At 61.2% G+C, this 52388-nt stretch carries 47 protein-coding genes (1 of these 47 only partly in view); 32 read left to right on the top strand and 15 right to left on the bottom strand.

The features are described 5' to 3' along the window. Positions 1-205: 205 nt before the first annotated feature. Positions 206-730 carry a Cache 3/Cache 2 fusion domain-containing protein gene (locus tag C7I85_RS23815; protein ID WP_106726503.1) on the bottom strand — a complete coding sequence of 175 codons (525 nt, stop codon included), beginning with the start codon at positions 728-730 and terminating at the stop codon, positions 206-208. 401 nt (positions 731-1131) lie between these two features. Between C7I85_RS23815 and C7I85_RS23810 the strand changes: the two genes are divergently transcribed. After that, on the top strand, positions 1132-1686 hold the full coding sequence (locus tag C7I85_RS23810) for a hypothetical protein (protein ID WP_181257329.1): 555 nt from the start codon (positions 1132-1134) through the stop codon (positions 1684-1686). Positions 1687-2085: 399 nt separating this feature from the next. Here the strand turns inward: C7I85_RS23810 and C7I85_RS31110 are convergent, their stop codons facing one another. Both C7I85_RS31110 and C7I85_RS23800 read right to left on the bottom strand, forming a co-directional pair. After that, positions 2086-2562 carry a hypothetical protein gene (locus C7I85_RS31110; protein ID WP_181257328.1) on the bottom strand — a complete coding sequence of 159 codons (477 nt, stop codon included), beginning with the start codon at positions 2560-2562 and terminating at the stop codon, positions 2086-2088. A 945-nt stretch (positions 2563-3507) separates the two neighbouring features. Beyond that, complete coding sequence (locus tag C7I85_RS23800) at positions 3508-4002, bottom strand: VOC family protein (RefSeq protein ID WP_181257326.1); 495 nt, start codon at positions 4000-4002, stop codon at positions 3508-3510. Positions 4003-4486: 484 nt separating this feature from the next. Between C7I85_RS23800 and C7I85_RS23795 the strand changes: the two genes are divergently transcribed. Next, positions 4487-5194: a glutathione S-transferase family protein gene (locus tag C7I85_RS23795; RefSeq protein WP_106726500.1), complete on the top strand. Its 708-nt coding sequence runs from the start codon at positions 4487-4489 to the stop codon at positions 5192-5194. 131 nt (positions 5195-5325) lie between these two features. Here the strand turns inward: C7I85_RS23795 and C7I85_RS23790 are convergent, their stop codons facing one another. Beyond that, a complete protein-coding gene (locus tag C7I85_RS23790) occupies positions 5326-6513 on the bottom strand; it encodes an alpha-hydroxy acid oxidase (RefSeq protein ID WP_106726499.1) in 1188 nt (395 codons plus the stop codon). A gap of 274 nt (positions 6514-6787) precedes the next feature. On the opposite strand from C7I85_RS23790, the gene C7I85_RS23785 reads away from it, so the two are divergent. The 4 genes from C7I85_RS23785 (at position 6788) to C7I85_RS23770 (ending at position 10229) form a co-directional block, all read left to right on the top strand. Further along, on the top strand, positions 6788-7663 hold the full coding sequence (locus C7I85_RS23785; protein WP_245445073.1) for an ABC transporter substrate-binding protein: 876 nt from the start codon (positions 6788-6790) through the stop codon (positions 7661-7663). Between the two features lie 9 nt (positions 7664-7672). After that, the gene (locus C7I85_RS23780; protein WP_106726497.1) at positions 7673-8605 is read left to right on the top strand and encodes an ABC transporter permease; all 933 of its coding nucleotides are present in this window, start codon (positions 7673-7675) and stop codon (positions 8603-8605) included. Beyond that, a complete protein-coding gene (locus C7I85_RS23775; protein WP_106726496.1) occupies positions 8602-9396 on the top strand; it encodes an ABC transporter ATP-binding protein in 795 nt (264 codons plus the stop codon). The genes C7I85_RS23780 and C7I85_RS23775 overlap by 4 nt, the downstream gene beginning before the upstream one ends. Positions 9397-9566: 170 nt before the next feature. Next, positions 9567-10229 (top strand): TetR/AcrR family transcriptional regulator, encoded by a 663-nt coding sequence (locus C7I85_RS23770; RefSeq protein WP_106726495.1) that lies wholly within the window; start codon positions 9567-9569, stop codon positions 10227-10229. Positions 10230-10256: 27 nt separating this feature from the next. Here C7I85_RS23770 and C7I85_RS23765 read toward each other — a convergent pair whose 3' ends face one another. Genes C7I85_RS23765 through C7I85_RS23755 form a run of 3 tightly spaced genes read right to left on the bottom strand, consistent with a single transcriptional unit; the run spans position 10257 to position 13368 of the window. Beyond that, the gene (locus C7I85_RS23765) at positions 10257-11492 is read right to left on the bottom strand and encodes an acyl-CoA dehydrogenase family protein (RefSeq protein WP_106726494.1); all 1236 of its coding nucleotides are present in this window, start codon (positions 11490-11492) and stop codon (positions 10257-10259) included. Next, positions 11489-12325, bottom strand: coding sequence for an alpha/beta fold hydrolase (locus tag C7I85_RS23760; RefSeq protein WP_106726493.1), 837 nt, complete (start codon positions 12323-12325; stop codon positions 11489-11491). Before C7I85_RS23760 ends, C7I85_RS23765 begins: the two co-directional genes overlap by 4 nt. Beyond that, the gene (locus C7I85_RS23755) at positions 12322-13368 is read right to left on the bottom strand and encodes a peptidase M29 (RefSeq protein ID WP_106726492.1); all 1047 of its coding nucleotides are present in this window, start codon (positions 13366-13368) and stop codon (positions 12322-12324) included. Before C7I85_RS23755 ends, C7I85_RS23760 begins: the two co-directional genes overlap by 4 nt. Positions 13369-13451: 83 nt before the next feature. On the opposite strand from C7I85_RS23755, the gene C7I85_RS23750 reads away from it, so the two are divergent. From C7I85_RS23750 to C7I85_RS23735, 4 genes are all read left to right on the top strand, one after another. Beyond that, positions 13452-13994, top strand: a complete 543-nt coding sequence (locus C7I85_RS23750) for a flavin reductase family protein (RefSeq protein WP_106726491.1) — start codon at positions 13452-13454, stop codon at positions 13992-13994. A 48-nt stretch (positions 13995-14042) separates the two neighbouring features. Then, the gene (locus tag C7I85_RS23745; protein ID WP_106726490.1) at positions 14043-17504 is read left to right on the top strand and encodes an indolepyruvate ferredoxin oxidoreductase family protein; all 3462 of its coding nucleotides are present in this window, start codon (positions 14043-14045) and stop codon (positions 17502-17504) included. Between the two features lie 405 nt (positions 17505-17909). Beyond that, the gene (locus tag C7I85_RS23740; protein ID WP_106726513.1) at positions 17910-20372 is read left to right on the top strand and encodes a phosphoketolase family protein; all 2463 of its coding nucleotides are present in this window, start codon (positions 17910-17912) and stop codon (positions 20370-20372) included. 110 nt (positions 20373-20482) lie between these two features. After that, a complete protein-coding gene (locus tag C7I85_RS23735) occupies positions 20483-22159 on the top strand; it encodes an ABC transporter ATP-binding protein/permease (protein WP_106726489.1) in 1677 nt (558 codons plus the stop codon). Positions 22160-22219: 60 nt separating this feature from the next. On the opposite strand, the gene C7I85_RS23730 is transcribed toward C7I85_RS23735, so the two are convergent. Beyond that, positions 22220-23674, bottom strand: coding sequence for a DUF3300 domain-containing protein (locus C7I85_RS23730; RefSeq protein ID WP_106726512.1), 1455 nt, complete (start codon positions 23672-23674; stop codon positions 22220-22222). Between the two features lie 698 nt (positions 23675-24372). Here C7I85_RS23730 and C7I85_RS23725 point away from each other — a divergent pair. From C7I85_RS23725 to C7I85_RS23700, 6 genes are read left to right on the top strand one after another with little or no spacing between them, the layout of a single operon-like run. Next, positions 24373-25341, top strand: coding sequence for an ABC transporter permease (locus C7I85_RS23725; RefSeq protein WP_106726488.1), 969 nt, complete (start codon positions 24373-24375; stop codon positions 25339-25341). A gap of 17 nt (positions 25342-25358) precedes the next feature. Beyond that, positions 25359-26309, top strand: coding sequence for an ABC transporter permease (locus C7I85_RS23720; protein WP_106726487.1), 951 nt, complete (start codon positions 25359-25361; stop codon positions 26307-26309). A gap of 5 nt (positions 26310-26314) precedes the next feature. Then, positions 26315-27508, top strand: coding sequence for an amidohydrolase family protein (locus tag C7I85_RS23715; RefSeq protein ID WP_106726486.1), 1194 nt, complete (start codon positions 26315-26317; stop codon positions 27506-27508). Then, a complete protein-coding gene (locus C7I85_RS23710) occupies positions 27505-29001 on the top strand; it encodes an amidohydrolase family protein (protein WP_106726485.1) in 1497 nt (498 codons plus the stop codon). Before C7I85_RS23715 ends, C7I85_RS23710 begins: the two co-directional genes overlap by 4 nt. Beyond that, positions 28994-29977 (top strand): ABC transporter ATP-binding protein, encoded by a 984-nt coding sequence (locus C7I85_RS23705; RefSeq protein ID WP_106726484.1) that lies wholly within the window; start codon positions 28994-28996, stop codon positions 29975-29977. Before C7I85_RS23710 ends, C7I85_RS23705 begins: the two co-directional genes overlap by 8 nt. After that, positions 29974-30954 (top strand): ABC transporter ATP-binding protein, encoded by a 981-nt coding sequence (locus C7I85_RS23700; protein ID WP_106726483.1) that lies wholly within the window; start codon positions 29974-29976, stop codon positions 30952-30954. The genes C7I85_RS23705 and C7I85_RS23700 overlap by 4 nt, the downstream gene beginning before the upstream one ends. A gap of 16 nt (positions 30955-30970) precedes the next feature. On the opposite strand, the gene C7I85_RS23695 is transcribed toward C7I85_RS23700, so the two are convergent. Then, entirely contained in the window at positions 30971-31648 is a 678-nt protein-coding gene (locus C7I85_RS23695; RefSeq protein WP_106726482.1) for a GntR family transcriptional regulator, read from the bottom strand. Positions 31649-31785: 137 nt separating this feature from the next. Between C7I85_RS23695 and C7I85_RS23690 the strand changes: the two genes are divergently transcribed. Together C7I85_RS23690 and C7I85_RS23685 are read left to right on the top strand one after the other, a co-directional pair. Continuing rightward, positions 31786-32397 (top strand): flavin reductase family protein, encoded by a 612-nt coding sequence (locus C7I85_RS23690; RefSeq protein WP_106726481.1) that lies wholly within the window; start codon positions 31786-31788, stop codon positions 32395-32397. A 34-nt stretch (positions 32398-32431) separates the two neighbouring features. Beyond that, complete coding sequence (locus tag C7I85_RS23685) at positions 32432-33178, top strand: aspartate/glutamate racemase family protein (protein ID WP_106726480.1); 747 nt, start codon at positions 32432-32434, stop codon at positions 33176-33178. A gap of 107 nt (positions 33179-33285) precedes the next feature. On the opposite strand, the gene C7I85_RS23680 is transcribed toward C7I85_RS23685, so the two are convergent. Further along, the gene (locus C7I85_RS23680; protein ID WP_106726511.1) at positions 33286-34761 is read right to left on the bottom strand and encodes an amidohydrolase family protein; all 1476 of its coding nucleotides are present in this window, start codon (positions 34759-34761) and stop codon (positions 33286-33288) included. 189 nt (positions 34762-34950) lie between these two features. On the opposite strand from C7I85_RS23680, the gene C7I85_RS23675 reads away from it, so the two are divergent. Next, positions 34951-36519 carry an ABC transporter substrate-binding protein gene (locus tag C7I85_RS23675; RefSeq protein ID WP_106726479.1) on the top strand — a complete coding sequence of 523 codons (1569 nt, stop codon included), beginning with the start codon at positions 34951-34953 and terminating at the stop codon, positions 36517-36519. Positions 36520-36635: 116 nt separating this feature from the next. Further along, positions 36636-38114, top strand: coding sequence for an amidohydrolase family protein (locus C7I85_RS23670; RefSeq protein WP_106726478.1), 1479 nt, complete (start codon positions 36636-36638; stop codon positions 38112-38114). A 34-nt stretch (positions 38115-38148) separates the two neighbouring features. Here the strand turns inward: C7I85_RS23670 and C7I85_RS23665 are convergent, their stop codons facing one another. From C7I85_RS23665 to C7I85_RS31105, 5 genes are all read right to left on the bottom strand, one after another. Then, positions 38149-39585, bottom strand: a complete 1437-nt coding sequence (locus tag C7I85_RS23665) for an amidohydrolase family protein (protein ID WP_106726477.1) — start codon at positions 39583-39585, stop codon at positions 38149-38151. Beyond that, positions 39578-40672 carry an amino acid ABC transporter permease gene (locus C7I85_RS23660; RefSeq protein WP_245445072.1) on the bottom strand — a complete coding sequence of 365 codons (1095 nt, stop codon included), beginning with the start codon at positions 40670-40672 and terminating at the stop codon, positions 39578-39580. The genes C7I85_RS23665 and C7I85_RS23660 overlap by 8 nt, the downstream gene beginning before the upstream one ends. Positions 40673-40674: 2 nt before the next feature. After that, positions 40675-41832, bottom strand: a complete 1158-nt coding sequence (locus tag C7I85_RS23655; protein ID WP_106726510.1) for an amino acid ABC transporter permease — start codon at positions 41830-41832, stop codon at positions 40675-40677. A 77-nt stretch (positions 41833-41909) separates the two neighbouring features. Then, complete coding sequence (locus C7I85_RS23650) at positions 41910-42932, bottom strand: amino acid ABC transporter substrate-binding protein (protein WP_106726476.1); 1023 nt, start codon at positions 42930-42932, stop codon at positions 41910-41912. A gap of 120 nt (positions 42933-43052) precedes the next feature. Then, positions 43053-43220 (bottom strand): hypothetical protein, encoded by a 168-nt coding sequence (locus tag C7I85_RS31105; protein ID WP_181257320.1) that lies wholly within the window; start codon positions 43218-43220, stop codon positions 43053-43055. Positions 43221-43390: 170 nt separating this feature from the next. Here C7I85_RS31105 and C7I85_RS23645 point away from each other — a divergent pair, with 170 nt between their 5' ends. The 12 genes from C7I85_RS23645 to C7I85_RS23590 all read left to right on the top strand — a co-directional run. Next, positions 43391-43954 (top strand): thiamine pyrophosphate-binding protein, encoded by a 564-nt coding sequence (locus tag C7I85_RS23645; RefSeq protein WP_181257319.1) that lies wholly within the window; start codon positions 43391-43393, stop codon positions 43952-43954. Beyond that, on the top strand, positions 43951-44550 hold the full coding sequence (locus C7I85_RS23640; protein WP_106726474.1) for a thiamine pyrophosphate-dependent enzyme: 600 nt from the start codon (positions 43951-43953) through the stop codon (positions 44548-44550). Before C7I85_RS23645 ends, C7I85_RS23640 begins: the two co-directional genes overlap by 4 nt. Positions 44551-44623: 73 nt before the next feature. Next, positions 44624-45658: a fumarylacetoacetate hydrolase family protein gene (locus tag C7I85_RS23635; protein ID WP_106726473.1), complete on the top strand. Its 1035-nt coding sequence runs from the start codon at positions 44624-44626 to the stop codon at positions 45656-45658. A gap of 59 nt (positions 45659-45717) precedes the next feature. Then, positions 45718-46545, top strand: a complete 828-nt coding sequence (locus C7I85_RS23630) for an ABC transporter ATP-binding protein (protein ID WP_245445071.1) — start codon at positions 45718-45720, stop codon at positions 46543-46545. Further along, a complete protein-coding gene (locus tag C7I85_RS23625) occupies positions 46542-47282 on the top strand; it encodes an ABC transporter permease (protein ID WP_106726472.1) in 741 nt (246 codons plus the stop codon). Before C7I85_RS23630 ends, C7I85_RS23625 begins: the two co-directional genes overlap by 4 nt. Then, entirely contained in the window at positions 47273-48103 is an 831-nt protein-coding gene (locus tag C7I85_RS23620) for an ABC transporter permease (RefSeq protein ID WP_181257317.1), read from the top strand. The genes C7I85_RS23625 and C7I85_RS23620 overlap by 10 nt, the downstream gene beginning before the upstream one ends. Positions 48104-48164: 61 nt before the next feature. Continuing rightward, the gene (locus C7I85_RS23615) at positions 48165-48773 is read left to right on the top strand and encodes a helix-turn-helix domain-containing protein (protein ID WP_146148932.1); all 609 of its coding nucleotides are present in this window, start codon (positions 48165-48167) and stop codon (positions 48771-48773) included. 20 nt (positions 48774-48793) lie between these two features. Next, positions 48794-49408, top strand: coding sequence for a helix-turn-helix domain-containing protein (locus C7I85_RS23610; RefSeq protein ID WP_181257315.1), 615 nt, complete (start codon positions 48794-48796; stop codon positions 49406-49408). A gap of 441 nt (positions 49409-49849) precedes the next feature. Then, positions 49850-50803 carry an amino acid ABC transporter permease gene (locus tag C7I85_RS23605; protein WP_245445070.1) on the top strand — a complete coding sequence of 318 codons (954 nt, stop codon included), beginning with the start codon at positions 49850-49852 and terminating at the stop codon, positions 50801-50803. 8 nt (positions 50804-50811) lie between these two features. Further along, positions 50812-51627 carry an amino acid ABC transporter ATP-binding protein gene (locus C7I85_RS23600; protein WP_280954418.1) on the top strand — a complete coding sequence of 272 codons (816 nt, stop codon included), beginning with the start codon at positions 50812-50814 and terminating at the stop codon, positions 51625-51627. Positions 51628-51673: 46 nt separating this feature from the next. Further along, a complete protein-coding gene (locus C7I85_RS23595) occupies positions 51674-52189 on the top strand; it encodes a MarR family winged helix-turn-helix transcriptional regulator (RefSeq protein ID WP_181257314.1) in 516 nt (171 codons plus the stop codon). A gap of 40 nt (positions 52190-52229) precedes the next feature. After that, positions 52230-52388: the 5' portion of a pyridoxal phosphate-dependent aminotransferase gene (locus C7I85_RS23590; RefSeq protein WP_106726467.1), read on the top strand. It continues 978 nt past the right edge of the window; 159 of the gene's 1137 nt are visible here — the first part of the coding sequence; the start codon lies at positions 52230-52232; its stop codon lies beyond the right edge, outside the window.

Below are 52388 nucleotides of genomic sequence, written 5' to 3'. Positions count from 1 at the left end.
GGAAAAAAAAGAGACGACGAGCGCGTCGGGGGCCACCTGAGCCGACCTTGCCAGCCGTGCGCAGGGCGGTCATCAACGCACTCGCTATACCGACAGCACAGATCCGATGTCCGCACTGTCGACGTCACTTTCAAAGCCCAAATTCCATTCTGCCAAAGTAGTGCTAGGCGGTGCGCTCTAGCCGAAGCTCCACACATACAAATGGCTATTTCTTCAAATAGCCGACGTAGTAGATGCCGATCACGTGCTTGTCTGCATCCCTTATCGGGTCGTATCCCGTCACGTAGGGTTTACCGAGAATGTCGACCTCGCCGTAGAAGGCTTCACCCTTCTTGACGGACTCGATCGCCTTTCCTTTTGGATCCAGAATGGTCCCGATCGCTCGCGAGCCATCGTCCTTTTTGACGTTCGTGGCGACACGGACATATTCATCGCCGCTCTTCACGAAGATAGTCGCGGTCCCGCCAGCTTCCTTCACGACCTCGTCAACCAGAGTGAAGTTGTTGTTCATTTTGGTCGAGCCGAAGTAGATGGCGGGCACTTCCTTGCCGGCGACGGCATCAGTTCCCTCTATCTTCGGCGGTCCCAGTTCGTTTGCCTTCGACTTCAAGAGCTCCATCGCGGCAGTCACCTTCGAATCCTGGGCGAGGGCGGTCATTGGTACGAGCGCGACGGCTCCGGTGAAGAGTGAGGCCGTCAAGATGCTGATGATAGCTTTGTGCAGGCTCATGAGCTTTCTCCTCGTAAGCCCTCTCCAACGCTGAACAATGCCCCAGGATCATCGCGCCGATGGCCTCTGCTGTCGAGCGTGGGAAGCCACCGCCATTAAAAAGTGAACCAGCGCCGCGTGGCCCGACAGGGAATATTCTGGTATTTTGAATCGTAGAGACAGTTGCTCATGCGTCGGCTGCGGCATGAGCTTGGACGAGTTCAGGCATCGACCACTGAAAATGCAGGCTCCTCTGAAGCGATGTCGAAGCTAAATCGAGTTGGCTTTCGCCCGTACGCTTGATGTTGACCGGGGAACTGGCGCTCGGCGAAACCACACACGTTTCAAACGCAGGCAGGTCGTCTCCAACCTGCGGTGGCGCTTGCCATCGGCTCGCTCTGCCGCTCACGATGGAGGAACCGATGAAACCCACGATAGTGACATCCGCTGCGGCAATCCAAACTGTCAAAGCGGCACTTCTCTCCGGGCTGCTCTTGTCCTTGGTCCCCGGGGTTGTCCTCGGACAGTCGATCGCAAAGAAGGGCACCACCCCCTACGTGACGCATTTCATCTTTCGGCCTTTGCAGAGCATTGATATTCCTGGGCTCGGAACGGCCACCGTGCTGGAGGCGGTCGGCACCACCCAAAACATGAAGGGGGAGGCAATGCTCGACAAGATGTCGGCGCAGTGCGCGGCGCTCAGTGTCGCTTCGGGCGAGAAGAAGTACATTGATGGCGCCTGTGTGCTGGCCGACAAGGATGGAGACAAGATCTTCTCGACCTTCGACACCCGCGACCAGGACAAGTCGCAGCCGGACATGAATTGCGGCACCCACATCATCACGGGTGGCACCGGCAAGTACAAAGGCATCACCGGGAGTGAGCCCTTCACCTGCATCTCGATGCCTGCACTGGCCGGTCCTGGCGGCTACACAGCGATGGACATCCCGCATAACACCACCTGGGAGATCAAATGACGGGAACCTTCTGCCATAGCACGTCGGTTGGTTGCCGGCCCCAACATCGATGAACAGGAGCCCGGCCCCAAGCCGGGCTTTCTTCTGCCAAAGGGGAACGCCGGCGTCCAAAGCACAAGCCCGCCTTGGGCCGTGAGCGATCGGATTGACCGGTGACAGGACGAGACCCGGAGCCAATCGCGGCGGACAGCCGGCGAGCGACTGGCTCCGGGTCGCATGTTGCCGCTAGACAACGGCCAATACTTGCTCGAAAGGCGATCACGGCGCAACGACTCCGGGGCTAAGCTGGCACGCAAAGCAAACTCGCTGAAAGCCCGCCGCCTCTGGTCAGACGACGGGTCAGTGCTTGGCGGAAAAATGGCCTGAACTGCAAGGAGCGGCCGACCTTATGGGACGCGCTTAGTATCGCGGATGATTTCCACGATAGCAGGGTCCGTAACGGGGGTTACAGTAGCGATGCGGATACAGGCCGAACCCAAAGAAGCCGCCGCCACCCACGCTGCCGCCACCCACGCTGCCGCCCATGCCGCTGCCGCCTACGCTGCCACCGCCCATGCCCCCGCCGCCGCCGTGTCCGCCACCACCGCCGCCGCCGCGGACGAGCTGCACACCGCCAGGATCGTCGTTCTGTTTGTGCATGAAGACGCCTGGCTGCAGGCCGCCCCGGTCGCAGTGCATGGCGGTGCTGCAACTCAGCTTGTCTATGCCGCTGGCAACCGGTTGTGCCGGAAGGGTGCGGAAAGCCTCGCCTACCGCATTGACTGTCGGGACGGTGTCGGGAATAGCGCTAGGAAGGCTCGCGGCAGACGCACCGCCGTAGAGCGCTCCAATGCTCAGCAAACCCGAACAGGCGAGTGTTGAAAGATAGCGTTTCATTGTCTTCTCCAAGGGAAATCGTCCGTGGATCCCAATGCCTGCTATGATCGCAGGAGGATTGACCTCGAAACGATGATCGCTGGGGTTGGGCCTCTGTCGGACCTCCTAGGCAAACGCTCCACGAACAAAAATATTCCCTGGGACAGGACCTCATGGAGGTGCCGTCCTGCCCCGCAGAGGCGGAAACCCTTTGGCGCGCGTCTAACGGGTTACCAGAGGAGACAGAGGGTTCGGCAAGAAGAGGGACGCGCCCCGGAGGCCGAGGCGGCAGTTCTGCAGAGACGAAAGTTGCCTAAAGAAAAACCGATACGGGCGGAGATTCCGGCGGGTGGTCCATTCCAAGGCGCAAGATTTGCCGCTTGATCGGGGTTGCGAATGCCAACCTTCAGGTTTCCTCCCCCACCTAACAATGCAAAGGTCGGCAGGACTCGAGGCCCTTTTGGGGTCAGCCACGCATTGGCTCCGACTTCAGGTTTTCGTACGACCACGATCTGTAGCCAACGTCACTTACATACGATGCCGGGATACCGTCAGGTGATTTCGCGTGGCCGCAAAGTAGAAACCATTGCGGTGACAAAGGTTGGCATGTGATCGATCATAAATCGGACCACAGGTGCCCGATAACCTCAGCGCTGTGTCTCCGTCCAGAAGAGACCCCCTAACCACGCCATCGGTACGAAATAGGAAGCAAGCAGAAATGTAGAGGAAGTTGCAGTACGTGTTTCGAGAGTTGCACTTGAACTAGCCAAAATGGCGAAGGTTCTCGGTCAGATATCTGATTGTAGGAGCAGATCCTTTGTGATGGTACGGGTTTGAGACGCCGCGGCGATCGCCTTTTCGGTATAGTGCCGGGTAGAAGTCCTTGGCGATAAGCAAATACGATCCATCCCAGTCGCCAAGAAATCCACCCAGTCGCCAGATGAATATCGCTGAAGTCCGGGCGGCTTATAGCCCGGACCGTCCGCCGCGCCGAGCCGCCTCGATCGCGGCGACATCGATTTTCTTCATATCCATCATCGCGACAAAAGCGCGTTTCGCCTCTTCGCCGCCGGCCGCCAGCGCCTCGGTCAGCACGCGCGGCGTGATTTGCCAGGAGATCCCCCATTTATCTTTGCACCAGCCGCATGCACTTTCCTGTCCGCCATTGTCGATGATGGCGTTCCAATAGCGGTCAGTTTCTTGCTGATCGTCGGTGGCGATCTGGAACGAGAAGGCTTCGTTGTGTTTGAATGCGGGTCCGCCGTTGAGGCCGAGACAGGGGACGCCCGCGACTGTGAATGCGACTGTTAGCACGTCGCCTGCCTTGCCGGAGGGGTAGTCGCTGGGGGCACGGTGGACGGCACTCACCGAGCTGTTCGGAAAAGTCTCGGCATAGAAGCGGGCTGCAGCTTCGGCGTCCTTATCGTACCAAAGGCAGATCGTGTTCTTGGCAATTGCCATTGCTTATCCTTTCGCTCTTTGGAGCCAGTCCCGGCACAAATTGCCGGGCAGTCGGTGGCGGTTCAGGGGCAGCTGCAACGTGCATCATAGACTGCGCTCGCGCCATTCGGCCAGCAGTTCCTGATATGTCATAGCGCCATTGGGGCTATAGGTTCCATTCCAAGCGCTGTTTGTAGCGCTAAAACGGTGCCCTTCGAGTCGGTCGCGATGCGGGCTTCGTTATCGTGCTGGTTGCATCCAGAGTCCCTGGCGCTCGCGGATTCTGTGACGGCCGCGCTGAGGCACCGTGCCCGCTTCCCGTTCACGAAGGTGAGGCGACCTTTATCGGAGTTTGTCGGATGAGGACGTTGCCCTGATACAATGGATGGAGGACGTGGGCGTCGCAGACGGCGCGACTGATACCGCTGCCCCCTTGTCGACCGGCCAGACGCGGCAATATCCGCCTTTGCGTCGGCTGCGCGTCCGGCGAGCAAGGAGGGATGCAATGATCACGCTCTATTCCTATCCCGAACTTTTCGGCGTCGCCGACAACAATGGCTATGGCCTCAAGGTCTTTGCCTTCCTAAAGCTTACCGGCATAGCGTTCATCCATCGACACATCTTCGACGCCTCGGCCGCGCCGCGCGGGCAACTGCCCTATATCGACGACGACGGCGAGGCGGTCGGCGACAGCGAGACGATCATCGCACACCTCACCCACAGATATGGCCTGACGATCGACGGCGGCCTGACCTTGGCCCAGCACCATACCGACCATCTGATCACGCGCATGCTGGATAACCTTTATTGGGTCATGTCCTATTCGCGCTGGCAGGACGAGAACTACTGGCCGGCTTTCCGCGATGCGCTGCTCGCGCAGCATCCGAGCCTGAGCGAGGAAAGTCTGCGCGAAGCGCAGGAATTCAATTCGATGCGATATTACTACCAGGGCATCGGACGCTATGCGCCTGCGGATGCCTACGCACGCGGGCTGGCCGACCTACAGGTCCTCGCCGACATCGTCCCCTCGAGCCGCTTTCTGCATGGGCCGGCGCCCGCAACTGTGGACGCGGCGATCTACGGCTTCGTCGCCAACATCTATTTCTTCCCGATCGAGACGCCACTCCGGCAGTTCGTCGCCGCGCACGGCAATCTCGTCGACCATTGCATGGCTATCCACGCTGCTATCAACTCGACGGTCGAGCCCGCCTAGCCCTAAGCAGGCGAAGAGCATGGTTGTGTCAACGAACTTCTTGGCCTGTCCGGATTGGAGATCGAATCTATTCTGCCCTGGCCTTTCTTGACCGTGCGCGTTCGACCTTAAACCGTTGCAGACATGCCCGACTATTGCTCCGAGAGGCGTCTTGCCAGCGCGAGAGAAAAGAGCCGGGACGGATCGACCTGGGCAAGCGATGATGCGCCGAGCAGGGCCAGAACCCGATCGACCTCTTCCTGGAGTATGGTTATGGCTTGGGCTGCGCCAGCCTCGCCGCCCGCGCCGACGCCGTAGAGCGTAGCTCGCCCTAGTAGAACCGCCGCGGCGCCCAGCGCGGTGGCCTTGACGATGTCGCTGCCCCTCCGGAAACCGCTGTCGCACAGGATAGTCAGACGATCTCCAAGAGTCTCGGCAATGTAGGGCAGCACTGCCATGGGACTGACGGCTCCGTCCAACTGACGTCCACCGTGGTTGGACAGGATAATGCCGTCGGCGCCATGGTCGGCCGCGATTGCGGCATCCTCCGGTGAGAGAATGCCTTTCAGGATCAAAGGGCCGCTCCATATCTTGCGCACCTCGGCCACGTCCTGCCAGCTGATGGCCGGATCGACCTGGGCTTCCATGAAGGCCGCAAGCGCCTGCGCGCCATTTGCGTTGCCCGCTGCCGCGACAAGGTTCTCGGCGCGTGGCGCGCCGTTTCGCGCCACCTGCCATAACCAGCCCGGCCGACTTGCGAAGTCCATGACATTGCGGAGGGTAGGCCGTAGGGGAAGCGTGAAGTTGTTTCTCGGGTCCCGCTCGCGCTTTCCGCCGACGGGACAGTCGACGGTCAGGATCAGCGCCTGGAAGCCTGCCGCTTTGGCGCGTTCGACAAGCGCGCGGGAGATGCCCCGATCGCGCAGCAGGTAGAGCTGAAACCATTTTGGGGCGTTGCTGGCCGCGCCGGCGTCTTCGATCGACACGCTGGCAACGGTGCTCAGTGCAAAAGGAATCTTGGCGGCGGCAGCGGCCCTTGCGAGCGCCAGCTCGGCTCTGGGCCAGACCAGTCCTGCAAGTCCCGTCGGGCCGATGCCGAAAGGCGAGCCATACCGCGTTCCAAACAACTCCACCGACTGATCGCGCTGGGTCGACCCGGTCAGAACGCGCTGGACGAACGCCAACTCTTCGAATTGAACGCGGTTGCGCCGCAAGGAAACTTCGTCTTCGGCGGCACCGTCGATGAAGTCGAAGACTGCACGCGGCAGCCGCGCCCGCGCCCGCCCGCGCAGATCCTCGACCGAGACAGCGGCTGCAATGCCAATTCCTGTTGAACCCATACCGCTCCTCCGGCCCAGCGGCCAAATTGGAAAAATAATAATTAGTTCGAACAGCCGTTCTAGATATTGTCAAGAGCCATGATCGACTCCATAGTCGCCTCGAGGCAAACGGCGCTTCGAATGCCGTACCCTCACGGAGCGGAGGAGAAGAATGCAATCATCGAGGACAAAATGGTGCCGGAAGGTGCTGACAGCAGTTGGGGTGTCCATCGGCGCCCTTGCCACAAGTTCGGCTGCTCTCGGCACGGCAGCGGCTGCCGAGAAGTTTGTTGCCTTGACCCAGATCGTCGACCATCCGTCGATCGACGCCATTCGCAAGGGCTTCGAGGACGGCCTTGCGGCTAGGGGCTTCGTGCCCGGCAAGACAGTCAAATGGGAGGTGCAAAGTGCGCAAGGCAGCCCCGCAACTGCTGCCCAGATCGCGCGCAAGTTCGTTGGCGACGAGCCTGACGTCATCGTGGCGATCGGAACTCCATCCGCGCAAGCCCTTGCGGCCGCCACCAAGAGCATTCCGATTGTATTTGCGGGACTTAGTGACCCGATAGGGGCGAAGCTTGTCGAATCTATCGAGCACCCGGGCCACAATGTCACAGGTTCGGCGCAATACGCGCCGGTAGGCCACCAACTCGATCTCGTCAAGGAATTGGTCCCCGCAGTTTCCAGGATCGGCGTGATCTACAACCCCGGCGAAGCGAACTCCGTCGCGGTGCTCGCGCGTATCAAGCAGGAGGCCCAGAGTCGCGGCATCGAGATCGTCGAGGCGACTGCTAACCGTTCTAGCGACGTTGCGGCTTCCGCCCAAAGTCTGGTCGGCAAGGTAGATGTGCTTTTCGTTCCCCAGGACAACACCGCGGTGTCGGCGCTCGAGTCGATCATCCAGGTGGCCTATTCGGCAAAGATTCCCTTCTTTGCAAGCGACTCCGGCTCGGTTGAGCGTGGCGCCCTGGCCTCCGTAGGCATGGACGAGCAAATCATCGGCGAACTGGCCGGGCAGATTGCGGCCGATATCTTGGAGGGCAAAAAGCCGCGAGACATTCCTGTTGCGCTCGGCGACAAGACCTCGCTGGCAATCAATCTGAAGTCGGCAAAACGTATGGGTGTGACAGTCCCAGACGCTGTCGTTGCTCGAGCCCTGCACGTCGTGGAGTGATATGACGCCATGTCCCTGATTGCCGCGCTTGGCGCCCTCGAGACAGGCCTGATCTTCGCCCTCGTTGCGCTCGCCGTGTTCATATCTTTCCGCGTTCTGAACTTCCCGGACCTCACGGTCGACGGAAGTTTTCCGTTGGGCGGTGCAGTTTGCGCAACGCTGATTTCGGCCGGATCCGACGCCTATCTCGCGACCCTGGTCGGTACTCTCAGTGGGGCGCTCGCGGGTTTTGCCACGGGCTGGCTCAATGTGCGGCTGAAGATCCTTCACCTCTTGGCGGGCATCCTCGTGATGACCGCCATGTTCTCCATCAATCTGAGGATCATGGGGCGGCCGAACGTGCCGCTCCTTGATGAGGTGACCGTGTTCACGCCTTTTCAGTCCGACAGCTTCCCTGCCCATATAGCAGTGCCGGTCGTGATGGCCGTGCTCGTGGCGTTGCTCATTCTGCTGCTGAGGTATTTTCTCGGCACCGAGCTTGGCCAGGCGCTGCGTGCGGTTGGCTCCAACCCACGCATGGCCTCCGCGCAAGGCATCTCGACCTCTGCGATGACCCTGCTTGGGCTCTCGATCAGCAACGGACTTGCGGGCCTAGCAGGCGCCCTATTTGTCCAGAGTTCTGGCGGAGCGGATGTCTCGATGGGCATCGGCGTCGTCATCATCGGCCTTGCGGCGGTGATCGGTGGCGAGGCGCTGTTGCCGTCTCGAAGCTTGCTGCTGTCGATTTTCGGCTGCGTGCTCGGCGCCATCGCTTATCGATTTGCAATTGCGCTGGCACTCAATCTGGAATGGATCGGGCTCAAGGCTCAGGATCTCAACCTGGTGACGGCCTTGCTGATTGTCTTGGCACTCTCGCTGCCCCAGGTGCGCCAGCGACTCTGGACCAGGTCGCAGAAGGTGGTTGCTCAACAAGTACAGCGTTATGGCAGGGCCACGCGATGATCGTTGCTGAAAATCTCACTGTGATCTTCAACAAGGGGACGCCGCGGGCGATGCAGGCACTGCGGGATGTTAGCCTGCAAATTCCGCCGGGTGAGTTCATCACCGTCATTGGAACGAATGGTGCAGGCAAATCCACCTTGCTCAATGCCCTTGCCGGCGACGTGCGGTGCGAAAGCGGAGAGATCCGGTTCAGTGACGCCCCTGTAACCAACCAACTCACCCATCAACGGTCGGCCTTGGTTTCAAGGGTGTTCCAGGACCCGATTGCCGGCACCTGCGACGCGCTCACCGTTGAGGAGAACCTCGCCGTTGCGCTACGCCGGGGCCGCCGGCCGGGGCTTCGGAGGGGCCTGTCCAGCAAAACGCGCGAAATGTTCCGCGAGCGCCTGGCCAGCGTCGGGCTCGGGCTCGAAAACCGCCTACAGGAACGCGTTTCGCTCCTCTCCGGGGGGCAGCGGCAGGTCATCTGCCTGGTCATGGCTTCGCTTGCGCCGACCCGATTGCTCCTGCTTGACGAACATACGGCCGCGCTCGATCCGCGAACCGCTTCGCTTGTGCTGTCGCTGACCGACAAGATCGTGGCGGAAGGCAAGCTGACGGCGCTGATGGTCACGCACAGCATGCGCCAGGCGCTGGACCACGGCAACCGCACGCTGATGATGCATGAGGGGCGGATTGTGCTCGACATCGGCGACGAGGCCCGGCGCGGCCTGGGAGTGCCGGACCTACTACAAATGTTCGAGCGCGTTCGCGGCGAGGAGTTGGCCGACGACGCGCTTTTGCTCGGGTAGGCATCCCTCGGGCCGACAAGGTGGTCGGCCCCGGATCGGAGCGCCCGAAGGTCTCTGATAGAACGGTCAGTCGGTCAATTTACCGTTCCCCTTGAAGTCTGGCGGCGCTATAAGGACATGTCCAGGCAACGGGTCGGCAGATTGTCGACCCAAACAAGGGGGCGGCTCAGATGGCTCGAACACGGTCACCGGACTTCGAAGAAAAGCGCGCCTTCATTCGGGATCGCTGCGCCCACCTGTTTGCCGCCAAAGGCTATGCCAACACATCGCTAGGTGACATCGCCGAGGCATGCGACATGGTGAAGTCGGCAGTTTACCACTACCACAAGTCGAAAGAAGCCATGCTGATGGCGATCGTGCTCGGGCACATCGAAGATGTGAGGGTCGGCACGGAAAAGGCGCTTGCCAAAGGCACAACGCCACAGGAGCGCTTCGAGATTTTGGTCTCGACGTTGATCGACATCTACACGCGCTTTCGCGAGCAGCAGACGGTCCTGAACAACGACCGCAATTTCTTGTCGCGCCAGTCGAAGCGCAAGGTGCACACAGCGGAAAAGAAGCTGATCGACATGACCGCCGAGGTGATCTCTCAGGTCAATCCACGGCTGAAGACTGGGGCCGAGGTTCGCAATGTCGTGACCATGCTGTTCTTCGGCATGGTGAACTGGACCTACACCTGGTACCGCAGCGACGGACCGATAAATCCGACCGAACTCGCGGCATTGATCTCCCAGATCTGTCTGGGCGGGATCGGGTCGACCGACCCTGTCCTGGTCGAGGGCAACCGGCTGGAGGCTGCTCCGGCTTCGATGATCGAAGTGGAACAGCCCTGAGGTCGGTGCGGCAAGCGGCGACCGCTGCTACTCGTCGCTTTCACCGGATTCGTATAGTGACTCGCGGCCGATCCGGTCGAGGCACAGCTCCGCCGTCCAGGGCAGCATCAGCGAACCGCACCGGCTGTCGCGATACATGCGCTCGAGCGGCAGGCTCTTGAGCATCGACTGGCCGCCGCAGGTGCGGATCGCCAGGCGGCAGATGTCCTGGGCATTCTCCATGATCGTGTACTGGGTCGCATATGCCGAGAGGCGTTCGCGTTTTGAGGGATCGATGCGGGCCTGAGCGACGGTGCGTTCAAAAAGCGCGCGGGTCTGCTGGAGCTTGATGAACATCTCCGCAGTGGTGATCTGCTTGGTGGGGAACTTGCGCCGCTTCTCGGGACCGGTGTTGGGGATTTCGCCGCGCAGATATCGCACCGTGAAGTCATAGGCGGCTTCCGCCAGGCCCATATAGGTCGGCACGAGGGTCATGAACATATGCGGCCAGCGCGAGGCTGCCTGGTGGTAGATGCCGCGCGGCATGAGTTGCGCGTCCTCGGAAACGAAGACGTCCTTGAGCAAGAGTGTGCGCGATACCGTCCCGCGCATGCCGAGCGGATTCCAGTCGCCTACGACGGACACGCCCTCGGCATCGGCCGGCACCGCGATGTAGATGGTGTCGCGCATTGAGCGGACTTCCTTGTCCTCGGTGCAGAGGATGCCGTAGTAGTTCGCGGCACCTGACAGGGAGGCGAAGATCTTCTTGCCGTTGATGATCCAGCCTCCGTCGACCTTGGTCGCGGTGGTTCCGAACGGCGCCTTGCCGGCAGCGGCGGCCGTGCCTTCCGAAAAGGGCTGGGCAAAGATCGCCCCTTCCTCGATGACCTTGCGGAAATGACCGACGCGCCGGCGCTCATGCTCCTCGCGCTGCTCCGGCGTCATATCGAGGTCGTCGGCCAGGATGCCCGTCCACAAGGTGGTGCAGGCATGCATGTTGAACGTCAGAGCGGTGGCGCCGCAGTATTTTCCGAGTTCCGAGGAAACCAGGCAGTACGTTTGGAAGTCGGCCCCGAGGCCGCCATGTTCGCGCGGAATGCACAATCCGAGAAAGCCATGCTGGCGCAGGTCGTCGTAGTTTTCGAACGGAAAGGTGGCCTCGCTATCGTATTTGGCCGCTCGCGCGGCAAAGACTGTTTCACCCAGATGCCGTGCCCGTTCGATCAGTTCGTCTACCTCAGTGGAGAGCATCTGAGATGCATCGACTTTTGCGGCTTGGTTCATGACGTCTGCGATCCTTTGTCTTCGATGTCTGCGATGAAATTTGAAAGAATCTGATTGAAGGCTGCCGCCTGCTCCATGTTCGCGAGGTGCCCGGCACCTTCGACGACGTGGAAACATGAGCCGGCTATCTTCTGGGCCATGCGTTCCATCATTGGCGCCGGCGCATTCGTGTCCTGGCTGCCGGCGACGAGCAGGGTGGGCACTCTGATTGTCGGAAGAACCGGCCGCGCGTCGAAATGGACGACGCACGACATCGCCGCGCGATAGCTTGCGGGTGGAACCTGGGACATCGACGCGATGGCGTCTTCGATCGCACCCATGTCGACATTGTCGCCGACAAGCTCGGCAACGATTTTCGGCGCGAGATCGGCCAGACTGAAACCATCGTCCAGCGGCTTGATCCGCTTCTCGACGAAGGCCTTCTGGAAATCTCCGTCCTTGCTGCCGAAGGCCGGGCTGGTGGCGGAGAGCGTCAGGCTCGCCAGCCGACCCTGGGCGCGCGCGGCCAAGGTCTGGGCAATCATTCCGCCAATCGAGTGGCCGACGAGATGGACGCGGGGCAATGCGAGACGATCGAGCAGGGTGACAGCGGCATCCGCCAGCGCGTCGAAGGTCATATCCGGCAGCGGAGCCGACGGTCCGTATCCCGGCATCCACCACGCGATGGCGTGTCGCGAGCGACCAAAGAATTCCAGCTGACCAAGCCAGGAGTCGGCCCCACCGCCGATGCCATGGAGAAACAGAACCGGAGTTGCGCCGCTGCCTTGCTCTGTGAAGGCTGGGCATCCGGCTCTGTTCCGGGATGCGGGTGAAATGTCTGAGTTGGTTATCATGCCAGTTCTCCCTGGAGCTGGCCGCGTTTGACGGCGCCGACGCCGTCGAGCTCGATCGTGCAATTTCGCATCGGCAAGTCGAAATGGCCGAGCGTGTAGCGGTTGGCCGCTTCGTTGGCCCCGGTCGAGAACAGGAAGTTGCCGGCGAAGGCGCGCTGCTCGACGGCGTTGGTGTCGCGCTTGTCGTAACCGACAAGCCCTTCCCAACGAGCACGCGGATTCATGCCCCAACCGACGTGGCTGATGGCGTAAGCGTTGCGATCATTCCAGGCTTCCAGGTAGGCGCGCGTCAGATCGGCATCGACGCCTGCCCCGCGAATATCGACGATGTAGTCATGATCAATGAGGAGCTCGACCGGAGTTTCCAAATAGCGCTTGAAGGTGAGGTTCAAGTCTCCGGGCGCAAGGACGACCCTGCCTGTGGCGGCCCCTGCGCGCGGATATGCCAGGCAAAGCCCTCCAGGCCAGTGCCCGACCTTGCCGGGCCGATCGACCCACCCCCAGACGCCACCGACGGCTGCGCCGGTCATGTCGACTACAAGGTCCGTGCCATGCGGGGAGGTGACGCGCATCTGCCGCGCCTCCTTCAGCATCCGGATCGCCAGCTTCACCTTCGGTTCGAGAGCCGGATCGGGGCGCATGCGCTCGAGCGTTTCGGGATGCTCATTGCTGATCATGAACAGCCGTGCGCCGTCCCCGAGGATTCTGGGTAGTTCCGGCGCGTGCAGCATGCCCTCGACGGTGCAGTCGACGACAAGGCTCGACCCGGCCAGGGCAGCGATCACAGGCTCCAGTCCGCCGACCGCGTCGGAGGCTCCCGTCGACCGCACCGGTACGGGCGCGGTCAAACGACGGCTAGGCAATACGACGTGAAAAGCCCGCGCCCCGATTTGCGCCAGCGCGAGCTCGGCCAGCTGGACATTCACCGGACGGGACTGCGTCTCCGACAGAATTGCGACAACGTCGCCGGCGCGCACCTTGCAAAGCCCGAACACCTCGACAAAGGCGGCAATCCATTTCCCCTCAATCCGCTCCACAAGCATCTCAAAACCTTTTATTGATCGAACGGCCGTTCTAGTTATAGTATGAGCACAAATGGGTTGGCAAGAGCGCCAGGAGAGGATCAATGAAAGGCAAGCGAACGGGCGGGAATTCCGGGGACCCGGTGGACAATCAGGCCTTCAGGGCGGCGCTACGAGCTTTTCCGACGGGGGTAGCCGTCGTGACCACTGCGGTAGCGGATCAGCGTTGCGGAATGACCATCAACTCCTTTAATTCGGTGTCTCTCGATCCGCCGATGATCCTATGGAGCGCCAGCAAGCTCGCACCAAGTCTCCCGTTGTTCCTGGAGGCAGGGCGCTTTGCAGTGAACGTGTTGGCCGCCGACCAGGAGCACCTGTCCAAGCGCTTTGCAGCCCCTTCTGACGACAAGTTTGCGGGAGTTGAGTTGCGATACGGCCGCACCGGCCTGCCGCTGCTTGAAGGCGCGGCGGCGCATTTCGAATGCGACTTGGCCACAACCTATGAAGGGGGCGATCACCTTATTCTTCTGGGTCGCGTGGTGGCGCTGATGCAGGTCAATGAGCCAATGCCGCTCGTCTTTGCCCTCGGTGGATACCAACGGCTCTCGGTCACCAAAGCAGTGGCGGGTTCACCCGCACAACGTTAAAATAAATAGTCCGGTCAATCTATTTATCGGGGACAAGGTCAGACATTCATGCAGCCCGCGCAGCGCAGCATCACACTGGACGACAAATACAAGTTTGAGAGTGAACGGGTCTTCATGACGGGTACACAGGCGCTTGTGCGTCTGCTGCTTGCCCAGAGAATGCAGGACCGAGCTGCCGGCTTGGATACGGCAGGCTTCGTCTCGGGCTACCGGGGATCCCCTTTAGGAGGCTTCGACCGCGAGCTCTGGCGCGCTCACGGTCCGCTTGAAAGCGAGAACATCCGCTTCTGGCCCGGTACCAACGAAGACCTCGCCGCCACAGCCGTCTGGGGCACGCAGCAGATAGACGTGCTGCATCGTTCGCGCCACCAGGGCGTCTTTGGGATGTGGTATGGCAAGGGGGCGGGTCTCGACCGCTCGACCGACCCAATCCGGCATGCGCATGCCTATGGGACAAGCAAGTATGGCGGCGTCCTGGTCGTCTCCGGCGACGACCATGCGCTAAAATCCTCGACGAACCCTTACCATTGCGAGCCCACCTTCTCCGACCTGCTCATGCCGGTCCTCTACCCGTCGTCGATCTCGGAGATGATCGATTTCGGGTTGCTGGGCTTTGCCATGTCGCGCTTTTCCGGATGCTGGGTCGGTTTCAAGACGCTCGCCGAATATCTGGACGCGACCGGGACCGTTGAGGTCCGGACTGCGCCATTGCAGATCCTGCAGCCGCCGACCGGTGATCGGCCGCCGGCAGGGAGTGTGCATGGCCGTTGGCCCGATCCATGGCCGGCCGCCGAAGATCGGCTGGTGCGCTTCAAGTTGCCGGCAGCGCGAGCCTTCGCGCGGGCAAATGGCATCGACCGCGTGGTTCTGGAGGGGCGCAATCCGCGCCTTGGAATCGTCGCGGCTGGCAAGAGCTATACCGATCTGCGGCAAGCCATGCTGGAGTTGGGGCTGTCGGATGAGCACGCGCGCGGTCTTGGCCTGTCCATCTACAAGGTGGGAATGCCCTGGCCGTTGGAAGGGGCGGGAATTGAAGCTTTCGCAAGATCGGTGCCGGAGATCCTGGTGATCGAGGAGAAGCGCGGCCTGATTGAGGATCAGATCAAGGCGATCCTCTACGGTATGCCCGCGGAGGCGCGCCCCCATATTAGCGGCAAGAACACGCTCGACGGCGCGCCGCAACTGTCATGGGTCGGCGAGCTCGAACCAGAGACCATCGCACGTGTTCTGGCCGAGAGGATCGGCGTAAAACGACTGCCGGAGCGAGGCCGGCAGCGACTTGCCATCATCGATAGGCAAAGGCAGCTGATGGGTCCGCCGCTCTCGGTGCAGCGTAGCCCTTATTTCTGCTCGGGCTGCCCACACAACACTTCTACCCGTGTTCCTGCAGACAGCAAGGCGTTCGGCGGCGTGGGCTGCCATGGCATGGTGGTGTCGATGGACCGCAGCACCGCCACCTTCACACAGATGGGTGGCGAAGGCGTGACATGGATCGGCCAGGCGCCATTTGCTGACACTGAACACATGTTCGTCAATCTCGGCGACGGGACCTACTTTCACTCCGGTAGCCTTGCGATCCGCGCCTGCCTGGCGGCCAAGGTCAACATCACTTTTAAGCTGTTGTTCAACGACGCCGTCGCCATGACCGGCGGCCAGCCCGTGGACGGGCAGATCACCGTGCCGCGCATGGCCCAGCAGCTCAGGGCCGAAGGCGTGGAGCACATTGTCGTCGTCACCGACGAACCCGGGAAATACGTTGAGGTGACGGGACTGCCCAAGAACATCGAGGTTCGGCACCGGCGCGATCTCGACGCTGTCCAACGCGACCTTCGCGAAATCAAGGGCGTCTCGGCACTGATCTACGATCAGACCTGCGCGGCCGAGAAGCGACGCCGCCGCAAAAGCAAGCAGTTTGCCGATCCGGCTCGCCGCGTGTTCATAAACAGCCTTGTCTGCGAAGGCTGTGGCGATTGCCAGGCAAAGTCCAATTGCCTCTCGGTAGTACCGGTCGACACCGAATTCGGCCGGAAGCGTCAGATAGACCAGTCGTCGTGCAACAAGGACTTTTCCTGCCTGGAAGGGTTCTGCCCGAGCTTCATCACGGTTGAAGGTGGCCAGCTCAAGAAGCCTGCACCGCAGCTGCCGAAGCTGGTTTTGCCGGAGCCGACACCCGTGCCGCTCGATGGAGCTTATGACATCTTCATCACCGGCGTGGGTGGCACTGGCGTAGTGACCGTAGGCGCGCTTCTCGGCATGGCGGCACACATCGAGGGCAAGGGCGCGTCGATTATGGACGTCCTGGGCATGGCGCAGAAGGGCGGCCCGGTAGTGTCGCATGTGCGTTTGGCGCCGACACCTGCCGATCTGTTTTCGGTGCGCGTGCCGCAAGGTGGCGCAGACCTACTACTGGCCTGCGACATACTGGTGGCTGCCCAGACCGCGAATATGCGCCGGCTCAGTGGCGGTAAGACGCACGCCATCATCAATACCCATGAGACAATTACCGGCGATGCGCTGCGCGATCCGGACGCAAAAGTGCCTGTCGATAGGATCCTGGCCTCTTTACAAGATCTGCTCGGACAGGATTGCGTCGAGCCGGTCGAGGCAAGCAGGCTGGCTACGGGCCTGATTGGCGACGCAATCGGTACCAACCTCTTCATGATGGGCTTCGCCTACCAGCGTGGCCGGATACCTTTGTCACTATCAGCGTTGGAACAGGCCATTCGGCTGAACGGCGGCGGCGTTGAAGCCAATCTCGAAACATTCAGATGGGGGCGGCGGGCAGCCATGGATCTCGCGACAGTCCGCGACGCGGCCGGGCAGGCGGTGCGACTGGAACCGAAGCCTCAATCGCTCGCCCAGTTGATTGCTCACCGCGCCCAATTTCTTGAACGCTATCAGAACGCCGCCTATTCCGCCCGTTACAGGAACTTCGTTGAAAGCGTTGAGCGGCAAGAACGCGCCCAGACAGGCGGCGAGGCGTTTTCGCACGCCGTAGCGAAGTCGCTTTTCAAGCTGATGGCTTACAAGGACGAATATGAGGTCGCGAGGCTTTTCACTGAGGGAGACTTCCTGAACAGGACCTCAGCCCAGTTCGAGGGACACCATAGGATTCGCTTCCATCTCGCGCCGCCAATATTCAGCCGCCGCGATCCTCAGACCGGCCACCTGCGCAAGCAATCGTTTGGTGCCTGGGTCATTCCGATGTTCCGCATCCTGGCGCGTCTGAAAATCTTGCGGGGGACACTTTTCGACCCTTTCGGCTACACTCAGGAGCGCCGCACGGAACGGAACCTCATTGGGGAATACCGCTCGACAATTGAGAAAATCGCTAAGCAGCTTCGTCCCGAAAACGCCGCCGATGCCACCGCGATCGCGGAATGGCCTATGGCGATCCGCGGATTTGGCCACGTCAAGGAGCGAAATCTGAAGGAGGCCGAAGCCAAGCTTGCCGGACTCCTGGACGACTGGCTTCGCAATGAGCAGCCGGTCCAACTGGCGGCAGAGTAGCACAAGCATCCAACACGCCGGCCGTCTGCAGCCCACGCAGACCCCACTCAAGATTGTGGTCGGGTCGGCGAGGGCAGTCGGTACTTTTGAGATTTGTTCCGGGAGCATGGATCTTGGTCGCCGGCGCAGCTGACCTCTGGCGGATTGAAGAAACACATGCCCGCGCTACCTCATTGGATGCGCGTAGGCCAGGCTGGGCGAATGCGGGCAAGGCGCTGAAGGAATTCGCGATCTGAACCTCAGCGTGTTCCTGCGACACGTAGGCCGCCCCGGTATTTCAAGGGGGTCGCCTTGCGTGGCAGGCCGAATGCCACCTGGACCCGCCGGCGGCTAATGATGAGGCTGCGCCTTTTCCAGGGTCATGCAGCGCGCTCGCACAGTCTCGACTTCAATGAGGAGGCTTCGATGGCTTCGCTTCAAACGGCACAAGATCAAGAGCTCCCAGCCAGCGATCGATCGACGGCGGCAGGGCCATTATCGGCGAAAGAACTTCAATTGCTGGATGCCTACTGGCGGGCGTCGAATTACCTGTCGGTCGGCCAGATCTATCTTCTCGACAATCCGCTGCTGAAAGAACCTCTGAAGCGAGAGGACATCAAGCCCCGGCTTCTGGGCCACTGGGGAACGTCGCCTGGCTTGAACATGCTCTACGTTCACCTCAACCGGATCATCAAGCGCGATGATCTCGACATGATCTACATCATCGGACCGGGGCACGGGGGACCATCCCTGGTCGCACACGCCTACCTGGAGGGAACTTACAGCGAGGTCTACCCGAATATCAGCCAGGACACGGAGGGCATGAGGCGGCTGTTCAAGCAGTTCAGCTTTCCGGGCGGTATCCCTAGCCACGTCGCTCCTGAGACGCCGGGCAGTATCCACGAAGGAGGCGAGCTCGGCTATTGCTTGAGCCATGCCTATGGCGCAGCCTTTGATAACCCAGACCTGATCGTCGCCTGTATCATCGGGGACGGAGAGGCCGAGACGGGGCCACTTGCCACCGGCTGGCAGGGCAACAAGTTCCTGAACCCCGCCCGCGATGGTTGCGTGCTGCCCATCCTGCATCTGAACGGCTACAAGATCGCCAATCCGTGCTTCCTTGCCCGCATACCCGAGGACGAATTGAGGAAGTTCTTGGAGGGCATGGGCTACACGCCGTATTTCGTCGAAGGACGCGACCCGGCAGACATACACCAGCAGTTGGCCGGAACGCTTGACACCATAGTGGAGGAAATCCGGAAAATCTGGTCCAACGCCCGCGACAACGGGAATGAGAAGCGCCCCTCGTGGCCGATGATCGTCTTCCGCACGCCCAAGGGCTGGACCTGCCCGCCGGAGATCGATGGCAAGAAATGTGAGGACTACTGGCGGTCGCATCAGGTGCCCATGGGCGAGATGGACAAGCCGGAACACATTCGCATTCTCGAACAGTGGATGAAAAGCTACCGGCCTGAGGAACTGTTCGACAAGGAAGGCCGCCTCAAACCGGAATTGGCATCCCTGGCCCCGGTTGGTCACCGCAGAATGAGCGACAACCCGCACGCCAACGGCGGGCTGCTGCTGCGTGACCTGAAGATGCCGAACTTCGAAGACTACGCGGTATCGGTCCCCAGCCCCGGCGCGACGACGGCCGAGTCGGCACGTGTCATGGGCAAGTTCCTGCGTGATGTCATGAAGTTGAACATGGGCAGCAAGAACTTCCGACTGTTCAGCCCAGACGAGAACAACTCCAATCGCTGGCAGGATGTGCTGGAGGTCACCGATCGCTGCTACATGGCCGAAATCTACCCAGACGACGATCATCTCTCTCCGGACGGCCGCGTCATGGAAGTTCTTAGCGAGCATCAATGCCAAGGATGGCTGGAGGGTTATCTGCTAACTGGGCGCCATGGCTTCTTCTCCTGCTACGAAGCCTTCATTCACATCATCGACTCAATGTTCAACCAACATGCCAAGTGGCTGAAAGTATGCCAGGAAATCCCTTGGCGGAGGCCCATTGCCTCATTGAACTACTTCCTCAGCTCCCATGTATGGCGGCAGGATCACAACGGTTTCAGCCATCAGGACCCTGGCTTCATCGATCACGTCGTCAACAAAAAGGCGGACGTGATCCGGGTCTACTTGCCGCCGGACGCCAACACACTGCTTTCCGTCACGGATCACTGCTTGCGCAGCCGCGACTACGTCAACGTCGTGGTCGCCGGCAAGCAGCCCGCACCGCAATGGCTGAACATGGATGAAGCCATCAAGCATTGCAGCGAAGGACTGGGCATCTGGGAATGGGCGAGCAACGACAAGGGCGTTGAACCCGATGTCGTCATGGCGTGTTGCGGCGACGTTCCGACCTTGGAGACACTCGCAGCCGTCCAGCTGATCCACGAGCACCTGCCGGAATTGAAGGTGCGCGTCATCAACGTGGTCAACCTGATGAAACTCCAACCGGAGGAGGAGCATCCGCACGGATTGTCAGATCGCGATTTTGATACCCTGTTCACCAAGGACAAGCCGATCATCTTCGCCTTTCATGGCTATCCCTGGTTGATCCACCGGCTTACCTATCGGCGAACGAACCACGGCAACCTGCATGTGCGCGGCTATAAAGAGGAAGGCACGACCACGACACCATTCGATATGGTGGTCCTGAATGAACTCGACCGGTTCCACCTTGTCGAAGACGTCATCGACCGATTGCCGCAACTCGGTGCCCGTGCCGCCTACTTCAAGCAGGCGATTCATCAAAAATTGATCGAACATCGGCGTTATATCGAGCAACACGGCGACGACATGCCCTCAATCACCGGATGGAAGTGGGGCACGAAAGGCGCGAAAGCGGCCAGAGGAACCTCCACTGAAGGCGACAATATCTGACAGCGACGGTGGAGGGCCGTCGCTCGCCGCTGCAAGGCTGCTCGATCCCCAGCCGTCCTACATAGTCCTTTCGAGGACATCATGGAGTTGTAGCTCGCGGAGGGGAGGACATGGACCGGCAGCAAACGCCGCTCAGGGTGACCGCAGGCCGGTTCGTGCGGACGGTCAGGATTTTTGCGAGCTCCGAGGTCGGCCGGAAGGCCAAGCTGTTGTTTATCGGCCTGGCTGCTCTCTTGTTCGGAGTTAGCATTCTGAACGTCGTCAACAGCTATGTTGGCCGAAACTTCATGAGTGCAATCGCCGAGCGGCGCACCGACGAATTCATGCGGCAGGCCGTGTTCTACATAGGTGTGTTCGCTGCATCCACGTTGGTGGCGGTCTTTGCCCGATTTGCCGAGGAGCGACTTGCCTTGCTCTGGCGCGAGTTCCTCACGCGCCGGGCCGTGGGAATGTATCTGGCAGACGGAACCTACTATCGGCTCGATGCTTCGGGGACACTCTCGCACCCGGACCAGAGAATTTCGGAGGACATCCGGGCATTCACGACTACCACTCTTTCCTTCATCATCATGGCGCTCAACAGCAGCCTCACCGTCTTTGCTTTTTCCGGTGTGCTCTGGACGATCAACCCCTTGCTGTTTGTTATAGCCGTTCTGTACGCGGCATGCGGTTCCTACCTCACGATCTCGCTGGGCCGGCCGCTAATCGGTCTCAATTATGATCAGCTCGACAAGGAGGCCGCCTTTCGTGCTGGTCTCATCCATGTTCGCGAAAACGCCGAACCGATCATCGTGGCCCGCGGCGAAGAGCAGCAGGCCGTTCTTTTGAGGGGACGTCTCGACGATCTGATCTCCAATTTCCGGCGAATCACGGCCATCAACCGCAATGTCGGGTTCTTCACGACCGGTTATAACTGGATGATTCAGATCATCCCCGCGCTCATCATAGCGCCCGCCTTCTTCCGGGGGGAAATCGAATTCGGCGTGATCACCCAGTCGGCGGCTGCCTTTGCGATGCTGGTGGCGGCGTTCTCGTTCATCGTCACCCAGTTTCAGCAGATTTCGACCTTCGCGGCTGTGGTCACTCGTCTGAACTCGCTGTCGGAAGCTATCGAAAACGTTAGCGCGAAGACTTCGGAAGGTGTCGAAGTCGTCGAAGCCGAAGCGCATCTTTCCTACGAGCACCTGACGTTGCTCTCGCCCACAGGAAAGCCTCTGCTGAAGGATCTGAACGTTTCGATCCCTGTTGGCCGGCGAATACTGGTGACCGGCCCGGATGAAGGTCCGGGCATGGCGTTGTTTCGGGCAACTGCCGGCATTCCTGCTGCCGGCACCGGGCGCATCATTCTCCCCGGCCGCGATGAAATCGGCTTCGTTCCTCAGCAATCCTATTTGCCTCAGGGAACGTTGCGCCAAATGCTGCAACCTCCCGAGAAGGCAAGGCAAGTCCCGGAGGAGCGGATTTTAGGGCTGTTAGGCGACCTGAATCTTGGACATCTGGTGAGAAGTGGGCTGGACACCGAACAGGATTGGGAACAGGCCCTTACGACACACGAGCAGCAGCTTCTGCGCCTTGCAAGCGTTCTCCTGGCGGCTCCGCGGTTTGTCTTCCTGGAAAAAGTCGAAGAGGTTCTGCATGTCGATCAGCTGAATCGAGTGCTGAGCGGCTTTGGCGAGAACCCGATCGCTTGCGTCAATTTCGAGGAAGCCGATGGCGCCGCGGGTGGCTTCTATGATGCCGTCCTCGAGTATGGTGAAGACGGCATCTGGATCTGGAAAGCAAATTGACCCGCTGTTGAGGCGCTCCCCAGGCACGTCAAGACGCCGCTGCAGTGACAGCTAGCCCCCTCAGCGCCGACGCCCGCCGCCACCGCGGCCACCACCGCCACGAAAACCACCACCGCCGCCCGGTCCAGCCATGTGCCGACGAGGCCTATGCGCGTTCGTACCATGCCTGCCATGTGACCCAGCCCCCATCGCGTAAGCACCCCGATTTGATGCGCCGTTCTGTATCTTGCCGTGACGGGCACTGGCGACGTTGGAAGGCTTCTGCGGCCGATTGTGGGCCTTGCCTGCCGATTTCCCTTTGCCGGACGGCCGATCGACATTGGCCGCCGTCTTGACGTTGGGCTTGCGCGCATTTGCCTTGTTGGGATTGGCTTTCTTCGCACTGACGTTTTTGGCATTGGGCTTGTTGACGTTCGGCTTGTTGATGTTCGCCTTGTTGACGTTTGGCTTGTTTGCATTGGGCTTGTTGGCGCTGGCCGTGTTCCGACCGGGCTGGTTCTTCAATCCTTCGAGCGTGCTCTTGCCAACGTTGCCTGCCTTGGCTGTCTTGGCCGACCTGCGCTCGTTCTTGATGCTGGCTGTCCTGTTACGAAGGTCGTTGGCGCTGTTGCGTTCCAGACTGTTCCTGACGTTCGACTGGTTGAACTTTGCAAACTGATCCTGGTTGATATTGATTTTCGAACGGTCGACGTTCCGCCAGTCGACATCGTTGAGATTGACCTTGCCGTTGAAGTCGCGGTTCTTGAAGCAATGGTTGCAGTCGATGTCGACGTCGCCGTTCCAGCGTCCGCCCCAGATTCCCCAGTCGTTCCAGTCGATGGCAGCAGCCCACGCGGCGCCAGTCAGGGCTGCGGCATAGAAGGGGGCCGTCGGATACCAGTAGTCGGGATAGGGTTCGGGATAGTAGGAGATCGGCTCTGGCGGGTAGTCGGCCACGTAGAGCATCTGTGGCTCATACTGGGGCACGTACACCTGATCGGGGCTCGCCGACTGTATGACGACCTTGGCGTTCTCCTCGCTCACCTTGATCTTGTCGTCGGACTTGATGATATCCTTGGCTACCGCCTCGTGGCGTAGTTGCTGGATGGCCACAAGCACGTCCTTTTGCTGATTGGCGATCGCGTCGCCCAGCTTTTGTGTCCACTCGAGATCGCTGCTCATCTTCTTGACGATATCGGGGTAGTTGAGCAGCGAGATCACGCTCTCGTCCCAACTCGCTTTCGGCTTCAGCTTCTTGTCCTTGGCGTACTGCCCGAGATAGCGATCGGCCTCGACGACCTGAAGTGGATAGAGCGACGCCTGCGAGATCACGGCAATCAATTCGTCAGGATAGAGCGCAATCGGCGCGACCAGAACTTGCAGCTCATGTTCAGTGAGCGGGGTCGGCGCAGAGGTGCCGGCCGTCGGGGCGTTCGCAGCCCCTGTTTGTTCCTGCGCGTAAGTTGCTGAAAGCGAAATCGTGCCGGCGGCAAGGACTAGGGAAACGGCCGCCAAAATCAAACCCCAGCGTGTCATAGCAACCTCACTTCCGGCATGCAGAAACGCCAGCTTTCTGAGCGTCATATCAATAACTTCGTAGGTAGCGCGGTGCGCAAAGAAGACAATCAGGAGGAGCTATCACAAACGCGAAGTATCGATAGCCAATCTATCCGTCTCTGAATTTTGAGTACCCGGGTGAGCGCCCGTGAGAAGAAAGGCACCGATAGAAACCAGCACGTTTAACGCCTTTCCAGCGTGGGCGGCTCGCCAGCTCTGACGGGCTTGAAAGCCGGACTGGGTGGTCCGCTTCTCAAACTTGGCCAGGACGCGCCACTCAGCCTGCGGTCCAAGCCGGGCGCCAGGCCATCGCTGGAACGGCCTCGTTCCGCCAATATCGTAGAGGAAGTCATCCCATATTGTCGACAAAACAGTTGACAATGTGGGTCTGCGTTCTCAATATGAAAAGCAAGCGAACGGCATTGCGACCATTAAGGTGATCGGGCGAATCCCGCTCGGCAACGTGAGCGGCGACGTTTCGTGTTGGCCGAAGGGCGTGGGTGGAGCACCTCTTCGATGTCAGTTGCCTGGACAAAAGACCTCCGGAATGGGGGCACGTCGAACGGGAGGAGCGAGTATGGGCAAGGAAGCGTTGGCGGATATGTGGCACTCGCCATACCGGTGATCCGCTTGTTCGCAGAACAGATTCAGCCCCAACTCAACTGACGAGGCCTTGGATGCTGGTTTTCCTTATTGGCCGCATCGGCAATGCCATCATGGTCATGCTCGCCGTTGCCATGCTCGCGTTTCTGATATTCCGCCTTGCAGGCGACCCGGTCGAGCTCATGGCCAACGAGCAGATGACTCAGGCGGATCGCGATAACCTGCGTGAGCGTATGGGGTTGAACGACGGTGTCGCAACTCAGTTCGCGCGCTTTGTCGTCAATGCAGCGCAGGGCGACTTTGGTATTTCCTATCGCAACGGACAGGACGTGCTCAACCTGATTGGCGAGCGCTTTCCGGCGACGCTCGAGTTGGTACTGGTGGCCACTTTGATTTCCCTAGTGGTCGGACTGCCGCTGGGGGTGCTCACAGCCATCAAGCGAGGGCGATGGTACACGGAGTCGTTGCAATTCCTTTCGATCGTCGGCGTCTCCCTGCCCAGCTTCGTGGTCGGCATTCTGCTCATCCTCGTCTTCTCAGTCATGCTTGGAGTGTCGCCGTCGTTCGGTCGGGGTGAGGTCGTTCAGATCGGCTGGTGGTCGACCGGACTGCTGACCCCCTCGGGGCGCGCGGCACTCGTCTTGCCGGCCATCGCGCTGTCGCTCTACCAAATCACGCTTATCATGCGCTTGGTGAGAGCTGAGATGCTGGAAGTGCTGCGTTCGGACTATGTGAAGTTCGCGCGGGCCAGGGGCATTCCGCGCTGGCGAATCTACTTCCGCCACGCACTGCGCAATTGCCTGATGCCGGTTGTGACCATGACGGCGATGAACGTCGGTTCGCTGATTGCTTTCGCGCTGATCACGGAAACCGTCTTCCAGTGGCCGGGCATGGGGATGCTTTTCATCCAGGCGGTCACCTTCCTCGATATCCCGGTGATGGCAGCCTATCTCTGCATCATCTCCTTCATCTTTGTCGCGCTCAACACGCTGGTTGACATCACCTATGCGGTGATCGACCCGCGTCTGCGCGCCACGCACTAACCGCGGAAGGTCAGGCGATGACGACCGACGTTTCGAAGCAAGGCGCCACGCCCCGCCCCAGCATGAGACAGCGCATCCGCAACAGCGATGTCTGGTGGTCCTTCACGCACAGCAAGTCCGCGATTGTCGCTGCAGTGATCCTGGCAGTGCTCGTGCTTGCGGCGGTCTTTGCGCCCCTGATCGCGCCACAGAACCCATACGATGCCGCACAACTCGATATGTGGAAGGCGGAACTGCCGCCAATGTGGGAACAGGGCGGCGAATGGCCCTACCTGCTCGGTACCGACACGCAAGGGCGCGACATGCTGTCGGCCATCCTCTACGGCACGCGCATCTCCATTGTGATCGGTCTCGCGTCGGTGGCGCTGTCGCTAGTGATCGGTATGACGGCCGGCCTCTGCGCCGGCTTTTTCGGGGGGTATATCGACAACATTCTGATGCGTCTGGGCGATATCACCCTGTCGATCCCGACTATCCTGATCGCGATCCTGGTGTCCACGGTTGTCCGGCAGCTTCTTCCGGCCGACCTGCGCGAGATCGGCGCCGCCGCCGTGCTGGTTCTGGCAATCGCCCTGTCATCGTGGGTGCAGTATGCGCGCACAGTGCGCGCACAGACGATCGTCGAGCGCAGCAAGGAATACGTCCAGGCGGCAAGACTGCTCAAGGTGCCGTCCCGCCGCATCCTGGCGTACCACATACTGCCCAACACGCTGACGCCGGTGCTGGTCGCCGCCACGCTGAACTTCGGCATGGCGATCCTGACCGAAGCGACGCTGTCGTTCCTCGGCATCGGTATGCCGCCTGGACAACCGTCATTGGGAACGCTGATCCGCATCGGCAATCAGTTCCTGTTCTCCGGCTCGTGGTGGATCGTGCTCTTTCCCGTGATCCAGCTCTGCCTGCTCGTCGTCGTCGTGAACATACTGGGCGACTGGTTGCGCGACGTTCTCAATCCAAAACTGAGGTAAGCGCTATGACCAACCTTTTGCTCCGAAACGTGCGGCCCTATGGCGGGACGAACAGCGATCTGCTGATCCGTGACGGGCGTATTGCCGGGATCGGCCGTTTCGAGGCGGAACCCGGAATGGCGGCTGAGGACGGCAACGGTGCCATTGCCGTTCCGGGCCTGATCGATGCGCATACCCATCTCGACAAGACGACCTGGGGCATGCCGTGGCACGAGAACAACCGCCGCGCCGTGCTGCGCGAGCGGATCGACTTCGAGCGTGAGAACCGCACGGCAATCGGCATTGATCCGCACCGTCAGTCGATGCGGCACGCGATCGGCCTCGCAGCCCACGGGGCCACCCATATCCGCAGCCATGTCGACATCGACCCGGTGCACCGCCTTGCAATCGTCGATGGCGTGATGGAGACGCGCGAGAAGCTCAAGGGCATCATCGACATCGAGATCGTTGCCTTCCCGCAGTCTGGCGTGATGGTGATGCCCGGCACGCTGGAGCTGCTCGACGAGGCGCTGAGCCAGGGTTGCGAGGTGCTGGGCGGTATCGATCCCTGCGGCATCGACCGCGATCCGAAGGGACAGCTGGACGCGATTTTCGCGCTCGCGCTGAAGCACCAGTGCCCGATCGACATCCACCTGCATGAAACGGGCGACCTCGGCGCATTCACCATGGAGCTGATGTTCGAGCGCATCCGCGCCAACGGCATGCAGGGCAAAGTCGCGATCAGTCACGCCTTTGCGCTCGGCATGAACGACTATCTGCGCGTCGGCCAGCTGATCGAGCAGATCGCTGAGCTCGATGTTGCGATCCTGACGACCGGCGCGCCGTCGGCCACCGTGCCGTCTATCATGCGTCTCAAGCAGGCCGGCATCCGTGTCGGCGCCGGCTGCGACGGCATCCGCGATACCTGGGGGCCGTGGGGTCAGCCCGACATGCTCGACCGCGCCAAGATCGTCGGCATGAAGAATGGCTTGCGCTCGGACATCGAGCTTGAGCACGTGCTGCACATCGTTTCGCAAGGAGGAGCGGATGTAATGCGCCTCGAAGGCTACGGTTTGGCAGAGGGCTGCAAGGCGGACCTCACGCTGTTGACCGGCGAGACGATTGCCCACGCTGTCGTCGATGTCGCGCCGCGTCCGCTGGTCGTCAAGGGCGGCCGCGTCACCGCGCGCAACGGCCACGCAGTGGTGGAAATGCCATGACACGACAGGTTCTCGACGCGCTCGAACTCGGCAAGCGCCCCGAAGGCCGCACATTGATATCGGCCGCCTGGGTGCTCGGCCATCGCGATGGCGGGCACCGGCTGGTCCCCAATGGCCAGGTCGTCATCGACGGTGGCGAGGTGATCTATGTCGGGACCGACTTTCCGGGCGAGGTGACCCACCACATCGATTTTGGCAATGCACTGGTCAGTCCGGGCTTCATAGATCTCGACGCTCTGTCGGATCTCGACACGACCATCCTCGGTATCGACCATCATCCCGGCTGGGCCAAGGGGAGGGTATGGCCGAGGTCCTATGTCGAGGCTGGCCCCTACGAGATGTATTCGCAGGAGGAACTTGCCTTTCAGAAGCGGTTCGCCTTCGGCCAGCTTCTCCTGAACGGAATTACCACAGCCGCTCCCATCGCTTCGCTGTTCTATCGCGAGTGGGGCGAAACGGTCGTCGAATTCGACGCCGCGGCCGACGCCGCCGGCGAGTTGGGCCTCCGCGTCTATCTCAGCCCGGCCTATCGCGCCGGCGGCATGGTACTCGAGGCGCCCGGCCAGATGGTGCCTGTGTTCGACGAGCAGTGCGGTTTGGCTGGCCTGCGCGAGGCTGTCGACTATATCGGCCGGCAGACGGGCCGCCATGGCGACCTGGTGCGCGGGCTCTTGGTGCCGGATCGTGTCGAGACCTGCACCGAGGAGCTTCTTCGCCAGACGCAGGCGGCCGCCGGGGAACTCGGCTGCAAGATCCGCCTGCATATGGCGCAGGGGGCGATGGAGGTCGACACCGTGCGCAAGCTGCACGGCTCGACGGCACCGGTGTGGCTGGCGCGCGCCGGCCTGCTCAACGATCGGCTGATCGCGCCGCACGCCACCAACGCCACCGAGGAAGATCTCGAACTCTACGCCGCCAATGGTGTGTCGATCGTGCATTGCCCTCTGGTTTCGGCCCGCGGAGGCAGCACGCTAAACTCGTTCTCCAAGTGCCGGGAACGCGGCATCAATGTAGCAATGGGCACGGATACGGCGCCGGCCGACATGCTGATGAACCTGCTCGTCGGCCTGATCACCTGCCGCATCAACGACGGGGCGCCCGATCGCGTGCGCTGTGCCGACCTGTTCGACGCGGCGACACTCGGCGGGGCCAGGGCACTTGGTCGCGACGATATCGGCCGGCTTGCGCCCGGCACTCGCGCTGATATCGCCGTGTTCGGGCTCGATGATGCGGTGATGGCCCCGTCCATCGACCCGATCACCACGCTGGTGACGGGCGGTTCGGGCAAGGTCACGCAGGCGGTTTTCGTCGATGGCCGCCTGTCGATGCGCTTCGGCGAAGTCGCCGGCATCGATATGAAGGCTGCGCGACAGCGCGCCCAGCGGCAGTTCGACGGCCTGATCGCCAAATATCCGGATCGCAGCTGGGGGCATCCGCCGGTGTCGGAACTATTCCCGCCAAGCTATCCAATCGAAGGCAACGCCAATGGCTGAAGCCGAGAAAGCGGTGCTTGAGGTTCGCAACCTCAAGGTTGAGTTTCCTGGCCGCCGTGGAGTGGCGACGGCGTTGTCCGAGGTGAGTCTGTCGATCCGCCCCGGCGAGATCCTTGGCGTTGTTGGAGAGTCTGGCGCCGGCAAGTCGATGACCGGGCTGGCGATCCAGAGGTTGCTGGAAAGGCCGGGCCGCATAGCGGAAGGCGAGATCTGGCTCGCCGATCGCCGGATCGACAAGCTGGACGACCGCGAGATGGAAAGGATCCGCGGTCGTGAGATCGGCGCCATTTTCCAGGACCCGCTGACTTCGCTCAATCCCCTGTTCACGGTCGGTTCGCAGCTGACCGAGACCATCCGGCTGCACCTCGGCATGGGCAGGGCGGAGGCCAGGGCCCGCGCGATTTCGCTGCTAAAGGATGTCGGAATTCCCTCGCCCGAGGATCGCGTCGACCAGTACCCGCATCAGTTCTCCGGCGGAATGCGGCAACGCGTGGTCATCGCGCTCGCGCTCGCTGCCTCGCCGAAACTGATCATTGCGGACGAGCCGACTACGGCACTCGACGTTTCCATCCAGGCACAGATCACCTCGCTCCTGCGCAAGCTCTGTAAGGAAAAGCGGACGGCGGTGATGCTGGTCACGCACGACATGGGCGTCATCGCCGAGACGGCCGACAGGATCGCCGTCATGTATGCCGGGCGTCTTGTCGAGATCGGACCTGTAGACGAGGTGTTGCACGCGCCCCAGCATCCCTACACGCGCGGCCTGATGGCGTCGATCCCGGCGCTGGGCGCTCGGGTGGAGCGGCTCAACCAGATCGACGGTTCAATGCCGCGGCTCGACGCTATCCCTGACGGTTGTGCCTTCAACCCGCGCTGCAAGCAGGTCGGCCCTCGCTGCCGGCGTGAGCGTCCGAGCCTGGTGCCATCAGGTGCCGGAAGCAGCGCATGCTGGATCAATGCCGGAGGAACCGCATGACCGCGATGCTCGCGCAAAAGACGCATGCCCTCCGCGTCGAGGGGCTGGTCAAGACATTCGACGTGTCCGCGCCATGGCTCAATCGGCTGGTCGAGCGCAAGCCGCGACAGCACCTCCAGGCTGTCAACGACATCAGCTTCGAAGTGCCGCTAGGCGGTTGCCTCAGCCTTGTTGGTGAAAGCGGATGCGGCAAGTCCACGGTCGCCCGCCTGGTCACCGGGCTCTACAGCGCCAACAGCGGAAAGATGCAGTTTGCATCGGGCCCAGACGGCAAGACCCTGTCTGCCCAGATGATCTTTCAGGACCCCTATGCCTCGCTGAACCCGCGCTGGCGGGTCAAGAACATCATCGCCGAGCCGATACGCGAATTGAAGCTGCGCAAGTCGGCGGCCGAGATCGACGAGCGCGTGGTGGAGTTGCTGAAGACCGTGGGACTGTCGGCTTCGGATGGCCAGAAGTTTCCGCACGAATTCTCGGGCGGGCAGCGGCAGCGCATCTCGATTGCCCGTGCGCTGGCGAGTGAACCGCGCTTCCTGGTCTGCGACGAGCCGACCTCGGCTCTAGATGTCTCGGTGCAAGCCCAGGTGCTCAACTTGATGCGGCGTCTGCAGGACGAGTTCGGCCTGACCTACCTATTCATCAGCCACGACATGAGTGTGGTCCGGCACATGTCCGACCGCATCGCGGTGATGTATCTCGGCCGCATCGTCGAGGAAGGCGACACCGAGGAGCTGTTCGCTCGGCCGCGCCATCCCTACACGCAACTGTTGCTGCAGACGATCCCCAATATCGAGAAGCCGCAGCGGGACCGGATCACCGCCGGCGGCGAGGTGCCGAGCCCATTCAAACCGCCGTCAGGCTGTCCATTCCACCCGCGCTGCCCGAGCGCTACGGCGCGCTGTTCGGCCGAACTGCCCAAGGTGCGCACGCTGGCCAGTGGAACGCGCGTTGCCTGCCATCTCGTGCAAGAGGATTGAAGATGTCGCGCCCGGATTACGCCAGCGCGGCTCTGAGGTCATGGGACATGTCGCGCACTTCTCTCAAGTCGAGCTCCGACTCCACATGCTCGAGATGATGCTCCATCAGCGCCGCCGCTTTCTTGAGGTTGCCCTTGGCGATCTCCTCGACGATTTCTGCGTGCTCGTCCGGTCCGCAGTTGAAACGGGCCGTGTTGCGATAGACAGCCGTGATCAGCGAAGTGCGCGAGATCAGGTCGCGCATCATGCCGAAGAGGAAGTCGGAGCCGGAGATCTCTGCGAGAAGCAGATGGAAACCGCCGGACAGCTTGATGATCTCGGTGGTGTGATCCGCAGCGCTAGCCGCCCGCTCCTGCACGACATGGCTGCGCAGGCGCGTGAGGTCGGCCTTCGAGATAGAAGTGCCGATGCGCTCGACCACGCAGGCCTCGACCGAACGACGGACGGCAAAAACGTCCTTGGCTTCGTCGACCGAGGGCTGGCAGACGAAAGCACCGCGATTGGGGATGATCGTCACCAGCCCCTCGCGCTCGAGCGCCGTAAGGGCTTGGCGAACACGTGCGCGGCTGACGTCGAAAATCGCCGCCATCTGCCCTTCCTTGAGCTGGACGCCAGGGCGGAGCCGGCGTTCGGCAATAGAAAGCCAGACTTTTTCGACGATCTGCTGCGTCGATGCACTTGCTTGTTCGGTCATGAAACTATGCCTCCCACAATGGCCGACAATCGTCATGCGCCACGAAAAGTCAACATTCATATAGGTTTACCTGATCCGCATTTTGATGACAATTTGTTTTGAAGTTGTGTACCAAATGAAGCGGGATTGAGAGGATCATGGAGTTCGATTTCACCAGGCTGGACATGGACAGCCGCTATCGGCTGCTGACCAATTTCATAGGTCCACGGCCGATAGCGCTCGTCACGACCCGTTCGGCCAGCGGGCAACGCAATGCCGCGCCGATGAGCTTCTTTAACGTTTTTTCGCATGAACCGCCGATCGTCGTGCTTGGCATCCAGCCGCGTCTTTCCGGCGAGGACAAGGACACGGTCGTCAACATCCGCCGCACCGGAGAGTTCGTGGTCAACATGGTCGACATGGCGCTTTCGCAGCAGATGTTGATCTGCGGCCTGGCGTTCGACAGCGACGTTGACGAGCTGGGGGTGGCGAAGCTGCCGACCACTCGCTGCGCACAAATCGACGTGGATTACGTCAGCGATGCACCCTGTTCCTTCGAGTGCCGCGTCGAGCGACTGATCGAATACCCGCGTCGCGTGCTGGTGCTGGGCGAAGTCGTCCATATGCATGTCCGTCGCGATTGCCTCGACGAGGGCGGGCGCTACGTCAATCCAGAGACCTACCAGCCGATCGCGCGGCTTCATGCGGACAACTACATCACTTCCGACCGCCAGTTCGTGCTCAAGGCGCCGGCGATCGCGATGTTCTGAAGGCAACTCAAACCGGCGACTAGGATCCAGCAAATTGCACATCCGCCTGATCAATCCGAATTCAACAGCTTCGATGACCAGCCAGGCGCTGGAAAGCGCCCTGCGTGTGGCGAGCGCTGGAACGCGAGTGACCGCTGTGAACCCGACGTCTTCACCAGTCAGCATCGAGGGCAGCCTCGATGAGGCGCTGGCGGTGCCGGACATGCTGCACGAGATCCGCAAGGGCGAAGAACAGGGCGTCGATGCCTATGTCATTGCTTGCTTCGATGACCCTGGACTGCATGCCGCCCGCGAGGTGGCAAAGGGTCCGGTGATCGGTATCTGCCAGGCTGCGGTTCAGGTCGCGATGACTATCAGCCGGCGTTTCTCTGTTGTCACCACGCTGCCGCGTTCCGTGCCGATCATCGAAGACATCGTCCAGGCCTATGGTGCCGGGCATCACTGCCGCGCCGTGCGTGCGATCGATCTGCCTGTTCTCGGCCTCGAGGAGGACCCTGAAACGGCGGAGCGTCTGCTGATCGAGGCAATCGAGCGCGCCAAGGTCGAAGACCGGGCCGAGACGATCATTCTCGGCTGCGCCGGCATGTCCCGACTGTGCGAGCGCTTGACGGAAGTGACAGGCGTTCCGGTTATTGATGGGGTGACCGCCGCCCTCAAGATCGCTGAGGCGCTGGTCGGCGCAGGCTACTCGACCTCGAAGGTCAATGGCTACAACTATCCGCGCCAGAAGGGGCAGGGGACTGCCTCCGCCCACCGTCAGTGTCTGGCGGTCAACGGTTAGAATCTCTACGCACAGGGGACCGGATTTCGGTTCCTAGCCTCCCACTTCTGCTCTCGGTCCGCCCCTGGGTTCTGGTGGCGGACCGAATAGTATTCAGCGGCTTGAATTTACACTGCGGGAGGTGCCGGCGGCACAACCGGCTCGTCGAACGTCCGGCTGAGCTTGCCCCAGCCAGGGTCATGCATATGCGCGTGCAGGCCGGCCCGTTCGACCAATGCCTGCGCTTCCTTCTCACCGAAATCGAGCACATCGTTGACGTTGGCCGTCAATACCCTGCCGCCATCCATCAGGACTTTGCCATCGACGATCACGGTTTCGACGTCGCTGCCAAGCGCCTGCTGAACCAGGCGGTGAACCACCATCCAGTTGGGGGTCAGGTGTGGCTGGCGCATGTTGATGATGGCGATGTCGGCCTTCTTGCCGATCTCGAGCGAGCCGATCTCGCGATCCATGCCGAGAGCTCTGGCGGCATCGATCGTGATCATCTCGAAGACCTTGCCGGGCGGCAGGAGATAGCGGTCGTGGTTGTGCAGCAGGTGCTGTGTATACTGGGCAAGGCGGGCAGTCTGCAGCAGGTCGAAGTGACGGCTGGGCGATACGCCGTCTGTGGTGATGGCTACCGGCACGCCCCTGGCAATCATGTTGAGCACCGGCGTTGCGCGGCCGGGTGGCGCGTGGGTGACATACGTGCCCGTCTCGGCAAGGATGTCGATTTCCTCGTGGGAGATCCCCCAGCAATGCTGGAGATGAACATCCGGGCCGAGGATTGCGTTCTCCTTGTCCTGGAAGGCCATCCGGATCTGGCCGGCGAAAGCGTCGGAATGGATGCGCACGCCCCATTTGCGTGCGGTCTCGCGGATGCGCCGCGCTTGCATGCGATCGTTGTCGGTCAACTTCACGGCCTGGTCGGGCGTCGACGCGTTCGACGGGTCGAGCGAGGGCACGATGGTGAAGGGTGTGAGGAACACCTTGATGCGCCCGCCGGCGCTCCCGTCCAAATCCTGGATAGTCGCCTCGGCGCCTTCGATCATTTCCTCGAACGAGACATGGCGCCGCTCCGGCTTGCCGCTTTCCCAGCGCGTCACCGGATGCGGCCAGGGCAGCCCTGCCGGCCCGACGCAGATGATCTCCCTGAGCCCGATTTCGTCATAGGCCTTCGCATGGTTGCTGGCGAAGACGGGGTCGTCGCTCCTCGGCATCGACGAGATGATGCTGACACCCGTAGTGACGCCGGCGCGAAGCCGCTCGAGGCCACCTACCAGACCGTCCGCATGCCAGTAGTCGCGGGTCGTGTAGTGATAGTAGGTGGGAGTTACGATCCGCATCCACATCGAATTGGTATCCGACGCTATGCTGCGGATCAGCACGTGCCCGGCGTGGCCGTGGGCATCGATGAGTCCAGGGATGATGAGCTTGCCCCGGCAATCAAGGACCTTCTTACCCTGGTGCTTAGGCTCAAGATCGCTTGCTGTTCCAATGTCGACAATCCTATCGCCTGAGATGGCGATTGCGCCGTCTTCGATGATACGCCTTTCGGCATCCACTGTGACGATGGTCCCGTGCAGCAATAGCAGGTCGCTCATGCGGCTTTCCTCCATTCCCTTTAGCTGCTGGCCTTCTGGCGCCCCCGGTCTCCTCCGCGATGCACGACGCCAGCGTAACCTAACGTAATTTTGCTATCGATTGAGAGAAAATACGTCAACAAGATTGTTGACAATCGTGTTGGGCGCCCTGATGCTGGATCTCAGGAAAGCGTGATCCTGGGAGGTAGAATGTCTCGCTTTAAGAAACTCATTCTCGGTGCCGTCGCCGCAATCGCAATGTCCGCGCCGGCGAGCGCGGAAACCCTTCGTTGGGGCGGCCGTGCCGACATCTATTCGCTTGATCCGGACTCGATCGCATCGACATTCAACCTGTCGTTTCTCAACCATATCTATGAGGGCCTGGTCCGATACGACGCGAACTTCAAGGTCGAGCCGGCGCTGGCGACCGAGTGGAAGCTCATTGACAACAAGGTCTGGCGCTTCACCCTGCGAAAGGGCGTGAAGTTCCACAACGGCGCGGATTTCACGGCCGACGACGTGATTGCCTCGCTCAACCGCGTCACCGATCCGATCTCGCCGTTGCGCGGCAACATCCCGCTCTACGTCAGCAGCAAGAAGGTCGACGACTACACCGTCGACATCGAGGTTTCGGCGCCGACGTCGCTGTTCCTCAATGACATGACGAACATCTTCATGTTCAGCGCGAAGTGGCTGAAGGACAACAACACCGAAAAGCCGACCGCCGTCGACACGAAGACGGAGGGCTACGCGACCCACAACACCAACGGCACGGGTCCGTTCAAGCTCGAGAGCCGTGTGGCGGATAGCAAGACCGTGCTGGTCGTCAACGACGCCTGGTGGGACGAGAAGAAGCACAATCTCGACCGCATCGAATACATGCCGATCGCTTCGGCCGCCACGCGCGTCGCAGCGCTGCTGTCGGGTGAAGTCGATCTGGTCGATTCCGCGCCGATCCAGGATCTTCCCCGTCTCGAAAGCACGCCGGGCCTTTCCGTCCTGAAGCGCCAGGAGTTTCGAACGGTGTTCCTTGGCTTCAACCGCAAGGAGAAGCTGGAAGATGGGCGCACCAATCCGTTCAACGACGTGCGTGTTCGCGAAGCCGTCGAAGCCGCGATCGACCGCGACCTGATCAACGCCAAGGTAATGCGCGGGCTCGCCCGTCCGTCCGGCTCGCTGATCGCGCCTGAGATCGCGGGCTATGCCAAGTCGCTCGACACCTATGGCAAGGCCGATCCGGAGCGCGCCAAGAAGCTGCTCGCCGGGGCAGGCCAGGAGGGCCTTAAGTTCACCTACATGTGCTCCAACGACGAGAGCATCAACGAGGAGGACTTCTGCGCCGGTATCGCCAACATGCTGAAGCGTGCCGGCTTCGACGTGTCGATCGACATCGCGCCGCGCGCCATCCAGTCGCCCAAGCGCACGCAGGGCAAGGCTGACATGTTCAACCTGAGCTGGGCCAACGAGCCGACGCTCGACGCTTACTCGATCCTGGCCCAGGTGCTCTCCACCAAGAACGACAAGGTGGGTGTGTCGAACTACGGTGGCTGGTCCTATCCGGAGCTGGACAAGCTGGTCGCGCAGTCGGTGCAGGAGCCCGACAGTGCCAAGCGTCTACAACTCGAGGAAGCAGCCCTCAAGATCGCCAAGGACGATACGATCCTGATCCCGCTGCACCAGCAGCCGATCGCCTGGGCTACCCAGGCCACCGTCAAAAGCGTCGACTTCCGCTCCGACAACAAGCCGCGCCATTGGCTGACGCAGATGGCCGGCAAGTAAGTCTGGCCTAAGCACCTCCGGAGAACCTGGGCGTTTCATCATCCGGTGAAACGCCCTTTCTTTAGCCGCGTCTGCCTCCGCGTCGGCGTGGTGCATTCAGAATGAAACGAGCAGTAATGACACGTCTTGACGAGCTGACCCTGGGCCAGCGCCCTGCTGGCCGCACCCTGATGACAGCCGACTGGCTCCTTGCCTATCACGGCGACGGGCACTGTCTGGTGCCGCGCGGCGAACTGGTGATCGAGGGCAGCGAGGTCATCTTTGCCGGCTATCGGTTCGACGGCGAAGTCGCCCGCCGCATCGACTTCGGTAGCGCCCTGATCAGCCCCGGCCTGATCGACCTCGACGCGCTCTCCGACATCGACACCTATGTGCTGGTCACCGACAACCAACCCGGTTGGGCCAAGGGCCGCATCTGGCCACGCTCCTATGTCGAGTGTGGACCCTACGAGATGTATTCCCAGGAAGAGCTGGCCTTCCAGAAGAAGTTCGCCTTCGGCCTGTCACTGCTTAACGGAGTGACGACGGCAGCGCCCATCGCCTCGCTCTACTATCGCGAATGGGGCGAGACGGTCGCCGAGTTTGACGCGGCGGCTGATGCCGCCGGCCAGCTTGGCCTGCGTGTCTTCCTCAGCCCTGCCTACCGCTCGGGTGGCGTGGTGCTCGAGGCGCCAGGCAAGATCGTGCCGATGTTCGACGAGGCGAGGGGGCTGGCCGGCCTCGACGATGCCATCGCCTTCATCGAGCGCCAGCATGGCCGTTATGGCGGGCTGGTCAACGGCATGCTGGCGCCCGATCGGGTCGAGACTTGCACGCTCGCTCTGCTGCAACGGACAATGGACGCCGCACGCGATCTCGACTGTCGGGTGCGGCTGCATATGGCCCAGGGGAAGCTAGAACTTGACACCATGCATCAGCTGCACGGCGTTTCGGGACCGCGCTGGATGGCGAACCACGGCCTGCTGAGCCAACGGCTGGTTGCCCCACATGCCACTTACGCCTCGGCCGAGGATCTTGAGCTCTATGCCGACAATGGTGTCTCCATTGCACATTCGCCGCTTGTGTCGGCGCGCATGGGCAGCACGCTCAACTCGTTCGCCGCCTGCAAGAAGCTCGGTATCAATGTCGGTATGGCAACCGACACATCGCCGCCCGACATGGTGATGAACTTGCTCATGGGACTGGTCGCCTGCCGCATCAGCGAAAAGGCGTCGGATTCCGTGTGGAGCAGGGACCTCTACGATGCTGCGACGCTTGGCGGGGCAAAAGCGCTCGGCCGCAGCGACATTGGGCGCCTTGCTCCCCGCGCCAGGGCGGACATTGCCGTGTTCCGTCTCGATGATCCCTACATGACGCCGACCATCGACCCCATCACCACGCTGGTCCTGGGCGGCTCCGGCAAAGTCACGCAGGCTGTGTTCGTCGATGGACGGCTGTCGATGCGCGACGGCAAACTCGCCGGCTTCGACATTCGCGCTGCGCGCGAGCGCGCGCAACGACAGTTCGAAGGGCTGGTCGCCAAATATCCTGACCGGAGCTGGCAGCACCCACCGATGTCCGAGCTCTTTGCTCCGAGCTACCCTGTCCTGACTTGAGGAAGGTGGGGCTGTTGCTCAACCCGAGCCTGGTTCAAAGCTCGGGCAGCGACTTGGGTGCCAACTCGCCAATGCTGCGGCCGCGGGGGTCGTAAGTACCGGCGCGGGCACAGGCCCAGTCCTGCAGCGACTGTATCTCCCTGATCGCGCCGTCATAATCGAGCTGTGTCGGCTTGCCGCGATCGACGGTCAGTTGCCCGTCGACATAGACGCGTTCGACGGCGCGCTCGGCGGCGCAATGAAGCAGGCTGCGCAGAGGGTCGTAGACCGGCCGCATCGTCGGCGCATTGAGATCGATCACCAGAAGGTCTGCCTTGGCGCCGATGCTCAGCCTGCCGATGTCGGTACGGCCGAGGGCCTTTGCGCCGGAAAGGGTGGCTGCGTCGAAGATGTCTCCAGTCGCAAGATCGAAGACGCTCTTGCCACCGAGGCGTGCGCAGATCAGCGCCTGCCGCATTTCCTCCAGCATATTGAACGGGTAGCTGTCGGTGCCGATGGCAACGTTGACGCCGCTGCGGCGATAGGCGCCGAGCGTCTCGAGGGCCATGCCGCTGCGAGCGAAGGTGACCGGGCAATGGGCAACCGTGGTGCCGCGGCCGGCGAGCGTGGCGAGATCGTTGCGCGTCCGCTGCCGGGTCCAGGAGTGATGGTCGGCGAAGATGCAATGGCCGAGGATGACATCGGAGCCGAGTATGCCGAGCCGGTCGAGATACTGCACCGCCGTCAGTCCGGTGCGGCGCAACAACTCCTCATGCTCGGCCATGGTCTGCGCGGCATGGACTGTGATCCGCATGCCGCGTTTGCGTGCCTCTTCGGCGGCATCAACCAGAAGATCGGGCCGGCAGGTCTCGACCTGCGAGGGCGACACGACGCCGTCAAGCCGGCCGCTCGGATGGGAGCGGGCTCGGTCGGCGAAGTCGAGCGCCCGGGCAAAGGCGTCGCGGCCGGCCTCGTCATTCCATTCATAGTCGAGCCGGTGGCCGTCGCGGACCACCCAGTGCGCCTGTCGGAAGCCAGGGGCTAGATAGGCGCGCGCTCCGCTGCGGGCGGCGATGTCGAGCCAGACATCGTGCGCGCCGGCAATATCGAGGATGGTCGTCGCGCCTGATCGCATCAGGTCGCCAAGCATAACCGTGAGACACGCGGCGCGGGCATCCTCGCCGCCGTCGAGAACGCTCGAGAATTCGTACATGGCCTGACCCCAGAGGGCGGCGGTGCCGATATCCTCGAAGATGCTCTTGGCCAGGGGCTCGTCGTGCGAGTGGCAGTGGATGTTGATCAACCCTGGCATGACCATGCGGGCCTTGCCTGACAGTTCGGTCGTCGCATGGCCTTCATAATGCTGGCCAACGCAGAGCAGCCCGGTTACGTCGAAGGCCACGTCGCCGCCATGAACATAGACATGCCGGTCGTTGGCCGCGTCGTAGGCAACGATGGTGTCGACGTCGCGAATGACGGTGATTTCAGTCATGTCCTACCCTGAAGCGTTTCTCGAGATAGCGGCTGTAGGCGCCCATGATGGCGCTGAAGACGAAATAGACGACCGCTGCGAACAAATAGCCTTCGAGTACGGCTATGCCCTGCCAGTTGGGATCGCGCATGGCGGTGCGAACGGTGTTGAGGAAATCCAGCAGGCCGACGATGACGACCAGCGTCGTGTCCTGGAAGAAGCCGATGAACAGCGAAACCAGCGGCGGGATCACTGTCTTCAGCGCCTGCGGGACGGTGATAAGGTACGTGTACTGCCAGAAGTGAAGTCCCAACGCCTGCGCCGCCTCCGTTTGGCCGCGCGGCAAGGCCTGCAGGCCGGCGCGCACGATCTCGGCGATATAGGCAGCGGCGAACAGGATGATGGCAACCTGGGCTCGCAGTAGCTTGTCGAAAGTCATCCCGTCCGGCATGAACAGCGGCAGCATGACTGACGCCATGAACAGGACGCTGATGAGCGGCACGCCGCGCACCAGTTCGATGAAGGTGATGGCCAGCACACGGATGGCCGGCAGGTTGGAGAGGCGGGCGAGCGCAAGCAGGATGCCCAGCGGCAACGCGCAGATGAGTCCGACGAAAGTCAGCATGAAGGACAGCGGCAGGCCACCCCACTGCGATGTCGGAACATGCGCGAGGCCGAGCGTGCCGCCGGACATCAGCAGGAAGAGCACCGGCAGCAACGCTGCCCATGCAACGACCAGCGGGCGCCCCCACAGGCGTGGGATGCCTGATATCGCCATTGCGACGACGAACAATATGGTGGCCATGAACGGCCGCCATTGCTCATCGAATGGATAGATTCCGAACAGCATGTAGCGAAGCTTGGCGGCAAGGTATGGCCAGCAGGCCCCGGCACCCGCCTTGCAGTCCTCCGGCGTGCCGCTGAACACGGCATTGATCAGCAGCCATGAGATCGCGGCCTTGGCTGCGAATGCCAGAATGGCCACGCAGACCAGGGTCACCACTGTGTTGCCGGGTGTCCCGAAATAGACCTTTAGGGCAGAGTTACGGTGAGCCGGTCGACGCGTAACGTTCCGGGCCTCTGCCATCGTCGCTGCTTGGTCGCTCACGGTTAGCGTCCCTTCAGGGCGACATGCCCGTTGTACCAGTTCATCAGCATCGAGGTCGCGAGCGACAGGAACAAGTAGACCAGCATGAAAAGGGCGATCGGTTCGATGGCCTGCCCAGTCTGGTTCATGATGGTGTTGGAGACCATCACCAGGTCCGGGTAGCCGATGGCGATCGCCAGCGAACTGTTCTTGAATGTCGTCACATAGACGTTGGTCAGCGGTGGCACGATGATCCGCAAGGCCTGTGGCAGGATCACCAGTCGCATGGCCAGGCCGTCAGGAAGCCCCAGTGCCCTGGCTGCCTCGCGTTGCCCTCTGCCTATCGCTAGGATGCCGCTGCGAACGATCTCGGCTACGGTTGCTGATGTGCCGAGCGTCAGGCCGAGCAACAGCGCTACGAATTCCGGTTTGAGATGCGCACCGCCAGTCAGCCGGAATTTGCCGAGGACCGGCCAGTCGAAGTCGACATTGATTTCGAACAGCAGCGCGGCAACAGCAATCGGTAGGGTGAACAACACGACCGCGATCGGCCATCCAGCCTGTGAGCTGCCTGTCGCGATGCGCCGGCGGCGGGCCACGGCCTGCCAGCCGAGAGCGGCTGCCGTTCCTAGGACGACCGCCAAAGTGATTGACCAAAAACCGGAGTGCCAGACTACGGCCGGAATCACCAGGCCGCTGTTCGACACATAGACGCCCGGCAGCAGCGCGATTGCCTGTTTGACCGACGGCAGCGTGAAGATAATGACCGAATACCAAAGGAAGAGATATAGAAGCAGCGGAACGTTGCGCAGCGCCTCGACATAGAGCAGCATCAGCCGCGAAAGCAGGGGATTGCTCGACATTCGCGCAATGCCGACGAGCGTGCCTATGATGGTGCCTAACACGATGGACAGGACTGCGACCTTGACCGTGTTGAGCAGGCCGACCAGCAAGGCGCGCCCATAGCTATCGGATGGTTCGTATGCGATCGGCGTTTCGCTGATGATGAAGCCGGCCTCACGTCCGAGATAGTTGAAACCGGTGGCGATGTCCTGTCGCGCAAGATTGGCCAACGCGTTGCTGAGGAGATACCAGCCGCAGCCGACGACGACAGCGACGCAGATAAGCTGATACGCCAATTCGCGAGCGCGCTGGTCGCGTAGCAGAACAATGGGCGACACGCGGTCCTTCCTCTCAGTTCCGGTGAAAAAGCCACGGCGCATGTCGGGCAGACATGCGCCGTATTCCTGTTAGCAGTTCACCGGAAGGGCGGCGGGTAGAGCAGACCGCCGGCGTTCCACAACGTGTTCGGGCCGCGGCTCAGGCCAAGAGCGGTCTGTTCGCCAAGGTTGCGGTCGAACATCTCGGCATAATTGCCGACATGCTTGATGATGTTGTAGCCCCAGGCCTTGTCGAGGCCGAGCATTGTGCCGAGTTCGTCGGTGACGCCGAGCATGCGCTGGATCTCCGGATCCTCGCTCTTGAGCTGCTCGTCGACATTGGTCTGTGTGACGCCCTTTTCCTCGGCAGCCATCAGCATCCAGACTGACCACGAGACGATGTCGCGCCAGTTGGAGTCGTTCTGGCGTACCGCCGGAGCCAGCGGTTCCTTCGAGATGGTCTCAGGCAGGATCACGTAGTCGCCGGGGCTCTTTGAGGCGGCACGAATGGACGCCAGGTCGGAGCGGTCGGACGAGACCGCGTCGCAGCGGCCGGAGAAGAAAGCGTTGTTGTTTTCGTCTGGATTTTCGAACACCACGAGTTCGAATTTCTTGCCGTTGGCACGGAAAAAGTCGGCGAGGTTCTGGGCCGTCGTCGTCCCCGGCAGGGTGCAGATCGCCGCGCCGTCGAGATCCTTGGCGCTGTTGACGCCCAGGCTCTTGGCGACCATCAGGCCCTGGCCATCGTAGAAGACCGCCGGACCAAAATCGATGCCCAGCGAGGCGTCGCGCGAGAACGTCAAGGTCGTCTGGCGTGAAAGGACGTCGATCTCGCCCGACTGTAGAGCTTGAAACCGCGTGTTGATGTTGGTCATCACGAAGTCGACCTTGTTCGGATCGCCGAACACGGCGGTTGCGATGGCACGGCACACATCGACATCGAAACCTGCGAATTTGCCCTGCGCGTCCGCTAGGGCAAAGCCGGTCGTTCCCATGGAGACGCCACAGATCAGTTTGCCGCGCGCCTTCACTGTCTCGAGCGTGGATGCTGCCTGTGCGGTGACCACGGATGCGCCCAGGGTCATCACTGCCGCCGCGACGCGACAGGCCTTACCAAACATAGCCATTGTACTCCTCCCATTGCGATTCTGGCGGATACTCCCCCGACCGCCACTTTTGAACGACGCGATCCAAGCAAATTGCCGACAATTATTCAACATAATAATCGACAATAATTGTGCTCAATCCAACGCGTCGAAGCGCAGGGCGGCGCAGCACCAGCGCTTGGCGACACAGGGCGGGATTGAGACGCGCCGATTGTGGAACTTGTTGGTGACGCCGCCGAGATTGATGTTGAGGATGATTCGGCCAGGCGTGCCAGGCTCGCTGAGAAAAGATGTATAAATCATAATTTCCGGCGGACCAGCCAAAAAGCTCGACGCCTAACTTCATGGAAAACAATGTATGCATTATAATTTCAATACGTATCAATCATGTTCCTGATTGACAAAGCTCCATTGGCGGATCATCGTGGCGACATGGCGAAGGGGGACTTCGCCACGGAAAGATGGGGGAGTTCATGGCGATGGTCGCTGAGGCGCCGCCGGTGCGGGCTGGATACAGGCACGACGCGCAGCTGGTTGCCGCAACTTGTGTGGCTATTCGGAGGGCGGGAATAGATTTTGCCGTCCATCTACCCGACACGATTAACTACCCGCTGATCCGCGCGCTGGACGCCGACCCCGATGTGATTTCGGTCAGTTGCTCACGCGAGGACGAAGGCGTGGCCATCGCCATGGGGGCCTATCTGGGCGGGCATTGGCCGGTCCTGCTAACCGAAGGCTCTGGCCTGGGTCTTGCGGGTTTGGCTCTGGCACGAGCCGTCGTGCAGCGCACGCCGCTGCTAATATTGGCTAGCCACAACAGTGCGCTTGGCGAGAGGCATGATTACGCTGCAGCCACCCGGCGCGTGACCGAGCCTCTGCTGGATGCGCTGACGATTCCCTACGTCATCGCGATGCGGGGCAGCGACATTCCTATGCTCATCCGCGAGGCCCAGATGACGGTCCATGGCGACAGGCGTCCTGTTGCCATTCTGCTTCCGCGTCATTCCCTGCATGAAATCGAGGAAGATCGGACATGAACCGGGTCGAAGCACTGGAGATCTGGGCCAAATACAGGGGCGACAGTCCGGCAGTGACGGGGCCCAGCTTTGGCGGGCGGGTGCTTTACGCCATCGCCCACAGGCCGGCGACGATCTACAATATGGAGTTGGGCTATCCAACGGCGGTTTGTCTTGGCCTTGCGCTATCGCTTCCAAGCCAGCGGGTATATGCGGTTGAGGGCGACGGATCGATGTTGGCTGGTCTGGCGACTTTGACCACGATCGGCCGCTATCAGCCTGAAAACCTTGTCATCCTCGTTATCGACAACCGTGCCTATGTCACGACAGGTTCGATCCCCTCGGCCACATCGGCCGGGACCGATCTAGTCGCCATAGCCAAAGGCGCCGGAATCGCCGAGGCGCATCGCACTACGGATCCCGCCGAACTCGACCGGGTGATGGCGCGAGCCGCGACCGAAAAAGGTCCGTTCTTTATCGTCGCCTCGATTGAGCAGGAGGACATGCGCGCGGTCGGCAAATCGGCCGCCATGCCTTTCGATATCGTGGAGTCGAGCATCCGCTTCCGTCGCACGCTTGAGGATCGCGGGCTGGTGCCGCCGATCTGGGCCGTCTAGCGCCCGCCGGCTGCTGCCAGGGCACATCGTACCCCGTCGGGGATCATTTACTCGTTGAAAATGGGAGGTATCCATGTTTTTGATTTATCGTCTCGCGACCGTGTCGCATCGGTCGCGGGTGTTCGTTGCGATCGAGGTCAATGGCACGCTCTATGAGCTTGCCGCGGCCTATGAGGCGTTCAAGGCGGCGCGTGGCCGTCATGATTTCTTTAAGGCGCGCCACAACTACAGCATGCTCGACCTCCTCGAGGAATGGGATTTGTTCGACGCAGTTCTTGACGAGGTCGCGGCCTTCCTCGTCGAACCGGGCACCGACACCAGCGCCTATGCCTATGCCGAAGACGAGGTCTCCTTCCTGCCGCCGGTCTACTACCCCGATAAGGTGCTGAACGCAGGCTCGAACTTCTACGACCACTCGAAAGAGATGGGTGCTGCGCCGCCGGACACCGAAACGCAGGAGCCGTATTTCTTTTACAAGGGCCGGAAGGAAACCCTGATCGGCCATGGCGACAGCGTCCGTTTGACGCCGCGCTCGGGTTATGTCGACTGGGAAGCCGAGATCGCCGTCGTTATCGGCCGCAAGGCGAAGAGGGTCGATCGTAAGGATGCCTACAATTATGTAGCCGGCTATACTTGCTATAATGACGTGTCGGCGCGCGACCGCATGCGGCGCTCGAACGAGACTTTCGACTATGACTGGTTCTCAAACAAGGGGAACGACACGTTCGGTCCGATTGGGCCCTATATCCTGCCCCGCAAGTTCATGCCCGACATGTCGGATATCAACATCAAATGCATCCATAACGGCGATGTGGTGCAGAGCTTCTCGACCAAGAATATCATCTTCGACATTCCGCGGCTAATCGAGACCGCCAGCTCGGTCACGACCCTGACCCCCGGCGACGTGATCGCCTGCGGCACGGGCGCGGGTGCGGGCATGGCGCATGGCATCAAGGTCGGCTGGAACGAGATGCACAAGGTGTTCGAGCACATGTATGCCGGCAAGGCCCGGCTGTTGAATGCGGGAGATACCATCGCCGTTGAGATCGATGGGATCGGCCGGCTGGAGAACAAGGTTGTGGCGGCCACGAGCGAGAAACTGAAATGAAAGACGGCTGGGCGGCGTCCGGTAGACATGAACCTTGATTGAGGAGGGGGCTGCGAAACATGGTGGCGCCGATGGAACATGCCGGGCCGGGCCGGGTCGAAACCGGTTCCGAGGATGCGCAGATCGTCGTTTCCGGCGTCAGCCATGTCTACCGGCCGAAACACGGCCGGCAGGTCCTGGCCCTTGACGACATCAACCTGACGGTGCGGCGCAACGAATTCGTCGCCCTTCTGGGGCCCTCGGGCTGCGGCAAGTCCACGCTGCTCTACCTGACCGGCGGCTTTCTTCCGGTCGAGCAGGGCACAATCTGCGTGCTGGGCGAGACGGTTCGTAAGCCCGGCCCCGACCGGGGCATCGTCTTCCAGCATTTCGCACTGTTTCCCTGGAAGACGGTCCGCGCCAATGTCATGTACGGGCTTGAGCGTAAGGGCGTCCCGCGCCGCGAGGCTGAGGTCAGGGCGGCCGAGATCCTGGTGCAGGTCGGCCTGAAAGGGTTCGAGGACAGCTATCCCTCGCAGCTGTCCGGGGGTATGCGCCAGCGGGCCGCGATCGCAAGGACGCTGGTGCTTGACCCGGCTACCTTGTTGATGGACGAGCCCTTCGGGGCCTTGGACGCGCAGACCCGCAATCTGATGCAGATCGAATTGCTGGCGCTGTGGCGGCGTTCGCCCAAGGCAGTGGTCTTTGTCACGCATGACGTGCACGAGGCCGTCTATTTGGCTGAAAGGGTCGTCGTGATGTCTGCGCGGCCAGGGCGGATCAAGGCCATTGTCGAAACGGGGATTGACAGGTCAGACCCCGAATTCGTCAAGTCGCGCGCCTTCGTCGAGAAGGTGGACGAGATCTGGCACTTGATCCACGAGGAAGATGGGAAGGCAGCCCCGTGATCACTCGACTGAAAAGCTGCCTCGGCCTGTTGCTGCTGATGCTGCTGTGGGAGATCGCGCCTCGGGTCGGGCTGGTGCGAATGGACATCTTGCCGCCACTGAGCAGGATCTTCATTGCCTGGCTTGGCCTCGCCAGCAGCGGCGAGCTGTGGACGCATGGGGTGATCTCGCTGTTCCGGGCTTTCTCGGGCGCCGCCATCGCCATCGTCGTCGGCACGGTGCTGGGAGTTGCGATGGCCGCATCGGCGCCGGTTCGCATCTTCTTCCGGCCTCTAATGGAGGCCCTTTATCCCATTCCCAAATCGGCCCTGATTCCGATTACGGCGCTTTGGCTTGGCCTTGGAAATGCCTCGCAGATCACGCTGATCGCCCTTGGTTGCATCCTGCCGGTCGCTGTGGGTGCCTACAATGGTGCACGCGGATGCGAGCGAGTGCTGATCTGGTCGGGCAGGGCGCTTGGCGCAGGAAAGATGCGCACGTTAGTCGATATCGTCGTGCCGAGCGCATTGCCGGAGTTGCTGAGCGGCATAAGGACGGCGCTGGCGCTTTGCCTTGTGCTTCTGGTCAGTTCCGAACTGATCGTCTCGAAGAACGGGCTAGGATATCTGATCGGCTTCCTCGGCGGCAGCGGGATCTATGACGCGATGTTCGCGGCCGTCCTGACCATCGCGATCTTCGGGCTGATCGTGGATCGGCTGTTCCTGCGCTACATTCGATGGGTGCTGTCATGGCAGTGATCGGTCGAACCGAGGACGGCGTGCGGTCGTCGCCTGTCGCATCTGCCTTGGTATGGCTCGCCGGGATCGCCCGTGAGTATGGCTCTCTCGTGCTGGTGCTGATCTGCTGGGAGTTGGTTGCCCGGCTCAGTTTGGTTCCGCCCTATCTGATGCCGCCTTTCAACGAAGTCCTAGTTCGCATCTGGGCCGAGATTGGTGACGGTACGCTTTGGGTCAATTTGCTGGACACTTTGCGCCGCACCCTGGTGGGGTTCGGCATCGCCGTCGTAGCCGGGGTGGCCATCGGTCTGCTGCTGGCAAGAAGCAGCACCGCGGAATGGCTTGTTGGCCCGTTGGTTTCGATTGGTTTTCCGTTGCCGAAGATCGTCTTCCTGCCGATCTTCATCCTGTGGTTCGGCGTCTATGACACATCGAAGGTTATCATGATCGTCTGTGACGCGATCTTTCCAGTCATCACCGCCACGGTCGCGGGCGCGCAAGGGGTCGAGCGCCAGATCATCTGGTCGGCGCGAAACCTTGGCGCGGGAGAGCGCGATCTGTTGTGGACGATCATTCTTCCAGCCGCCGCGCCGCAGATCCTGAGCGGTATAGAAGTGTCTTTGCCCATCGCATTGATCGTCGCCGTGATCACCGAAATGATGTTGGGCGGAACCGGGATTGGTGCGGCGATGATGGAGTCCTGGCGCTTCGCCGAGTCGACCGGCGTTTTCGCGGGCCTGCTGGAGCTTTCGATCATCGGCTTCCTCCTGATCCGCTCTATGAACGCGCTGCGGCGCAGGTTGCTGCGCTGGCACGCCGAGGCGCAGGCCGATCTTGTGTAGTTCTATCACCTCAGGGTAGAGAGGCTGTGAGATTAAGGAAGAAACTGGTAAGGTACTGGGCGTGAGCCAATCTAGACCCGATCAGGTGGACGGCGCGACGTCTCATGCGACCGCTTTTGGTGAAGAGCAGATGGCTGCTTTCGGTCGCGAATTGCGCCGGCTGCGGATCGATCGGGGCTGGTCGCTACAACGGATGGCGGCCGAAAGCGGCGTCAGCGTCGCAGGCATCCAGAAGATTGAGAGCGGTACCACTAACAGTCCGAACCTGCAGACCGCTGTCAGCCTTTCCGAGGCGCTGGGTCAGGAACTGACGGATTTGGTGATGGCCGCCTGTGCGGTGAAATCATCCGTCGAAGTGGTCGCAGGAAGCACTCCACCCATCTCGCACGGTATAGGCGATCTCACAACGGATCTGAGTGAGCGCCGCCTTCAGTCCCAGATGATCGTCCTCGAGCCAAAACGCGGCTTCGAACTGGCCGATATGTCGCCGCCCTCGTTCATGTATGTGCTGCGGGGCCAGGTGGAAGCGCATTTCCGCAATGGTCGGGTGGAACGTTTGGATGCCGATGACGCGATCCACCTGCGTGAGGAGCTGCCGCTTCGCCTTGAAAACACCATCTCCAGTCCGTCGGCGGTGCTCTGTGTGTCGGACAGGGGCTCGGAGCGCTAACGCTGATGCCGGTAAAGGGGATGCAGCAGGACGATCGTGACAGCCTGCGAGGGCTCGATGACGAACCCCAAGATGAGATGGCGAAGGTTGGCCGGCGGCTGCGGGCCATGCGCAACCGTCATGGCTTGACCATCGCCCGGCTTGCAGAACTGTCTGGCGTGCCTGCGAGCACGATCAGCAAGATCGAGAATGGCCGGCTAAATCCAAGCCTGGTCCATGCAATCAATCTGGCGCAATCCTTGAATGAGAACCTGGGGTTCCTCATCGGGCGTTATCGTGACCCCGAGCAGACAGAGGTGGTCGTGCGGGCCTCGAACCGCCAGACGATCGCCTACGAGGAAATGCGTGTCGTCCTTCAGGATCTGAATGGCGCTTTCCCGGCGGGTGTCCTTGAGGCCCGCGTCGGCATCCTCGCGCCGGGCGCGAAATCCGGCAAGAAGCCCATGCGCCATCCGGGCGAAGAACTTTGCTACGTCATCGCTGGCCGGGTTCGCTATAACGTCAATGGACGAGAGTTCCTACTTTCCGCCAATGACTACATCCAGCTCAAGTCAGAAACGCCGCATTCCTGGAAATGTGTTTCCGAGCAGGACGCTACGGTCATTTGGGTTTTCTCGGACGGCCTTTCATTCTGACCAAGGTGATCCGCTTTTTATAGCGCATACATTGCAAATAGCCCGCCATTGAGTTGACTTTGTGCTCTCTCGGCGCTGGGTGGTCGGCAAGTGTTGCCGACTGATCCAGGGATTTCTCGGGTCTTGTGCGCCAAAATCCCCTCTTATGCACGGAGCTTAGCACAGCTATTCGGTCGCGCCCTGGCGTTTGGCTGGACGAGGCTGTTGCGAGGTGTGTTTCAAAAAAGAATATTCATTGACTTTGTGAAAATACGTAGTACTGATCATAAAAGGTAAAAACCAGAATAATTAGAGGGGCCGTGCCTGCCTGTTTCGGATCGCCAATCACGGAGGGGATGATCCTCTGTGTCGTCGGTTCGGTCCTAGCTACGTGCCGAGACGTTTTCGTCGAGTGTCACGGGGTCGTCGCTGCACAGGCAGCCAGCAAGAGGGGTTTCAAGCTTGACCCGCAGATTGGACGCAGTCGAGATAATCGCCGCCATGCCTCGTCTCGACGGGTCTGAGAGCGTTGTTCCCGTCCGCCATATCGGGCGTTGGGTGTCGGCCATCGTAGCGGCGCTGCTTGCCGGAGGGTATCTGTACCTTCTGGCGACCAGCAAGAACATGCGCTGGGATGTGACCTATACCTATCTATTCCACCCCGCAGTGATGAGCGGACTGTGGCTCACCATTCAACTCACCGTGGCCTCGATGGCCCTGGCGATCGCGACCGGCGGCGTGCTGGGCTCCATGCGACTTTCGCAAAACCCGGTGTTACAGTGCTTGAGCGGGGCAACCGTCTGGTTCCTGCGCGGCACTCCGCTGCTGGTCCAGCTGCTTTTCTGGTACTTCCTTGCGTCACTCTTTCCGGTCATCAGCCTCCCGGTTCCCTTCGGACCAACGCTGTTTGCGGTCGACACCAACAGCCTGATCAACCAGTTCGGGGCTGCGGTGCTAGGCCTTGGGCTGAACGAAGGCGCCTACATGGCCGAGATCTACCGCGCCGGCATTCTGTCGGTGGACAAGGGGCAGACTGAGGCCGCCCAATCCGTCGGCATGTCGCGAGCGCGGCTGATGCGGCGGATCATCATCCCGCAAGCGATGCGTTTCATCATTCCGCCGACCGGCAATGCGACGATCTCGATGCTTAAGACCACTTCGGTCGTGCTGATCATAGGCCTGCCGGATCTGCTGACCTCTGTCCAGCTGATCTACGCTCGCAACTTCCAGCAGATCCCGCTGCTGGCCGTGGCATGCTTCTGGTATCTCGCCTGCACCACCGCGCTGACGGTCCTGCAGATCCGACTTGAACGGCACTATGCCCGTGGCTCGAAAGACGCGAAGGGCGTTGGTCTGGCAGGTCTGTTCGGGCCGTTCCTGAAAAGTCGGCTCGCCTCGAAGGAGAATGGCCTGTGACCGCGAAAATGCATTCCCCGGCCGATGCCGCAGGCATTGCCCCGATGGTCGTCGCGCGCGGGGTTGAGAAATCCTTCGGAGCAGTGAAGGTCCTGCATGGTATCGATCTGGACGTGATGCCAGGGAAGGTGGTTTGCCTGATCGGGCCGTCCGGCTCGGGCAAGACCACATTTCTCCGCTGCATCAACATGCTCGAAAAGATCGACCGCGGCCTGTTGGCGGTCAACGGCGAGCATATCGGCTATCGCGTCGGCAAGGACGGCCGGCTTTGCGCGTTGAACGAAAGGGAGATCTCTCGGCAAAGGCGCGAGATTGGCATGGTCTTCCAGCGCTTCAACCTGTTCCAGCACATGACCGCGCTTGAGAACATCATCGAGGGGCCGGTCGGAGTGCTGAAGGAAAGCAAGGCCGACGCCAGGGAACATGCGATGGACCTGTTGCGGCGCGTGGGGCTGGCGCACAAGGCTGACAGCTTCCCTTCGGAGCTCTCGGGCGGGCAGCAGCAGCGCGTAGCGATTGCCCGGGCGCTAGCCATGCGCCCCAAGCTGATCTTGTTCGACGAGCCGACATCGGCGCTGGACCCCGAACTGGTTGGAGAGGTGCTCGATGTCATGCGTAAGCTGGCGCATAGCGGCATGACGATGGTCATCGTCACCCATGAGATTGCCTTTGCACGCGATATTGCGGACATTGTCGTATTCATGGATGGGGGATGGGTGATCGAGAGCGGTCCGCCGGCCGAGGTTCTGGGGAACCCAAGGCACGAGCGGACCAGAAAGTTCCTTCAGAGTGTGCGGGGTGAAAATGATTGCTCCGGAGGCTAGGACGACCCGGCCTCGGCCACGCCCTTCACAAGCAACAGAGAGTGCTATGGTCGAGGACAAAGACAACATGCCGATCGATGGCGATGATGACGAGCATCCCTTCGAACTGACAAGGAATGTCAACTACCTGCTGCGGCGCGCCCATGCGCGGGCCGACCGGCTTTTCGACAAGGCGATGCAGGATATCGGCCTTACGCCGCGCCAAGCGGCCTTGCTCTATGGCGTGCGGCGCTGCCGAGGCGGAAGTATCAGTGACTTGACTGCGCTGACGGGAATGGACCGGGGAACCCTTTCGGAAATGGTCCCGAGGCTGATGAAGCGCGGCCTGCTGGAAAAAAAGCTCGCCAAGGATGATGGTCGCGCCATGGCGCTTTACCTGACCAAGGAGGGCGCCGGACTGGTGGACCTTGTGATCGAGCGGACCGCGTCCTTGCAAGCGGAAGTGCTGGACCCGTTACCGCACGAATATCACGAGCTTTTTGTCAAGATGCTCTCGCTGTTCGTCGGACTGACGGTCGAGACACAAAGCAAAACCAAATGGGCGGACGAGGCGGGTATCTGAAAACCGAGCGGTTCTGTCTGCTGTACTGGAGGATGGGAAAATGGAACTACCCCTGATCGCTCGAACACGTCCGCAATCCGGCGTGCGCAAGATGATGGAACTGGCCTGGGGGCGGGCCGATGTTGTCCATCTGGAGGTCGGCGAGCCGGGTTTCGACACGCCCGATCATGTCGTCGCCGCCGCTGACAAAGTGGCGCGC

It is taken from the genome of Pseudaminobacter soli (ex Li et al. 2025), assembly GCF_003012705.1.
GTDB lineage: Bacteria > Pseudomonadota > Alphaproteobacteria > Rhizobiales > Rhizobiaceae > Pseudaminobacter > Pseudaminobacter soli.
This window is presented reverse-complemented; position numbering and strand designations above follow the sequence as displayed.

What these genes read in the sequence shown, in the direction of transcription:
- C7I85_RS23815 (WP_106726503.1), bottom strand. Translation starts at nt 730, where the DNA reads ATGAGCCTGCACAAAGCTATCATCAGCATCTTGACGGCCTCACTCTTC.
- C7I85_RS23810 (WP_181257329.1), top strand. Translation starts at nt 1,132, where the DNA reads ATGAAACCCACGATAGTGACATCCGCTGCGGCAATCCAAACTGTCAAA.
- C7I85_RS31110 (WP_181257328.1), bottom strand. Translation starts at nt 2,562, where the DNA reads ATGAAACGCTATCTTTCAACACTCGCCTGTTCGGGTTTGCTGAGCATT.
- C7I85_RS23800 (WP_181257326.1), bottom strand. Translation starts at nt 4,002, where the DNA reads ATGGCAATTGCCAAGAACACGATCTGCCTTTGGTACGATAAGGACGCC.
- C7I85_RS23795 (WP_106726500.1), top strand. Translation starts at nt 4,487, where the DNA reads ATGATCACGCTCTATTCCTATCCCGAACTTTTCGGCGTCGCCGACAAC.
- C7I85_RS23790 (WP_106726499.1), bottom strand. Translation starts at nt 6,513, where the DNA reads ATGGGTTCAACAGGAATTGGCATTGCAGCCGCTGTCTCGGTCGAGGAT.
- C7I85_RS23780 (WP_106726497.1), top strand. Translation starts at nt 7,673, where the DNA reads ATGTCCCTGATTGCCGCGCTTGGCGCCCTCGAGACAGGCCTGATCTTC.
- C7I85_RS23775 (WP_106726496.1), top strand. Translation starts at nt 8,602, where the DNA reads ATGATCGTTGCTGAAAATCTCACTGTGATCTTCAACAAGGGGACGCCG.
- C7I85_RS23770 (WP_106726495.1), top strand. Translation starts at nt 9,567, where the DNA reads ATGGCTCGAACACGGTCACCGGACTTCGAAGAAAAGCGCGCCTTCATT.
- C7I85_RS23765 (WP_106726494.1), bottom strand. Translation starts at nt 11,492, where the DNA reads ATGAACCAAGCCGCAAAAGTCGATGCATCTCAGATGCTCTCCACTGAG.
- C7I85_RS23760 (WP_106726493.1), bottom strand. Translation starts at nt 12,325, where the DNA reads ATGATAACCAACTCAGACATTTCACCCGCATCCCGGAACAGAGCCGGA.
- C7I85_RS23755 (WP_106726492.1), bottom strand. Translation starts at nt 13,368, where the DNA reads ATGCTTGTGGAGCGGATTGAGGGGAAATGGATTGCCGCCTTTGTCGAG.
- C7I85_RS23750 (WP_106726491.1), top strand. Translation starts at nt 13,452, where the DNA reads ATGAAAGGCAAGCGAACGGGCGGGAATTCCGGGGACCCGGTGGACAAT.
- C7I85_RS23745 (WP_106726490.1), top strand. Translation starts at nt 14,043, where the DNA reads ATGCAGCCCGCGCAGCGCAGCATCACACTGGACGACAAATACAAGTTT.
- C7I85_RS23740 (WP_106726513.1), top strand. Translation starts at nt 17,910, where the DNA reads ATGGCTTCGCTTCAAACGGCACAAGATCAAGAGCTCCCAGCCAGCGAT.
- C7I85_RS23735 (WP_106726489.1), top strand. Translation starts at nt 20,483, where the DNA reads ATGGACCGGCAGCAAACGCCGCTCAGGGTGACCGCAGGCCGGTTCGTG.
- C7I85_RS23730 (WP_106726512.1), bottom strand. Translation starts at nt 23,674, where the DNA reads ATGACACGCTGGGGTTTGATTTTGGCGGCCGTTTCCCTAGTCCTTGCC.
- C7I85_RS23725 (WP_106726488.1), top strand. Translation starts at nt 24,373, where the DNA reads ATGCTGGTTTTCCTTATTGGCCGCATCGGCAATGCCATCATGGTCATG.
- C7I85_RS23720 (WP_106726487.1), top strand. Translation starts at nt 25,359, where the DNA reads ATGACGACCGACGTTTCGAAGCAAGGCGCCACGCCCCGCCCCAGCATG.
- C7I85_RS23715 (WP_106726486.1), top strand. Translation starts at nt 26,315, where the DNA reads ATGACCAACCTTTTGCTCCGAAACGTGCGGCCCTATGGCGGGACGAAC.
- C7I85_RS23710 (WP_106726485.1), top strand. Translation starts at nt 27,505, where the DNA reads ATGACACGACAGGTTCTCGACGCGCTCGAACTCGGCAAGCGCCCCGAA.
- C7I85_RS23705 (WP_106726484.1), top strand. Translation starts at nt 28,994, where the DNA reads ATGGCTGAAGCCGAGAAAGCGGTGCTTGAGGTTCGCAACCTCAAGGTT.
- C7I85_RS23700 (WP_106726483.1), top strand. Translation starts at nt 29,974, where the DNA reads ATGACCGCGATGCTCGCGCAAAAGACGCATGCCCTCCGCGTCGAGGGG.
- C7I85_RS23695 (WP_106726482.1), bottom strand. Translation starts at nt 31,648, where the DNA reads ATGACCGAACAAGCAAGTGCATCGACGCAGCAGATCGTCGAAAAAGTC.
- C7I85_RS23690 (WP_106726481.1), top strand. Translation starts at nt 31,786, where the DNA reads ATGGAGTTCGATTTCACCAGGCTGGACATGGACAGCCGCTATCGGCTG.
- C7I85_RS23680 (WP_106726511.1), bottom strand. Translation starts at nt 34,761, where the DNA reads ATGAGCGACCTGCTATTGCTGCACGGGACCATCGTCACAGTGGATGCC.
- C7I85_RS23675 (WP_106726479.1), top strand. Translation starts at nt 34,951, where the DNA reads ATGTCTCGCTTTAAGAAACTCATTCTCGGTGCCGTCGCCGCAATCGCA.
- C7I85_RS23670 (WP_106726478.1), top strand. Translation starts at nt 36,636, where the DNA reads ATGACACGTCTTGACGAGCTGACCCTGGGCCAGCGCCCTGCTGGCCGC.
- C7I85_RS23665 (WP_106726477.1), bottom strand. Translation starts at nt 39,585, where the DNA reads ATGACTGAAATCACCGTCATTCGCGACGTCGACACCATCGTTGCCTAC.
- C7I85_RS23650 (WP_106726476.1), bottom strand. Translation starts at nt 42,932, where the DNA reads ATGTTTGGTAAGGCCTGTCGCGTCGCGGCGGCAGTGATGACCCTGGGC.
- C7I85_RS31105 (WP_181257320.1), bottom strand. Translation starts at nt 43,220, where the DNA reads ATGATTTATACATCTTTTCTCAGCGAGCCTGGCACGCCTGGCCGAATC.
- C7I85_RS23645 (WP_181257319.1), top strand. Translation starts at nt 43,391, where the DNA reads ATGGCGATGGTCGCTGAGGCGCCGCCGGTGCGGGCTGGATACAGGCAC.
- C7I85_RS23640 (WP_106726474.1), top strand. Translation starts at nt 43,951, where the DNA reads ATGAACCGGGTCGAAGCACTGGAGATCTGGGCCAAATACAGGGGCGAC.
- C7I85_RS23635 (WP_106726473.1), top strand. Translation starts at nt 44,624, where the DNA reads ATGTTTTTGATTTATCGTCTCGCGACCGTGTCGCATCGGTCGCGGGTG.
- C7I85_RS23630 (WP_245445071.1), top strand. Translation starts at nt 45,718, where the DNA reads ATGGTGGCGCCGATGGAACATGCCGGGCCGGGCCGGGTCGAAACCGGT.
- C7I85_RS23620 (WP_181257317.1), top strand. Translation starts at nt 47,273, where the DNA reads ATGGCAGTGATCGGTCGAACCGAGGACGGCGTGCGGTCGTCGCCTGTC.
- C7I85_RS23610 (WP_181257315.1), top strand. Translation starts at nt 48,794, where the DNA reads ATGCAGCAGGACGATCGTGACAGCCTGCGAGGGCTCGATGACGAACCC.
- C7I85_RS23600 (WP_280954418.1), top strand. Translation starts at nt 50,812, where the DNA reads ATGCATTCCCCGGCCGATGCCGCAGGCATTGCCCCGATGGTCGTCGCG.
- C7I85_RS23595 (WP_181257314.1), top strand. Translation starts at nt 51,674, where the DNA reads ATGGTCGAGGACAAAGACAACATGCCGATCGATGGCGATGATGACGAG.